Source organism: Micavibrio sp. TMED2 (assembly GCA_002168225.1).
Lineage (GTDB): Bacteria > Pseudomonadota > Alphaproteobacteria > TMED2 > TMED2 > TMED2.
The window spans coordinates 1,090,095-1,146,551 of the sequence record NHBH01000001.1 but is presented as its reverse complement, the minus strand read 5'-3'; the positions used below and the strand labels follow the sequence as shown (position 1 = coordinate 1,146,551).

Here is a 56,457-nt window from a genome sequence, read left to right as displayed (position 1 = left end):
GCACCTTCGAGGGTGATCCCTCCGCCTATCAGGAACGCACCCTCTACGATACCGACACCACCAATCCCGGCCTGTATTACGGCCCGTACCGGATTACCCGCGTGGATCAGGGCAGTTCGGTCGTGCTCGAGCCAAACGAATACTGGTGGGGCAAAAAACCGGCCTTTGAGCGGATCATTGTCCGCACGGTCACCAATACCGCCGCCCTCTCGGCCAACCTGCTCTCCGGCGGCATGGACATGATTGCCGGTGAACTTGGCCTCGCCCTAGATGAGGCGCTGGCCTTTGAGGCACGGGCCGGCAACCGGTTCAACTTCGTCTATCGCCCCGGGCTGATCTACGAACATATCGACGTCAATCTCGACAACCCGATGCTGGCCGACAAGCGGGTGCGTCAGGCGCTGCTCTATGGCCTTGACCGGGAACAGATCAACCAGCGCCTGTTCGACGGTCGCCAGCCGGTCGCCAAATCCAACGTCAATCCGCTCGACAGCGTCTATTATGACGGGGTGAGGGACTATCCCTTCGACCCGGAACAGGCAGCACAGTTGCTCGAGGAAGCAGGCTGGTTCCCGGCAGCAGGCGACGGCATCCGCCGCAATCAGGATGGCGAGGCCCTGCGCGTCACGTTGCAGACCACGGCGGGCAATACCACCCGTGAGCTGGTCCAGCAGGTAATCCAGCAGCAGTGGAAGGCGCTCGGCATCAATGTGGTGATCGATAACCAGCCCGCCCGCGTATTCTTCGGCGAAACCGTGCGCAAGCGGCAGTTCCCGGCGCTCGCAATGTTCGCGTGGATTTCCTCACCACGCAGCATCCCGCGTACCACCCTGCATTCGGAGATGATCCCCAGCCCGGAGAACAACTGGGCCGGGCAGAACAGCACCGGCTACCGGAATGCCAAGATGGATGAGCTTCTGGAGGAGATGGAGGACACCTGCGAACCGGCGGCCAATCAGGCGCTGTGGAATCAGGTGCAGGAAATCTATGCCGAGGATCTGCCCGCCCTGCCGCTCTATTTCCGCGCCAATGCCTATATCCTGCCGAAATGGCTCACGGGCCTGCGCCCCACCGGTCACCAGTTCCCATCGACCTATTGGGTTGAGGAATGGCAGGCGGAATAGGCATCGGGACATCTGCTGAATGCTGACCTTCCTCACCCGCCGCCTGATCGGCGCGCTTATCGTCCTCTTGCTTATGTCGGTCATCGTCTTCGGCCTGATCGGGCTGATGCCGGGCGATCCGGTGGATATGCTGGTCAGCATGGACCCGAGCGTTTCCTCGGCAGAGGTGGATCGCCTGCGTGAACGATACGGTCTCGATCAGCCGCTATATATACGCTACGGCAACTGGCTCAGCGCCGCGATACAGGGAGAGTTCGGGTACAGCCGCCTCTATGGCCGCCCGGTGTTGGAGATTATCGGCGGTGCGATTGCCAATTCCTTCTACCTGCTGATGCCCGCCTTCCTGCTCGCCATCATAATTGCCCTGCCGCTCGGCATACTGGCAGCGGTCAGGGCCAACCGCTTCACCGATTACAGCATCAGCCTCATCAGCTTCGCCGGTATCTCGGTGCCGCCCTTCTGGCTGGCGCTGATGATGATCCTGATCGTCTCCGTGAACTGGCAACTGCTGCCTGCCGGGGGGATAGAAAGCCTCGGTGCCACCGATCTGCCCGGCTGGTTTGACCGGCTGAAACACCTGATCCTGCCGACCATCTGCCTGACCCTGCTCAGCCTTGGTGGCTATATCCGGTTTATTCGCGGGGCGATGCTCGATGTGCTTGATGAGGATCATCTCCGGGTCGCCCGCGCCAAGGGTTTGCGCGAAAGCCGGGTGATCTGGCGGCACGCCCTGCCCAATGCCGCACCAACCATCATCACCATTGTGGCACTCAATTTCGGCGGGCTGTTTTCCGGCGCGCTGATTACCGAGGCGATGTTTGCCTATCCCGGCCTCGGCCAGACCATCTATGGCGCGATTGAGGGCAATGACTACAATCTGGCGCTGGTCGGCTTGCTGCTGGCCACCGCCATGATCCTGATCGCCAATCTGATCGCCGACCTGCTCTATGCCGCTGTCGATCCCCGCATTTCCTATCAGGACGGCACATGAGCGGCACCGACACCATCACCCTCGCCGCCGAACAGGCAAGCGCCGGTCATGCAGACCGGCTGACGCCGCGCCGCCAGATCATTGCCCGGCTGGTGCGTCAGGTACCGGCCATGATCAGCCTGATCGTGCTAATCCTGATCACCGCCACCTGCTTTGCCGCCCCGTGGTTCGAGCACTGGCTCGGCACCACGGCAGAAGCACAGAACCTGTTCGGTCGGTTTCAGCCACCCTCGGCGGCACATTGGCTCGGCACCGACAGTTTGGGCCGCGATGTGTTTCTGCGCCTGCTCTATGGCGGGCAGGTATCGCTCATCGTCGGCCTGACCACTGCCGGGTTTGCCGCCGTAATCGGTACCTTTATCGGCCTGATTGCCGGGTTCTATCGTGGGATTGTCGACAGCCTGCTGATGCGCCTGACCGACATCGTCATCGCGCTGCCGCTGCTGCCACTGCTGATCGTGCTGGCAGCGGTTGACCTGACCAAGCTGGGGTTGAGCACCGATGCCGCCTATGCCGAAACCACGGCGCTATATCGGATCGTGGTGATTATCGCGCTGGTCGGCTGGACCACCGTTGCGCGTCTGGTCCGGGCCAGCACCCTGACCGTACGCACCCGCCCCTATGTCACGGCGGCCACCGCCCTCGGGGTCAGGGATGCAGCCATCCTGCGCCGTCATATCCTGCCCAATGTGGTCTCGCCGGTGATTATCTCGACCACCCTGTCGATCGGCACGGTGATCCTGCTCGAAAGCGTGCTCAGCTTCCTCGGCCTCGGCATCCAGCCACCGGTACCGAGCTGGGGCAATATGCTGACCAATGCCCAGGCGCTGATCTGGAACGCCCCCTGGCTTGCCATTTATCCGGGACTGGCCATCTTCATTACAGTCATTGCCTTCAACCTGCTCGGCGACGGGCTGCAACAGGCACTGAACCCGAAATCAGCGAACCGCAGGACATGATATGCGTTTCATACTGGCAGCCCTGATACTGACAATAACCAGCGTCCTCACCATGACCGCCAAGGCCAATCCGCTTGCTGAATACAGATGGTCTTACCGACCGGTACTGGTCTTTGCACAATCACAGCAGGATCAGAATTTCACAGACCAGATGAGAGCCATCAGACAACAGATCGGCAGCGCATATGAGCGGGATATTATGCATATCAGCGTCGCCGGTGAGACGGTCGATCTGGATGCTGCAGATTTGTCAGACACAGCCCCACAACTATCCTTCGATGCAACCGACCTGCGCCGGAAATATGGCGTAAATGACGATCAGTTTCTTGTCGTGCTTGTCGGCAAGGATGGTGGTGAGAAGGGCCGCTGGGATGAGCCGGTCAATATGGGTGAGATATTCTCGCTGATCGACACCATGCCCATGCGCCAACGTGAGATGGGCAATTATTAAACGTCGTCTACGCCCGCCCCATGGCGCCGCGGTCGACGAGGCGTTCGATGGCCATGTCGACCTCTTTCTTGACCTGATCGCTGACATCGCCGCGCATGGATAATATCTGGTCCATGGCGCGGTTCTTGATCAGTGGGTCTTTCGCCGTGCGGGCGAGAATCTCCAGACCGTTGGGAATGAAGGCACGGGAAATCTGGTTGCGGGTCTTGGCCATGCGCTGAAAGGCGTCCAGCCCGCGACCGTCGGGATAACGCTGGCCGATCATCTCGGCGATATAGAATGGCGTGTGCCAGTCGCTGAAACTGGCATGGACCCGGTGCAGCACCTTCAGCAGCTGTTCTTCCTGTTCGGTATTCAGCCGGTCGAATTCGTAATTGAACACGGCGATCAGGTTCCATGACCCGTTCATGCCATGCAGCCGGTGATCCTGTATCAGGCCGAGCAGCACCTCGAAATCGGCCTGCGGGAATTCCGGGAAGTTGATGATCTCGACACCGAAATTGAACACCACGTCATTGAAGACCTCACCGCTCTTTGCCGCGACAGCCGCATTCATGGCCGCGTTCCAGCGATCTTGTGCGTCTTCTTCCCGATCCGACATGCCTGTGTCTTCCGTCCGGTTGTCAGCCTGCACGCGGCAGAGCGGTTTCGACCAGCTGCGCCCAGTATGATGCACCGATCGGCAGGATGCGGTCGTTGAAGTCGTACTGGGTATTGTGAACCATCGCCTGATGCTCATCATCACCCTGCCCCATCCAGATATAACAGCCCGGACGCTCCTGCAGCATATAGGAGAAATCCTCCGCACCCATACAAGGGTCCATGTCGCGCAGGACATTCTCCGACCCGAGCAGATTACCGGCGACCTGAGCCGCAAATTCTGCTTCATCCACGCTATTGATGGTCGGCGGATAGCCGCGACCGTACCTGACCCGCACCTCGGCTCCCATGGCCTTGCCGACACTCTCGGCGATTGTGGTCATCTCGGCCTCGATCATGTCGCGGATTTCCGGATCGAAGGTACGCACGGTACCGCCGAGTTTGGCCATACGCGGGATGACGTTGAACGCCTCGCCGGAATGGAACATCGTGGTGGAGATAACCGCCTGTTTCAGCGGATCGGTGCGGCGGCTGACCAGTGATTGCAGCATGGTCACGATCTGCGCGCCGATCAGCACCGGGTCGATGCCGAAATGGGGCATGGCCGCATGGGTGCCCTTGCCCTCGATCTCGATGTCGAAGCGGTCGGCAGCGGCCATCATCGGCCCGGCCATGATCGCCGCCTGACCCAACGGCACTTCCGGCCAGTTGTGCATCCCCCAGACCGACTTGGCCGGGAACTTGTCGAACAGTTTTTCCTGAACCATCAGTCGACCGCCCCCATGGCCTTCCTCAGCGGGCTGGAAGATGAAATAGACCGTACCGTCGAAATTACGGGTTTCGGCGAGATATTTCGCGGCCCCCAGCAGCATGGTGGTGTGCCCGTCATGGCCACAACCATGGAACTTGCCCGGTGTGGTCGAGGCATGGGCAGCACCGGTTTCCTCGGTCATCGGCAGCGCGTCCATATCGGCGCGCAGTGCGATGGCATGGTCCTGCCCGCGCTTGTCGCCATTGCCGTGCAGCACACCGACAACGCCGGTTTTGGCGACACCGGTATGGACCTCAATGCCCCATTCGGCCAGCTTGTCCGCCACGATCTTCGCGGTGCGGACCTCCTCGAACCCCAGTTCGGGATGGGCATGGATGTCACGACGCCATTCGGTCATTTCATCGTGGAAGTCGGCAATGCGGTTATTGACGGGCATGGTCGGGCCTTGGTTGTTCTGTTCCGGGTCATTCCGGTTCGGGCCATGCATGTTCAGCGGACCCGAAACCTGTTCTTATTGAACCTAGTCGCGGGGCAGCTGCCGTTCAACCAGCCGGGCCATATAACTGGTCGCGACCGGCAGAATGGCATCGTTGAAATCATAGAGCGGATTGTGCACCGGTGCCTGATGCTCGTCATCGGCCTGACCGATCCAGACATAGGAGCCGGGCGCGTTCTCAAGCATATAGGCGAAATCCTCACCGCCCATGATCGGGGCGATCTCGCGCATCACCTGTTCCTCACCGACAATATCGGCGGCAACCTCACCGGCGATCCCGGTCTCATCCGCGCTGTTGACCAGCGGCGGGTAGCCGAGGTCATAGGTCAGGGTAATCTCGGTGCCATACTGTTTTTCCGCACCTTCGCAAATATCGCGCATGCGTTGCTCGATATATGTGCGCAGATCGGCATCGAAGGTACGCACGGTACCGTTCAGGAAGGCATCGTCGGGAATGACGTTGAAGGCCGAACCGGCATGGAACTGGGTGACGCTCAGCACCGCCGATTTGATCGGGTCGCTATTGCGGCTGATGATGCCCTGCAGGGCGTTATATATCTGATTGCCGATGAAGATCGGGTCGATGCTGTCCTGCGGGCGGGCGGCATGACCGCCACGTCCCTTGATCTCGATCCGGAAATCATCGACCGCCGCCATGGATGGCCCGACACGGGTGCCAATGGTACCGGCAGGCAGTGATGGCGAGTTGTGTAAGCCCCAGACCGAGCGTACCGGATATTTCTTGAACAAGCCCTGCTCGATCATCACCTGCGCCCCGCCGCCAAACTCCTCGGCGGGCTGGAAGATCAGTACCGCGGTACCGGTGAAGTTGCGGGTTTCGGCGAGATATTTCGCGGTACCGAGCAGAATGGTCGTATGGCCGTCATGACCGCAGGCGTGCATGGCACCACCGCGGGCAGAGGCGTAATCGAGACCCGTCTTTTCATCCATTGGCAGGGCGTCCATATCGGCACGCAGGGCAATGCGCTTATCCGCGCCCTCGGCCGGGCCGCCATTGCCATGGATCAGGGCGACAACCCCGGTACCGGCCATACCCTGATGAATGTCATCGACCCCGATCTCGCGCAGACGTTCAACTACAAACCGGCTGGTCGCATGTTCCTCGAAGGCCAGTTCCGGGTTGGCGTGGAGGTGGCGACGCCATCCGGTCATTTCGGGCAGCATGTCTGCGATACGGTTCACAACGGGCATATGTGCGGTTCCTGTGCCATGGCGGGGGATCATCGACAGCAGGTAACTTAAGCGCGCCGATCAATAGAGGCCAGCAGGCAATTTGTCTTTCAGATAGGTTTCCGCATCCGGCGTGTGGGTAAGCATGGCATTCACCCATGCCTGCCGCTCGTGATCGATCACCCGCAACTCCCAGACACAGGCCATGAGGGAGCGTTTGCTCACATCCTCAAACTCCAGCGTGCCGGAGTCGGCCCGGAACAGGGCGCGGCAGCAGATATCACCATGGGCCCACCAGTGCAGCAACAGCCAGATCGCTTCCTCCCCCTCATGCAGGATGGCAAAGCCGAGGCCGTGATGCCCGGTGTCATAGGCCGCAGCCTTCGGGATTTCGGTTTCGGCAATCCGGCGGGCAGTGCCAATCAGCGCCAGTGACGGTGCATCCGCACCATCACGGGCAATCGTATAGGGCTTGATCGCCAGCCCGTCCGGTCGCCACAGGTCGAGCGGCTCAACGCGGCGGGGCTTGTAGGGCTGAAAACTCATCATGAGTCAGAGATAGATCAGCTGCGCCGTGCGGCAACGGCACCACCACAGACAACGAGGCGGTGATTGCCACGATCGGCAACCGCATCAATGTTGTCTGCCGGATTGCCATCAACCACGAGCAGATCGGCAACCGCGCCCTCGGCAATACGACCGCGACCGGTCAGCGACAGCATATCGGCAGCATAGCCGGTAGCCGCAATCAGCGCGTCAATCGGGGTCATGCCGCTGGCGACCATATGGCTCAGTTCACGGGCATTATCGCCATGGGACAGGAGCGGCATACCGCAGTCACTGCCGAACGCCACCTTGCCACCGGCATCGTAGAAACGCTTGAGCGATCCAGCATGGCTGTCGGCCAATGCCTGTGCCTTGCCAACCGTTTCGACCGAGATACCGGCCTCTCCGACCAGATCATCGGCAGCATCGGCCAGCGCACGCATGGCACCCAGTGCCGGAACCAGATACATCTGGGCCGAGACCATGGCGGCAATCACATCATCATCAAGACCGACACCATACAGAACCGTACCGGCACGCGACTGTACCGCATAGCGGGCCGCTTCCGGGTTATGGGCCATGACCGCGCTCGGGCAATTCAGGCGGTGGGCTTCCTCAACCCCGGCTGCTACCTCGTCAGCGGTATAATAGGTCATCGACGGATCGGTACCGCCGGTGGTGACACCACCGCTCGCCGCCAGAACAATCGTGCTGGCACCGCCGGAAACCAGTTTGCGAACCGCCTGCACCACTGCTGGCGCGCCATCGGCAACAGCACCGGTATCATGGCCATGGCCACCGGTTGCCGTGATGGTCTGTCCCGCCGTCATCAGGGATGCGCCCATGAAACGGCCATCATCGAGTGCGGCAGAGACCGCACGGCCCACATCGGCACGACCACCGAGATCACGGACCACACCGACACCGCCGATCAGGCTCGCCTGCACATTCTCGAGCGCGACGAGCGTAGCTGCCGCATCGGAACGGGCCGCTGCCGGTATAAACGGATTTGCCTCGCCGCCATGGGTGACATGCACTGCCGTATCAATCAGGGATGGCAACAGGGTGCCACCGGAGGTATCGACGACATAGCCGGCAAAACCGGTGAACTCCGGGCGCGGCGCAATTTTCACAATCCGGTCGTTTTCGACCAGAACACCATAATTCTCGAGAAGGCGGCCATCGCCATCAAATAACAGGCCACCGCTGTAGAGCGTTTGCATGACGCCTCTGATTGTTGGGGTGAAGCAGAACTGGGATACAACCCTGTTCTGTTAGCCGAGAGTTGGCCCTGCAATCAAGTAATTGACCACAGGCAGACAAAGTTTCCCTTGCGTTCAGAGCCACAAAGTCGATCATCTAACTGTATCGCCCCCTGTGACCCGATGATGAATTGCCATGTCTGACAACGAATTCGATCCGTATCGCGAGGCTGCCTTCGGGGCCGAGAACATGCTCGGCGTGGTGCGGGCACCGGAAATTTTCCGTGAGGGCCAAACCTGGTTCAATGTCACTGAACCACTGAGTTTGCAGCATCTCGAGGGCCGACTGGTCATTCTCGATTTCTGGACCTTCTGCTGCATCAACTGCATTCATGTGGCCGAAACCCTGCGTAAGCTGGAAAAGGCGTTCCCGGAAGAAGTCGTCATCGTCGGCGTCCATTCGCCCAAATTCGACGCGGAAAAAGACCCACAGAAACTGCGACAGGCGATCCTGCGCTATGGCATCAAGCATCCGGTGGTTCATGACCCGGACCGTGAGCTGTGGGAGCAGTATGCGATCAAGGCATGGCCAACGCTGGTTTTCCTGTCACCGCAGGGCACGGTTATCGGCATGCATTCCGGTGAGCCGGACCTGAACGAGATGCTGCGTGCGATCAATGACGTGCTCGACAAGTTCAAGGTCGAGGGCCTGATCGAACCGGTGGAGCTCGATACCGAACGCGAGCGGGCACCACATAACCGGCTGAGCCACCCGTCCAAAATCAAGCCGCTGACCCTTGATGGCGAGCGCTACTGGGCGCTGGCCGATAGCGGTCACAGCCAGATTGTCCTGCTGAACGATCATGGCGAGGAGGTCGAGCGCTATGGCAACGGTCGGCGTGGATTTGTTGACGGCCCGGCAGAACGTGCCCGTTTCCGCCGCCCGCAGGGGCTGATCTGCGGTGACGGCACGATCTATGTCGCCGATACCGGCAACCATGCGATCCGGGTGATCGACCTGAACACCGACACGGTCCGCACCATCGCCGGTACCGGCGAGCGTGGCCTGCCCCTGCAGGCCGGTGAGACCATGGGCCGGGAAACCGACCTTGCCTCCCCTTGGGATCTGGCGCTGGCCGAGGATCAGCTTTATTTCGCCAATGCCGGCACACACCAGATCGGCGTCTTTGACCTCTCCGACGGCACCGTGCGCCGGGTCGCCGGTAGCGGCACCGAGGGACTGCGTGATGGCAAACCGGATGAGGCACAGCTGGCACAACCGAGCAGCCTTGCCCTGACCGAAGACGAGGAGATGCTGATCTTTGTCGATGCCGAGACCTCAGCCATTCGCACGATCGAACTCGCCCATAACGAACAGGTGGGCACGCTGGTCGGTGCCGGTCTGTTTGAATTCGGCCACGAGAACGGCAAGTTTGCGCAGGCCCGATTCCAGCATCCTCTGGCTGTCACCGATGGCGGCGAACGCTGTCTCTATGTCGCCGACAGCTATAATGACACGATCCGTATTGTGGATGTGATGGCGGGAGAGGTTGCCGATTTCGACGATCCCGATCACCCGCATGGTGCCTTCGACTGCACCGATGGCACTTGCAGCCCGCTCAATGAACCGGCGGGTATCTGGGCCGATGGCGAGGATCGGATACTGGTGGTCGATACCAATAATCACCGGGTTCTGGAATACCGCCTCAGCCAGCGCAATTATCGCATCTGGGCGAATTAAACCCTGCCGAAATACCTAACTGGCAAAAAATTGATCCGCGTCAATCTGCCGAATGATCTTTAGAGATATTCTAATTTAGATTTGATGTGCTAGTTATGGTCATCCATCGAGGGTGCCCCTCGCCACGATGACAGTTTTTGGGATCAATCCGGTTATGAATTACGAGCAGTTTTTCCGCGACGACATCGGCGCGCTTAAAGACGAAGGCCGATATCGCGTATTCGCCGATCTGCGCCGTCACGCCGGGCATTTCCCGAAAGCGACATACCGTGATGAAGCAGGTGCCGAGCGCGAAGTCACGATCTGGTGCTCGAATGACTATCTCGGTATGGGCCAGCACCCGACCGTCCTGAACGCCATGAAACAGGCCATTGATGAGGCTGGCGCCGGTGCCGGTGGTACCCGCAACATCAGCGGCACCACCCGCTATCACAACATGCTGGAAAGCGAGCTTGCCGACCTCCATGGCAAGGAAGATGCCCTGATCTTTACCTCCGGCTATATTTCCAACGAGGCAACCCTGTCGACCCTCGGTCGCAATCTGCCGAACTGCATCATCTTCTCCGACGCCAACAACCATGCCTCGATGATCCAGGGCATCCGCGGTTCCGGTGCCGAGAAACACATCTTCCGTCACAACGATCTGGCACATCTGGAGCAACTCCTGAAAGCTGCCGATCCAAACCGTCCGAAAATCATCGCTTTTGAGAGCGTCTATTCAATGGATGGCGACATTGCGCCAATCGCCGAGATTTGTGATCTGGCCGACAAGTACAATGCCATGACCTATCTGGACGAGGTTCATGCGGTTGGCATGTATGGTCCGCGCGGTGGCGGTATCGCCGAGCGTGAAGGCCTGATGGATCGCCTGACCGTCATTGAGGGTACGCTGGGCAAGGCATTCGGCGTCATGGGTGGCTATATCGCCGCCTCTGCCGCGCTCTGTGACTTCATTCGCAGCCATGCCTCCAGCTTTATCTTCACCACCGCCCTGCCCCCGGCTCTTGCTGCAGGTGCGCTGGCCTCGATCCGTCACCTGAAGACCTCGCAGCTTGAGCGTGCGCGGCATCAGAAACAGGCGGCGACGCTGAAGAAAATGCTGATCGACGCCGATCTGCCGGTGATGAGCTGCTCCGAAACCCATATCGTCCCGCTCATGGTTGGCGATCCGAAGCTGTGCAAGCGCGTGACCGATGAGTTGATGGACCGCTTCAACATCTATGTGCAGCCGATCAACTATCCGACCGTGCCACGCGGTACCGAGCGTATCCGCATTACGCCGACCCCGCTGCATACGGTTGAGATGATGGAATATCTGCGCGACAGCCTCGTGGCCCTCTGGGATCGCTGCCCGGTCTATCACGAGATGCACACCGCCCTCGCCGCACAGTAAAAATAGACACCAGTCAAAAAAAGAACCCGCCGCATGATATCCGTGCAGCGGGTTCTTTTGTGCGGAAGTCAACTTACCGACAGATCAATCGTCGTCGATGAAGCGCTTGTGATCGTTGATGAAGCGCAGCGCCACCAGCATGCCTTGCGGATCAATGCCGTGGGCGAGGCCCGGACGGCGGATCGCCTCGACCTCTACGCCAGCGGTTTTCAATGAATCCGCTGCCATCTGCATGGCTTGAAACGGCACCACCTCATCGGCATCGCCGTGGATCAGGACAACCGGCGGCTTGGAGACGATTTCATCAGGCAGGCGGTCGCCACCGACCAGAGCGCCGGAGAAACCGACAATGCCGCCGAGCGGACGTTCGCGGCGCATGCCCACATGCAGCGCCATCATGGTGCCCTGTGAGAAACCGACGAGAAAGACGTCTTCCTCGGTCAGGTTGAGATATTCCATGACCTCATCGAGGAAGCCCTGCAGCTTGGGCGCGGATGCCTCAACCCCGGCGAGCATGGCATCATGGCTGCGATCCTGCAGGCTGAACCACTGATAGCCCATGGGGGCCATATCGCATGGTTCCGGCGCATTCGGTGAAATGAACGCGGCATCGGGCAGCACCTTGGCAATCTGTGGCGCAAGGCTGATCAGGTCGTTACCGTCAGCACCGAGGCCGTGCAGGAGCACAACCAGCTGCTTGGCCCGGCCACCGGATGCCGGTAGCATCGCCGGACCGTTCAGGTGGGTCAACTCGATACCACTGCCAGCTTCCTCGCCCTCATAATCATCATCATAGAGATCATCATCGTCGTACTCGTCGTTTTCGATGGGGAGGTCCTGATCGGTCATAGCGCTCGCACTTTCGAATAAGTAAACATTTTTCTCGGTGTCATGGTGTATAGGTGACCCGTGCCTGCGATACAAGCAATCGGAATGCCGAAAACCATGAGCCAACAGAACCCGCCAGCCGAATTGCCGCCGCGTGACCGCTGTATCAACTATGTGGAGTTTGTTGTCGGCGATATTGCCCGCAGCAAACAATTTTACGGTGATGTTTTCGGCTGGGGCTTTACCGACTACGGCCCCGACTATTGCGAGTTTTCAGACGGCCAGATGAAGGGCGGATTCGCCACTGGTACCCCCGCGCCAATCGGTGGCGCACTGGTTGTACTGTATGGCGACGACCTGCCCGCGCTGCAGCAGGCAATTACTGATGCCGGTGGCAGGATCGCCAGAGAGATATTCGAGTTTCCCGGCGGTCGCCGCTTTCACTTCACCGACCCGGATGGTTACGAACTGGCCATCTGGTCCGCCTGATCCATCATGCCTGTTACCGCTGACCAGCCGAGACTGCGCTTTGCCCCCAGCCCGAGCGGGCGGCTGCATATGGGCCATGCCTATTCCGCCCTGTTCACCTGGGGCGAGGCGGCGCGGCTGGGCGGCGAGGTTCTGTTGCGGATCGAGGATATCGACCATACCCGCTGTCGCCCGGAGCATGTGGACGGGATCAGGCAAGACCTCGCATGGCTTGGCCTCACATGGCCGGAGCCGGTACGCATTCAGTCCGAGCACCTGAGCGAGTACGCCGCGATGCTGGAGCGGTTGAAGGCCATGGGTGTGGTCTATCCCTGCTTTTGCACGCGAGCGGAAATCCGCGCGGAGATCGAGCGCAGCGCCAATGCCCCGCACGGCCCCGAAGGCGCGCTTTATCCCGGCACCTGTCGGGGATTGGGCAAGGCGGAAATTGCCGAACACATCGCCGCCGGTCGACACCCCGCCTGGCGGCTCGATCTGGGCGCGGCACTGGCCCGGATCGGTGACCGAAAACGCCTGCTCTGGCATGACCTCGGCTGCGGTGATGTGACGGGAGAACCGGAACAGCTCGGCGATGCGGTACTGGCGCGCAAGGATATCGCCACCAGCTATCACCTCGCCGTGGTGCATGATGATGCCCTACAGAGCATTACCCATGTGACCCGTGGCAAGGATCTGTTCCACGCCACCCACCTGCATGTGCTGCTGCAGGCGCTGCTCGACCTGCCGCGACCGGTCTATCACCATCATGATCTGATAACCGATGAACAGGGTGTCAGGCTCGCCACCCGTGACAACGCCCGTACCCTTGAGGCCATGCGTGAGGCCGGGGTAACGGCGGACGAGATCAGGCAACGACTTCAAGCAGGCCGTGTCGCGCCAGAAACTCGATAATCACCAGATTGCAGTTGGGTTTAAACTCGTCGGTATCGCGGACAATCGCCGCCACCTCGGCAATTGGCAAGCGCTCGAACTGGCCGACCTCGCCATCGGTATTCTCGGGCACGAAATCCTCTGACAGAAACAGGTCGTAGGTGAAGATCGTGTCATGCTTCAGCCGCTCTACCGGCTCCACCTGCTGGTAGGTGATAATACCGCCTTGCTTTGCCTGTCTGGCCAAGGCTTCGGGCACAGCGGCTTCCTCGGCAGCTTCCTTGATCAGATTATCCATCAGCGACAGGTCCGCAGGCTGGCCACCGGCCACCATATTGTCGCGCTTGCCCGGCTCAACCTCACGGTCAAGGGCGCGTCTGGCGATCCACATCTCCAGCCCCGTCGCCGTTTCCACCACGCCATTGAGGTGAATGCCGAATGACCGGATACCGAAATGCGGGATGGCACGGCGGTCGAGCACGGCTATATCCGGCTGGTCCCACCCGGCGCAGACCCGGTAAGGCTCGTCCCGGAAGCCACCCATGCGGCCATCCGCCTGCATCGCCTCGGCTGCCAGTCGCAACCCCTCTGACCGGCGCGCCGCATCAGTGTCAAAGCCAGGCACCAGCGCATAGCCTGCATCATGGGGTTGAATGAACCCCTGCGCCTGCAGCAAGTCCGCGGTTTCACTGCCGAGCCAGCCAAGCGGCTCCCCCGCGATGATGAATGGCGAGAAACCGGCTGTGGCAGGCTCGAAGTTGTTGAGTGCTGCGATCTTGGCGGCAAAACCGTCAGGCATTGGCTGTGATAACGGCATCAGGCATTTTCCATCGGCTATTGTGATCTTCGGCGGGCCGAGAAGTACACGTCGGATACGCAAGGGATCTGGCGCATGGCCTCGGCCATCACCTCGGCAGTCATCGGGTTCAGACCATCAACCTGCATGTCGATGGTCAGTTCCGGAACCTGTTGTGCATTATGGCTCTGGACAGCGTGAAAGGCTGTCGGCACCAGCCCCCGCTTGGCCACCATTTCGAGCACACGCGGGATCAGTCCGGGGTCAACATGCCCGTGAACCCCGTAGCAGAAGGTGGGCAGATCGTCGCGTCCCGTCGACGGGGAGGTCGATGCGGAAACCGGGGCAGCAGTCTGTGATGTATTGGATAAGTGCGCCTCTACCGTGCGCGCAGAATTGAGCGAAACCATTGCAAAACCTGTTCAAAATCGAATTTTTGATGACGGTGCTTGGGCCCGGTATCTGCACACGGGCACTGGTGCCCGACCCTCGGATCAGAGGATCGGGTTCGTAATTCGAATAATGAAGCGGTTGGCGAAAAGCTGTTTGCTCATATATCAAGTGCTAAGACATTGCCCTTGTGGCGGTCAAGGTATATTGCCTGACCGCATGGCAGCTAACCACGCGACCCGCGTGGCAGAAACCGAGAGACGAGCCGAGAGACGAACCGATGAAAACCACCCTCTTTGTCATGATGATTATTGCCATGCTCGGTGCACTTGTGACGCTGGCCATCGGCCTGTTCGGCATGGCGCAGGGCGGTGAGTTCGGTCGCAAGCATGGTAATACCCTGATGCGCCTGCGTATCTTCTTTCAGGGGCTGGCACTTGCCCTCTTCGCCCTTACCTTTGCTGTCGAGTGATAGGTTCCGCCGCAAATCTTACGTATACGTAAGGCAAGCGATTGACAGGCAAAGCCGGTTCCACCTATCGTCCACTGTGAAATCGTCAATCCCATGCGAGCGAGGTTGCCCAACAAGGCAACTTGCCCTACCTGTTTGCATGTAAATTATTGATATAGAGCCGGAAACACGTCGCCCGCATCGCGCGAGGCACGATCCCGGCAAAACCAAGGAAACGCCGGATCGATCGGGAGGTCCGCCTCTTGACCCCGGCACAACAAGAGTGAGAGGTCGCCGATGAAGGTGCTCGTCCCCGTCAAGCGGGTCGTTGACTACAATGTCAAAATTCGCGTGAAAGCCGATGGCAGCGGTGTTGAAACCGCCAATGTCAAAATGTCGATGAATCCCTTTGACGAAATCGCCGTCGAAGAGGCCGTCCGCCTGAAAGAAGCCGGCAAAGTCGAGGAAGTCGTCGCGGTCAGCCTCGGCGTCCAGCAATCTCAGGAAACCATTCGCACCGCCCTTGCCATGGGTGCCGATCGCGGCATTCTGGTCCAGACCGATGATGTGCTCGAGCCACTCGCCGTCGCCAAGGGGCTGAAGGCACTGGTCGACAAGGAACAGCCAAACCTCGTGATCCTCGGCAAACAGGCGATTGATGACGACAGCAACCAGACCGGTCAGATGCTGGCAGCCCTGCTCGGCTGGGGTCAGGCCACCTTTGCCTCCAAGGTTGAGCTCGGCGATGGCACTGCCAAGGTCACCCGCGAAATCGATGGTGGTTTGCAGACCGTTGAGGTCAAATTACCAGCGATCATCACTACCGATCTGCGCCTGAACGAACCACGCTATGCATCACTGCCGAATATCATGAAGGCGAAGAAAAAGCCGCTTGAGACCATGACACCGGCCGATCTCGGCATCGACACGGCACCGCGTCTGAAAACCCTCAAGGTTGAAGAACCCGCCAAACGTCAGGGCGGTGGCAAGGTCGCCAGCGTTGAGGAACTGGTTGAGAAACTGAAAAACGAAGCAAAGGTGATCGGATAATGAGCATACTCGTCATTGCAGAGCATCAGGACGGCGAACTCAAGTCAGCCACCCTCAATGCCGTTACCGCCGCCAGCGAAATCGGTGGTGACATTCATGTTCTGGTCGCCGGGTCCGGCAAGCAGGCCATCGCCGATGCCGCCGCCAAAATAAGCGGCGTCAGCAAGGTACTCCACGCCGATGCGCCGGAACTGGACAAGATGCTGGCCGAGAACGTGGCACCGATCGTGGCGGATATCGCCAGTGGCTACAGCCATATCCTCATGACCTCGACCACCACCGGCAAAAACCTGATGCCACGGGTCGCCGCCCTGCTCGACAGCCAGCAGATCAGCGACATTTCCGCGGTCGAGAGCGCCGATACCTTCAAGCGCCCGATCTATGCCGGCAATGCCATTGCCACCGTGCAATCCAGCGATGCGATCAAGGTTATTACCGTCCGCGCCACCGGCTTCGATCCGGCGGCAGCCGAGGGCGGCAGTGCCAGCATCGAGGCGGTCAGCGCCAAGGGCGACAGCGGCCTGTCTTCCTTCGTCAGTCAGGAGCTGTCCGAGAGCGACCGCCCCGAGCTGACCTCCGCCGATGTGGTTATCTCCGGTGGTCGCGGGCTTGGTTCGGCTGAAAACTTCGGCCTGCTTGAGCCGATTGCCGACAAGCTCAATGCCGCCATCGGTGCCTCACGGGCTGCGGTTGATGCGGGCTATGTGCCCAACGACTATCAGGTTGGCCAGACCGGCAAGGTCGTGGCGCCGAACCTGTATATCGCCGTCGGTATTTCCGGTGCCATTCAGCACTTAGCAGGCATGAAGGACAGCAAGGTCATCGTCGCCATCAACAAGGATGAGGAAGCGCCGATTTTCCAGATTGCCGATTACGGTCTGGTCGCCGACCTGTTTGAAGCCCTGCCGCAGCTTGATGCAGAGCTTGCCAAAGCACTCTGACCCAACTTGCCGGGATCAGGCATGGATCGGTTATTTGTCTGGCCAGTGGCATCTGGCCAGACAAATCCATGACCACCTGACCGGCCAGCAGGGCACCCTCACCGGCACGGCCAGCTTCACAGAGAATGCCCCGGCAAACATGCATTGGCACGAGCACGGCACGCTCAGCATCGGCACCTATGAAGGCGAGGCATGGCGCGATTACCGGGTGATTCAGGCCGATGACGGTATGACCCGCATCACATTCGACGATGGGTGCCCGTTCTTTGACCTGCCGAATAGTCTCGGGCGGGCGGATATTGACCATTCATGCCCACCGGACCGTTATATCGGCACCATCACTGTTCTCTCGGACAACCAGTGGCAGCTTGACTGGACCATCAGGGGACCGCGCAAGAACCTGACCATAGGCACGGTTTATACCCGCGAACCGTAAGGGCGTTTGCTCGGTGCTGAGCGGCATTGCTCGACAAGAATGCAAAAACCCTGTTTATTGCGTCGCAGCATTATTGTGAAAGATATACCAATGAGTACCACTACGCTGGAAACGCTCGCCATCATCGGCGCAGGTCAGATCGGCACCGGCATCGCCCAGACAGCACTGACCACCGGTTTCAAGGTCATCCTGATCGACCAGTCAGAAGAACAGCTGAAGATAGCAGCGGAAAATCTGAAGGATACCTTCGCCCGAAAGCTGGAGAGGGGTCAGATCGACCAGGCCAGCCATGACGGCTATCTCGCCAATCTGCAGAGCGGCATTGACCTGTCTCAGGTCAGAACGGCCAATGTAGTGATCGAGGCGGTCTCCGAGATCGAGGATGCGAAACGCAGCATCTATAAGGCCATCGCCGCCGATCTGCGTCCCGATGCCATGCTGGCGACCGCTACCTCATCAATCTCCATCACCCGGCTGGGTGCCAGCAGCGACCGGCCACACCGCTTTATCGGCATGCACTTCATGAACCCGGTACCGGCCATGCAGGTGGTCGAGATCATCCGCGGGATCGCCACCGATGATGCCACCTTCGAACTGGCGAAGGCACTGGCTGACAAGCTGGGCAAGAAACCGATCATTGCCGAGGATTTCCCGGCCTTCATCGTCAACCGTGTGCTGCTGCCCATGCTCAATGAAGCGGTCTATACGCTTTATGAGGGCGTCGGCTCTGTTACTGCCATTGATGAAGCCATGAAGCTCGGTGCCAATCACCCGATGGGGCCGCTGGAGCTGGCTGATTTCATCGGTCTCGATACCTGCCTGTCACTGATGCATGTGCTCTATGAAGGCCTCGCCGACAGCAAGTATCGCCCCTGCCCGCTGCTCGTCAAATATGTCGAGGCGGGCTGGCTCGGTCGCAAGACCGGCAAGGGCTTCTATGATTACAGTCAGGACCCGCCACAACCGACCCGATGACTGGCAATCGGTTTACCCGGTCAGTTGGCCGGAGCGGGCATGTCTTCCATCTGCTGGATCAGTTGCATCACCTTGGGATCGGTCCAGTCAACCGGACCGTGAGCCGTGCGGGCAATGACATTATCCTTCATCAGGATATAGGCATGGGGCAGCGCAGCGGTCTGGTTGAAGATACCGAAGGAGTCGTCTTCGGTAATGGTGTAGGCGCGCAGATTGGTAATGCCGTACTTCTCATAGCTCTTCAGAATTAACTCGGACAGGTCACCGATCCGTCTGGAAATTGCCACGGGGAAAATATCAACCCGGCCTTTCAAGTCTTCGGCAACCGTGTCCAGCGTCTGCAGGCTGTGCATACACGCCTCGCATTCAAGCGGATAACCGATAATGATTTTGGGACGGCCATAATAATTCGACAGGCGGGTTCCATTACCGGTTTGGGTAAACATCTGGAAGTCGCGCAACTGCTCGGCCGCCTGTGGCACACGCCACTGGTTGGAGATATATGGCGGTGGTGGCGGTGGCGGTGCAGGCTTGAAATACAAATACGCCCCGACACCGATGCCGATCAGAATCAGCAAGAACAGCCAGTTCTGTTTAAGTTCTGTAAGTAAACTGCGATCTTCTTTTGGCTGAAAATCTGATAATTGGTCGCGCCCGCGCAATGCCCCTGCCCTCATAAAATTCAAAAATCAATATAACAGTATATCGCCGGTTGAAGAACCAGCATGCACTGTTTGTTATAGTTGATGCCCAAATAGCAAGGCTAGAGCGAGCCTTCAAGTGCCTGCTTAATCAGATATGTACCGCGCTCACCATCCCACAGGGCTGGACCGACCACCCGGCCGAGCTCCTTGCCTTCCCGATCGAGCAGGATGGTGGTCGGCAGGCTGAAATATTCGAACTGGCTCAGCGCAGCTCCTGAAGCATCAAGAAAAACAGGTAATTGCAGGTTGTGACGCTCGTGAAAGCTCTGGATCGCGGGCCAGCCCTGATGGTCCACCGACAGGGCAATGACCTGAAACTCTTCTCCGGCAAACTTCTGATTCAAACGGGTCAGGCTCGGCAACTCAACAATACAGGGCGGACACCATGTGGCCCAGATATTCACCAGTACAACCTGGCCCTTGAAGGCTGAAAGATCGCCCCGAGTCCCGTCCGAGGCCTCAATCGGTGCCATGGGTGGTGGCAGCCCTCGGAACTCGACGGAGAAACGGTCGAGACCATCATCGATGAAATACTCAAAATTATCGGTTGCTGTCGGCGCCAGAAAAAAGATCGCCAGAACAACGGCAATAACCGCACCGGCAGCAATACCGAGATGCGCCCATCTGAATTCGTAATCAAAGGGAATGGAGAGCCGCATTGCCTGCGTAACGCCTTAAAACAGATTTAAAAATCAGCTGTCCTGCCGCCGTGCCGCCCGCACATAGGCACCGATCAGCCTGATCACGTCATCGGAGTTCCAGTTGGCATCCCCCTCGAACCGCCCGACCTCACGGCCATTGTGATCAATCAGGATGGATGTGGGCAACCCGCCGACCTCCAGTTCGGAAACAGAATTGCCCGCCTCATCCATGAAAATCAACAGATGCCGCAATTCATGCTGATTATAGAATTTCTGCACCACAACCGAGCCGCGATCCACCGACAGCGGCACCACATCGAATTCGGTCCCGGCAGCACGTTCCTGCAGGGCGTTCAGTGATGGCATCTCGGCGACACAGGGCGCGCACCATGTGGCCCAGATATTCAACAGAACCACCCGCCCGCTGAAATCCGCGAGGCTGACCGGGTTTCCGGCTTCATCAGTTACCGCGATGTAGGGCAGTTCCCTCGGCTCATCATGCAGCTGAAATTTGGCCATTTCCCCCTTGAGAAGGGCTTTTGCCTCCTCAAGTGCTTGCCCCGACGCCAGAACCTGATTAGGCATGGCAGAAAAGAAGGCCACTGCCAGCATTGTGACAAGAGATGCAAGGCGGTAATTCATCATGTTATCTGCCCGTTTTTCCCAGCCCGAACGATATAATCCATGAGCGATCAGTCACCAGTATCACAGAAACCGGACGAAACCGCGACCGGTAACGCCATGTGGGGTGGGCGGTTTTCCGTCACACCCGCCGAGATCATGGAAGCGATCAATGCCTCCATCGGCTTCGACAAGAAGCTGGCAACACAGGATATTACAGGATCGCGCGCCCATGTGCGCATGCTGGCCGATCAAAAGATCGTGTCCACCGATGATCGTGATGCCATCTTGAACGGTCTGGACCAGATCGCCGCCGAAATCGCCGAGGGCAGCTTCGAGTTCCGCACCGATCTCGAAGACATCCATATGAATATCGAGGCACGGCTCGCCGACATCATCGGCGATGCCGCCGGTCGCCTGCACACCGCCCGCTCGCGCAACGATCAGGTGGCAACCGATTTCCGCCTCTGGACCCGTGATGCACTGGCCCGGATCGACAGCGGGCTCAAGGCCCTGATCGAGGCATTGCTTGAGCGTGCCGAGGCAGAGGCAGGGTCGATCATGCCCGGCTTTACCCATCTGCAGACCGCCCAGCCTGTCACCTTCGGCCACCACCTGATGGCCTATGTTGAGATGTTCAGCCGCGACCGCGACCGTGCGCAATCGGCCATGCGTCGGATGAACGAATGCCCGCTCGGTGCCGCTGCCCTTGCCGGTACCGCCTTCCCGATCGATCGTCATGCAACCGCGGCCAACCTCGGTTTCGACCGACCGATGCGCAATTCCCTCGATGCTGTATCGGCGCGCGACTTTGCCGCCGATTACCTCTCTACCGTCGCCATCTGCATGAGCCACCTGTCGCGGCTGGCCGAGGAAATCGTCCTGTGGTGTACGCCGCAATTCGGCTTCATCAAGCTGACCGATGCCTTCACCACCGGCTCATCAATCATGCCGCAGAAGCGCAATCCAGATGCCGCCGAACTGATCCGCGGCAAGACCGGACGCACCTTTGGCACGCTGATCGGCCTGCTGACCGTCATGAAGGGACTGCCGCTGGCCTATTCCAAGGACATGCAGGAAGACAAGGAGCCGGTCTTCGATGCCGATGCCACCATCAGCCTCGCGATTGCCGCCATGACCGGCATGGTCGGCGATATGCAGGTTCAGCGCGAGGCACTCTACAACGCTGCCGGGCACGGCTACTCAACCGCCACCGACCTTGCCGATTGGCTGGTGCGCGAGCTGGGCGTGCCGTTCCGTCAGGCACACCACATCACCGGTCGTCTGGTCTCGCTTGCCGAACAGCGCGGCGTCGATCTCGCCGAGCTGTCGCTTGAGGACATGCAAGGCGTGGAGCCGAATATCAACGATGCCGTCTTTACCGTTCTCACGGTTGATGCCAGTGTTGCCAGCCGCATGAGTTTCGGCGGCACCGCTCCCGATAACGTACGGCAAGCGGTCAGGGATGCCCGCGCCCGTCTTGCCGAAGAGGATTGAGCCCAGAATGACTGCACCATCCGCACCCGATATGCCGAACCGGGGCAAGATTGCCCGGCGCGCGCTCTTGTTCACTGCCCTCTCCGGCGTGGCACTTACGCTCGCGGCCTGTGGCAAACGTCCAGGCAGCCTCAAAATCCCACCGCAGGATAATGGCGTTGTGTCGCGCAACAGTTACCCGCCGCAGGAAGACGATCTATAATTCTTCCAGCCAGATATTTACCCGGTCAAAATACGCATAATATTGCCAGAAAAGCAGAACCACCCGATGTCACACGCTGAACAGACCGATAATTTTGCGCCGCTCTCCCCCGGCTTTGATGCCCATGGCCTGATCGGTTACCGGGATGGCGTCCTGACCATCGACGGGATCAGCGCCGCCGCTATCGCCGAGGCATACGGCACCCCTGCTTATGTTTTCTCACAACGCGCCGCCGAGCGGGCCTATGACAAGCTGACCACAGCCCTCGATGCCGCCATGTCTGATGGTCCGGCGCATCGGGTCTGCTATGCGGTCAAGGCCAATACCAACCGCGCCCTGCTCACCGCATTAGCGACACAGGGGGCCGGGGCCGATGTTGTATCAATCGGCGAGGCCAAGCTCAGCATCGCCGCCGGTTTCAAACCTGCCGATATTGTCTTCTCCGGCGTTGGCAAGCACCCGGACGAAATCACCGAGGCCCTGCGCCTCGGCATTGGCCAGTTGAATGCGGAATCCGTCTCCGAACTGGATGTGATCGGCAGTTGCGCCGAGGCGGTTGGCGTCACGGCCAAGGTGGCCCTGCGGGTCAATCCCGATGTGGATGCCCAGACCCATGCCAAGATTTCCACCGGCAAGATGGGTGACAAGTTCGGCATTCCGATGGACCAGATTGTCGATGCCTATCGCTATCTCTGCGGCCATGACCATCTGACCGCCGCCGGGCTGGCCGTTCATATCGGCTCACAGATCACCGCCCCTGAACCGTTTGAGCAGGCGTTCGCCAAGATCGCCGAGCTGGTCGGCAAGCTGCGTGACCGCGATCTGCCGATCGATCATCTGGACCTCGGCGGTGGCCTCGGCATCCGTTATCGCAACGAAACACCGATTGACCCTGCCGCCTGGGCCAATGCCATTGCCGCGATTGCCAAGCCGCTCAACTGCTCGGTTACGGTTGAGCCGGGCCGGTACATCGTCGGGCCTTCCGGGGTTCTGCTGGCGACCGTCCTCTATGTGAAACATGCTGGCGACCGCCGCATTATTATCCTTGATGCCTCGATGACCGAGCTGATCCGCCCGAGCCTGTATGATGCCTGGCACGAGATCATTCCGGTGATCGAACCCGGTGACAGCGCCGAATATGAAGCCGTCGATATTGTCGGCCCGGTTTGCGAGAGCGGCGATACCTTTGCCCAGCAGCGGGAAATGCCGCATCTGCGTCCCGGCGATCAGGTCGCGTTCCTGACCGCAGGTGCCTATTCCAATGTCATGGCCTCGAACTACAACGCCCGGGTCAAGCCGCCGGAGATCATCATCCATGACGGCAAGCACCATGAGGTACGCCCGCGTGAAGACTTCGCCGCCCTGCTGGCGGGCCAGACCCTGCCGGACTGGCTGAAATAGCCGAACCGACTGAAATAATCGTGATGCGTGGCGGGATTTCTGACCGTTACGACCGGGATATTCGATGCTAGTATGAAGCCGGAAAATCGGCTTGATGCCCTTATCTCGCCGCAGATCGGGATTATGTTACGTATCAGATGGATACAAAACCAACCCAGCCCAGCGATAACCCGACGCAGCGCCTGAGCAATGGCGCGCGTTTCGATGCGCAGGAACGGCTGCAGAAAGTGCTCGCCAGCATTCCATGGTGGCGCAGACTGCAAGCCTACACGACCCTGTGGGCGGAAGCGCTCTGGCCGATTGCCAGCCCGGTTCTGACCGCCCTGCTATTCTGGATCGGCCTTGCCGCCATCGGTGCATTCGCCAATCATCCCGGCCTCGGCCTGTTTAGTATCCTTGCCCTGCTCGGCCTTGGCGGCTTCATGGCATGGCGTGTCCGGCAGGCGACCGCATGGCCCGATACCCGCGCGATGCTGCGCCGGATCGAGGGCGACAACCATCTGGCGCACCGTCCGCTGACCAGCCTCACCGATAACCTCGCCAATGGTGATGATCCGGTCACCAAGGCCCTGTGGCACCGGCATCTGACACGGCTCAGAAACACCCTGCCCAAGCGCCTGCGGGTCGAGGCACCGAATACCCATGCCGCCAGACGTGACCCCTATGCCCTGCGCTATATCGCGGTGATGATGGCGGTTCTCGGCATTGCGGTTGCCGGGAGCGATACCCTGCAACGTCTCGGCAATGCCCTGCGGCTGACGGCCATGGATTTCTCCATGAGTTCCAGCAAACTCGCCTTTGATGCCTGGATCGCACCGCCGGCCTATACCGGCCTGCCGCCGATTTTCCTGACCCGAAGCGATCTTGCCAATAACGCCATGGACGCGGTCGCCGATGCCGACAAGCTGATCGCCGTCCCAGATGGCAGCATCGTTTATGCCCGCATCAGCGGTGAGAAGCTGGACCCGGCCAAGCCACCGACCCTACACATCAATGATCAGGACATTGCCTTCGAGCCCGCCGATCCCGGCCAGTTCCACCTCAAGCATGAACTGGCCCTCCCGGATGAAGCACCGGATGCAGAGGCTGAGAACACCGACAGCAACCGGCTGGCACTGGATTTCACAGCTAGAGGGCGCGACCTCGGTGACTGGGAATTGCTGTTGCTTGAGGACACGCCACCTTCGATCGTACTGAGCGATACGCCATCGGTCTCCGAAACCCAGCTGATCCAGATCCCCTATGCAGCCATTGATGATTATGGCCTGCAGGATATTGTTGCCACCCTAACGCTGAAACCAGCCGTTGAAGGCCGCGATGAACCACCGGTCATGGAGCATGTCATGGGTCAGGCACCGGAAGGCCGCAGCCTCGGCAGACGGGTAACAACCACGGCGCGCGAGGATCTGATCGCCCATCCATGGGCCGGGCTTGATGTCAGCATTCAGATCGCCGCCAGTGATGCCCTCGGCCAGACAGCGGAAAGCGGGCTTGAGAGCCTGACCCTGCCTATGCGGGATTTCCAGAACCCGGTCGCCCTCTCAATTATCGAACAGCGCCAGTTGTTGACCCTGAAGCCGATCAGTGGCCCGGCCATCGCCTCGGAAATCCTGCGCGGGATTGCGGCAGCGCCGGAGGCTTTCAACAATGATTCCGTCATCATCATCGGTCTGTCAGCCGTCGCCACCCGGCTCGAACTCAATAACGAGCCTAACAATATCGCCGAGGTACAGCAGCTGTTATGGGAACTGGCGCTGCGACTTGAGGATGGCCAGCTCGGCATTGCCCAGCGCGCGCTCGAACGCGCCGGTGACAAGCTCGCCGATGCACTTGAGGAAGGCAGCAACATCGAGGCGGAGGAGCTGCAGGACCTGATCGATGCGTATGAAGAGGCCTTGCAGGAATATATGGCGGCCCTGCAGGAAGAGCTGATGGAGCGCCTCGCCCGTGGCGAGCAGATACCGGAACTGCCGCCAGGCATGGAGAACCAGATCGTCGACATGCAGCAGATGGGCGATATGCTGCAGCAACTGCGCGACCTTGCCGAAACCGGTGCCCGCGATGCGGCCCGTGAGATGTTGTCCCAGCTGGAAGAGATGCTGAACAACATGGAGAACGGCGAATTTGCCGAACAGACCCCGGAGCAGAAGGAATTGCAGGAACTGGCCAAGCGCCTGCAGGCACTGACCCAGGAACAGCAGGGCCTGATGGACGATACCTTCAAGGGTCGTCCGGCCAGCCCGCTGGAAGAGTTGCGCAACCGCCTGCCGGAAGGCCTGCTGCCGCCGTCCCTGTTTGAAAACCTGCCGCCCATGATGTCCGAGCCACGCGACAGTGATGACCCGGATGCCGCTCAGTCAGAGCGCGCCCAGCGTAACCAGAGCCGTGCCCTGCAACAGGAAGCCATGCGCCTAGACCTCGGCGATATCATGCTTGATCTGTCGGATGTAACCGAGGAACTGCCCGAAAATCTCGGGCTTGCCGAACGCGCCATGAGTGGAGCGGCCAAGGCATTGCGAGAAAACCGGACCGCCCGCGCCCTGCAGGATATGGGCGAGGCGATTGAGGAACTGCAATCCCTGCAGGACCAGTTGCAGGATCAGGCCAATCAGGGCATGGCCGGCGGTCCCGGTGGCAAGCCCGGTGTCCGCTTCGGCCTTGCGCCATCACAACAGCGCCGAGCTATGGGCACCAATCAGGGCTATGACCCGCTCGGTCGCAATACCAGTGAATATGGTCAGGGCACCGGCAGCGATGTCGAGGTACCGAGTGAGAGCGAGGTGCAGCGCGCCCGCGGTATTCTGGAGGAATTGCGTCGCCGCTCCGGCGAGTTCGACCGGCCTGAGGAAGAGCTCGACTATATTGATCGCCTGCTCGACCGCTTCTGATATCTCTGGGGCTTAATTTCCAGCAGCGGCGGCACTGTCAACCAGTGACACCTCAACCCGCACGGCACGCGGATCGGGATCGATCAGCACTTCCGTAAACGGCACCTCGGCCCCGGCAGCAACCACGCCGAGATCAAGGGTAAAGGTCCAGTTGGAAATTACCTGATCGTCAGCATCGAGCAATTCCGCCCGCAGGGTCGGCAGGCGCTTGTTCTGATCGCTGGTATTGGCAACCTTGCCCTCGACCACCAGAACGGTAGAGCCATTCTCAAGGCTGCGGGTTGAGGTCACCTCGGGCAGTTCCAGCCCCTCAAGCGGTCCGGCGAAATTATAGCCGAGCGCTTCATATACAACCTGTGATTGTGGCAGGGCCTCAATTATGCTCTCACGATAGAAGTGACCGACAAAACCGGTTCCGGCAATCAGGGCAGCAACACAGAGCCAGCCCACGGCCTTTTTCACGCCGCTCGACTGGGCAGCGGCCATATCCGGCATATCCGGGCGGGCCTTGATCGTGCCCGGCAGGTCATCGGCAGCAGCGGCACGGCGACGGCGGCGCTCCCACGGATCTTCCTGTTCTTCCTCGGGTTCGGCGGGGGTATCGGCTTCGGTCTCTTCCTCGACTTCCACCTCGGTCTCGATTTCGACCTCTACTTCGGTCTCTTCCTCGACCAGAACCTCGTCATCGCTCTCGGCGACGGCGACTTCCTGTTCGGCCCCGGTCACATCTTCCTGCGGTGCCTTCGGTGTCGGCGCAGCGGCCTCGGGCTTGGCGAGGAACCACTGGTTGCCACAGCGCGCACAACGCACCTGACGCCCCTCACCAGAGATACTGGATGGCGGGAGTTCGTAGCGCGTATTACAGGCGGGGCAGGCAACAATCATAATTTAGGCTCAGTCACATATTCTATTTGTTTAGGGACTAACGCATGGTCTTTCACCGTGCTAAATGTCATAGCATGAATAGGCCGCATCGTCCGCAGCCACTAATAGCACGCCGATTGATACCGACACCGGTTACCCACAGACCATGACCCCTGATTTGCCCCCCCAACACATGATGGAAGAGGAGATCGAACCACTGGTCAGGTTCGAGGGTGTTGGCCTGCGATATGGCCGAAACCCTGAGGTTTTGAGCGATCTGAATTTCAGTCTGCCAGCCGGTTCCTTCCATTATATTACCGGTGCAACCGGAGCGGGAAAATCTTCCCTGCTGCGGCTGATCTATATGGGTGTACGGCCAAGTCGGGGGTCGATCCGGCTGTTCGGTCAGGATGTGACCCGGTTTTCACGCAAAAACCTGCCTCTGATTCGCCGTCGTATCGGGATTGTGTTTCAGGACTTCCGACTGGTTGACCACCTGAGCGTCTTCGACAATGCCGCCCTGCCCCTGCGGCTTGAGGGTCGCCCCCGCGCCGAACTGCGCGAGCATGTGCTTGAGTTGCTGTCATGGGTCGGTCTCGGCGATGTGGTTGACCAGTTCCCGCCCGCCCTGTCCGGCGGTGAGCAACAGCGCCTCGCCATCGCCCGTGCCGTCATCAACCGCCCGGCCCTGCTGATCGCGGACGAGCCAACGGGTAATGTGGATGACCGGATCGCCGAGCGGCTGATGCGCCTGTTCGAGGAACTCAACCGCCTCGGCACCACCATCATTCTGGCCACCCATAATGACAGCCTGCGCGCCTCGTTCCCGCACCCGTCACTAATCCTGAAACATGGCCAGCTGAAGTATAGTGGCGAGGGTTATGTCGAGGACCGCTCGCACATGACCATGGCCTGGGATCAGGTCGAAAAGACCGTGTTGAGCGCCATGGAGCTGGGCCGAAAAGCCGTCAATCCGGAAGCCATCAAACCGCGCGACGCCCGCCATGAGCTGCACCAGATTCATCATGGCGAGATGGAAAACCAATTCGACTGGAACGAGCCGTAATGCCCAAGCGCACCAAACTCTACCTGAAGCGCGCCCGTGCCCAACTGCGCCTGTTGCGTGCCGACCGTGGCCTGATCCCGCTTGGCGCGACACCGGGTTCGCGCTTCATGCCGTGGATTATTGGCCTGATGGGTTATCTAGGCTGTCTCGCGCTGGCCGCGGTCATCGCCCTCGCCGGGCTGTCTGATCGCTGGGAATCCAGCCTCGCCGCCAATCTGACCGTTGAGCTTGACCCCATCGCCGGGATTGCCGCCGATGAGGATGGCAGGCTCGACCGGGCACTTGATGCCCTCGACGCCATCGCCGGTGTCACCGAGGCGGTTGCTCTGCCGATTGAGGAACAGTTGCGGGCACTGGAACCATGGTTGGAAGACCCGAGCCTGCTGGAAAGCCTGCAACTGCCGATCCTGATCGAGGTCAGTCTTGATCCGGAAACCCCGTCGATCAAACCGGCAGCCCTTGAAGCGGTATTGTCCGGCGATATCGAGGGGCTGCGGGTGGTTGATCAGGCACCACTGGTCGATGACCTGCTGCGCCCGGCGCAAATCGCCGAGGCTTTTGCCTATGCGATCCTGAGTGCGGTATTTCTCGCCAGTCTACTGCTCTGTGCCTTCAGCGCCCGTGCAGCCCTGTCGAGCCATATGCGACTGGTCAGCCTGCTGCACCTGATCGGGGCAGCGGACCGGGATATTTCACGGGAAATCGAGTGGCATATCTTCAAGCGCGGCGGTATCGGCGCTGCTGCCGGGCTGATTGCAGCGATTGTCTGCCTGTTGCTGACCATCGCCGTCATGGGCGAGGGCTGGCCGAGCTTCCTGCCCCGGCTCAGCCTTGACTGGTCGGTCGTGCTTGGTGTTCTGCTGTTCCCGGCCTTTCTGGTACTGCTGGCGGTGATTACCGCCCGCCTGACCGTTATCCGCGAACTATCACGCAACGCCTGATATGACGTTCAAGCTTACCCCGAAACTGCGACTGACAATCGTCACCAGCGCCCTGTTGATTGCTGTAATCGCATGGATCGGCGGGCTGATCCATTTTGCCGAAACCATGCCCGAGGACATTCCGGATAACGCCGAAATCGAGCAGACAGACGCCATTGTGGTCCTGACTGGTGGTTCCAACCGGTTGCAGAACGGCATTGACCTGCTGCGCGATGGCAAGGCACGAAAACTCTTTGTCACCGGCGTTTATCAGGGTGTCGAGGTCAAGGAACTGCTTGGCCTCGCCCGCAATGCGCCGGATGCTCTCGAATGCTGTATCGAGCTTGACTACAACGCCGCCGATACGGTGGCCAATGCCATGGAAACCGCCCGCTGGCTCGAACAGCAGGGATACAGCTCCGTGCGGCTCGTCACCTCGAACTATCATATCAAGCGCAGCATGCTGGAATTCCGCATGGCGGCACCCGAGGCAACCATCATCCCGCACCCGATTGAACCGGAAGATCTGGTCCATGACGGCTGGTGGCACAACGGGCAAAGCCTGAAACTCTATGCCCGCGAATACACGAAATATCTGGTGACCAGCCTGCGTTACGCCCTATACCGGCTGTCACGCTGACACCTGCCCCGTTATGAGCTGTCCTGTTATGAGCTTTCTGGAAATCTGATGAACCGGTTGCTGACCTATATCCACGGCGTGATCTATATCGCCATGACCGGCATTCTGTGCATTGCCTATCTGCCAGCACTGATGCTGCCATCTGATCGGCTGTTGCGGTTTCTGGCCAAGTATTATTTCGGATTGCATGACCGGCTGGAGCCACTGTTCGGCCTGAATGGCAGCATTGAGGGTTGGGAAAACCTGCCGGATCAGCCATGCCTGATCGCCCTGCAGCATCAGAGCGGCTGGGAAACCATGCGTCTGCCGGTATGGTTCCGCCGTCCCGCCATCATCATGAAGGCTGAGCTGTTCCGCATCCCGCTCTGGGGCTGGTATGCGTCAGGTACCGATATGATCCCCATCGACCGCAGCAAGGGCAGTGAAGCTGTACCCGCCATGCTCGCCCATGCCGCCGACCGGATTGCCGCTGGCCGTGACATCGTGATCTTCCCGCAAGGCACCCGCACCCCGCCCGGCGTCAAACGCGACTACAAATACGGTATTGCCAAGCTTTATGAGCACCTGAATGTGCCGGTGGTACCCATCGCCCTGAATTCCGGGGTCTATACGACCAAGATGGGGCTATTCAAAAAGCGGGGCACGATTACCGTACGCATGATGCCGCCGATCGAACCCGGCCTGTCTGGCAGTGCCCTGATGACCCAGTTGCAATCCATGATCGAGGATGAGAGCGACCGGATGCTTGAGCAGGATGGCATCAAGCCAATGCCGCAAGCACCAACGACCGGCAAACGCCGCCAAAAATCAGCCTGAGCGTATGCCCTGCACCGAATGCCAGAGGGTTTCAAGCTGCGGGTCACGGATTTTCATCTGCCGCAGATGGCAAACGGTCTGATCGAGATATTCCACATTGGCCCCGCGCGGACCGACCGAACGGGCAATAATATCCGCAACCTCATCCAGATCATGACCCGGATAATACTGGTGATGATCCCGACGCACCCGGAACGTCACTGCCCGTTGCGGTCCGTCACGCAGGTTGAGCGAAATCAGTGTCGGCTTGTAAACCTCGCTGATCATCTCGCGGTACCAGAGGTATTCGGCGCATTCGGCCACATGCTCGGCCGGAATACGGAACGCCATGCCCCAGCAGGCACCGCCCCGATCCAGACCCAGCACCAGTCCCGGCCGTTCCGGCGTGCCACGATAGCGGTGCGAGAGCACACAGAACCGGCGATGATAGCCACGCAACAACACCATTTCCGCATGGTCATGCCGGATACCGGGGTTCCACATCAGGGAGCCGTAACCGAAAACCCAGATCGGTCGATAAGGTGGCGTATCCTCGTTTTCTGGTGCCAAGCCGTGGCTGCGCAGCCATTCCAGCGCTTCACCCGGCCTGAAATGCCGGTCAAAGGGATCATCAACTCTGCGTTCTAGAACCATAATCTCTGGTGATGTGGATCGGATATGCTGTTACTGATAAAAGACCTGGGAAATGGCGGTTGCCGTCCCATTTAAGCTATATCCCGTCAATGGGTTAAGCTGGCCCGGACAATCAGGATAACACATCAGGACAGGTTCTGTTGGATCAAACCACGCCCCCGGAAACAGAAATTAGAAAACCCCGACGCTGGCTCAGACGCGGCCTGATTGCCGCCACCATTCTGGTGCTGGGCTGGACTGCCTTCTGGTTCGCCTATGCCAATTTTCTCGAGCAACAGGCTGACAACTTCTTCCTTGATGCGGATCAGGAGGTCAGCCAGCAGTTGCGCGCCGGATCACGCCGGATCAGCGGCTATCCCTTCAACTGGTACCTGACGCTGGAGCAACCGGAAATTACCAACCCGGAAACCGGCGCACGGCTGTCGGCGGATGTAGGACGGGTCGGTTTTGGCCTGCCTGAATACCGGAATTTCAGATGGCAGGTTGAGGGCAATATCCGCCTGCGCTTGCCGGTTCCATCCAATAACAGCGAGTTTCCGGTCGGTTATGTGACGGTACAGGCGGCCCGCGCCGATGGTTACTTTACCCTTGCCGATACCGGCCCGCGTGACCCGCATATCAGCCTGCATGATGTGGTGGTCAGCCTCGGCGATCCGCCACGGGTGGCAGGATCGGATGGCACGGGCGATGACGGCACCATCAATCTGGATCAACAACCTGATCCTGCAGCGCCCGATTTCTCCGGTCCGGTTGGCAGCATCACCATTGATACCATCGACATGGCACTGCTCTCGCCGGTCTGGCCTGCGGTGAAAGCCGGAGATCCGGCCCTGACTATCGAGGCCAGTCTGCACAATATCGCGCCCAATTTGGCCGAAGACGATCCACGTCTGGCCGAACTCGAGCGCCGAGCCGGACAGGCGCTGGGCAACGTGATCAACCGGTTTGCCTTTACCGTCACCCTCTATGGCCCGCTGCCAATGGGTGTGCACAGTTATGCGCTCGGTCTCTGGCGTGATGGTGGTGGGGAGGCAAAACTCGACGACCTCGCCATCGAAATCGGGGATGTCAGCCTCTATGGCACCGGACAGGGTGCTCTTGATGGCGATCTGCAACCGGCCGGTTCGCTCGATCTGACCTTGCGCGGGCACAATATCCTGCTCGACCGGCTGATTGCCGAAGGCACGGTAAAGCCGCTGATGGCCGAATTCTTCCGCACCATGCTGCACCATATGATCACCACAGATGACGCAGGCAACGAGGTACTCGAAGCCAAAGTCAGCATTCAGGACCGCTGGTTCCGGTTCGGCAATATCCAACTGATACGGGTACCGCCTGTGATCTGGGCCGGCAGTTCGCGATAAGCGACCGCTTGATCAATCCGCCTGCTTGGCATCGAGGACGCCGCGACGGATCGCACGGGTCTCGGTGAAGCGCTTCTCCAGCACATCGCCCTCACCCCAGCGGATCGCCCGTTGCAGCGCTGTCAGATCCTCGGTGAAGCGCTGGAGAATCTCCAGCACCGCCTCACGGTTGTTGAGGAAGACATCGCGCCACATGACCGGATCGGAGGCCGCGATACGGGTGAAGTCCCGGAAACCGGTCGCCGAATAGCGGATCACCTCGTTCTTGGTTTCCTCGGCCAGATCAGTTGCCGTGCCGACGATGGTATAGGCAATCAAATGCGGCAGATGCGAGGTGATCGCCAGTACCCGGTCGTGATGCTCGGGCGTCATGGTCTCGACCTGTGCGCCCATGGTCACCAGAATGGTTTTCAGGCGCTCAACTGCAGCCGGATCAACATCATCCTCCGGCGTCAATATCCAGTAGCGCCCCTCAAACAGCTCGGCAAACCCGGCATCGGGGCCGGAATGCTCCGTGCCCGCAAGCGGGTGGCCCGGAATGAACTGCACACCCTTCGGCAGGTGCTGCGCCACGTCATTGAGGACGCTTTTCTTCACCGACCCGACATCGGTGACAATTGCACCGGGTGCCAATCCCGGCGCCATGCTGCTTGCGACGGCACCGCAGGCACCGACCGGCACTGCCATGACCACGAGGTCGGCCCCGGCAACTGCTGCCGCCATATCGGTTGTCATGGCCTCGGCCAGACCGATCTGCACGGCACGGTCACAAACCGCCTGATTGCCATCGCCACCGACGATGCTGCCCGCCAGCCCATGCTTCTTCAGCGCACGGGCAATGGAGGAGCCGATAAGGCCCATACCGAGGATGGCGACCTTATTGAAAACTGGAGTGTCACTCATCGGAATTATCCGCCCATTACTCTGGTATCGGCTTGCGGTATGATCACCGGCAGGTGCCGTTTGATCGCATCAACCGTCTCGCGCATATCCTCGGCGGTGCCGATGGTGATGCGCATGCAATGGGGCAGGCCATAACCGCCCACCTGACGGATCAGGATGCCCTCTTCCTTCAGCGCGAGGCGGAGCGGCTCGGGATCATGATCACCGAAATCGGCCAGCACGAAATTGCCAAAGCTGTCATCCACACGGATACCAAGTGCGCGAAGCTGGTCAGTGGTCCATTGCCGCCATTCGGTATTATGTGCGACGGACTTCGCAATGAAGTCGACATCACGGATAGCGGCAGCACCAGCCGCCTGCGCCGCCACATTCACATTGAACGGCCCGCGCACCCGGTTCAGCACATCGGCAATCGCCAGCGGCGCAAAGGCCCAGCCGAGGCGGATACCGCCAAGCCCGTGAATTTTGGAGAAGGTGCGGATCATCACGACATTCTCTGCTTCACGAACCATCGCGACACCGTCTTCGTAATCATTGGCGGTCATGTACTCGGCATAGGCCCCGTCGAGCACCAGCATCACATCGGATGGCAGTCCGGCATGCAGGCGACGCACCTCTGACGCGGGCAGATAGGTGCCGGTCGGGTTGTTCGGATTGGCGATGAAGACCATACGGGTGGCCGGTGTTACCGCCGCCAGCAGTGCATCGACATCCGCCGTGCGGTTGGTTTCCGGTACAGAAACCGGCGTCGCGCCAACCGCCTTGGCGGAAATCGCGTACATCAGGAAACCATGCTCGGTGTGCAGTATCTCATCGCCCGGCCCGGCATAGGCGAGCACCAGCAGCGCGATCAGCTCATCCGAACCGGCGCTGCAGACGATCTGTTCAATCGGCAGGTTCTGCGTCTCGGCGATTGCCTCACGCACCTGATGGGCACCGCCATCGGGATAGATATGCAGTTTGTCCGCCAGCGCGGCGAAGGCGGCGCTCGCCTTCGGGCTGGGGCCGAACGGTCCTTCATTGGAGGACAGCTTGATGACCCGGTTGGCCGATGGCGCCTTATGCTCACCACCAACATAGGCGCTGATGGTCATGATGCTGTCTTTGGGCTGCGGGCCTGAATTCTTGCCGGTCATGGATTGGCCTAACGATGATCGTACGGCCTAGCTGATGGCCGCTTCGGTTGTTGCTGCATCGGTCATAGCAACTGATACCGGGGTAGCGTAAGCCCCAATCGTATCGAGGCTCAGACAAAATTCGCCCAACTCGCGCTGGACCTTTTTCAGGGTCGGGCCGTCGGTCTCAAGGAACCCTGCCAGTTCAATCAGATGCAGGCGTTCATCATCGCTGCCCAGCCCCGGCACCTGACCGAGGAAGGCGGTTACCTCTGCCTTGGACTTGGCAAACACCTGATTGAGGCGGTCGCGGCTCATGCCCTCGGTGAGGTGGAGGGCAATCAGGGTGCGATCATCGCCGGTTGCTTCGGGCGCGAGTTTGGAGACCACCATGCCCAGACGGGTTTCACTGCGGGTATTGCCCGCATCATGGAACGGCAACATGCCAATCACCTTGATCCCCGCCGTATCGCCGCTGACGAGGTTCGGCCACCAAGGGCCTTCCTCTTCCGCTTCCGGCAGTGGCAGAACACCGACATTGGCGCTGCCCTCGGTAATCGCGCGCAGCACGCCGGTCTTGGTCGGCACGGGCAGCAGCGGCACCTGAACACCGTAATGGTCGCGCGCCACATCCCAGAGGCCGGTCTGGTTACCGGGCGCATAGACCGCAATCGACAGCGGCCCCTGCATCAGGGTCAGGGTGGAAATGATCTCGCGCCAGATACGGATCAGGGAATTGGTCGGAAACCGGCCCTTGTGCCGCGCCACCAGCCGACGCAGGATCGCCGCCTCACGCGCCGGGCGCATATAGATGTGGTCATCACCCTTGGCCGTGCGCACATGCTCGACAATGGCCGTACGCTCGATGATCAGATCCTGAATCTGGTCATCAATCTGATCAATTTTCACGCGGAGATCGGAAAGGTCGGACATCGACTTGGCTAACGGCTCGCATTCGAGAGGGTGATCAAGGCTGGCAGCTTACCCCGAACTGCGCGTTTTGGCAGCCGGATAAGTGCCGGATACATGACGCCAGACGGCAGTGCGCCCCGACGAAGGTCCGTTATCTATGGACTAAACCGCCAAAAAGCAAAGCGAAGTTGCTGTTGCAGCAATAAAATATTCGCTGACAGCAATTAAGCCATGCACATCACAATGCTGGTCTCGACATATTTGTTGTCGTATGACCATAGCTAAAGACGAAATCATGATTAACCGCAGCATAGGTACAGCCTGACTTTGGGTGCGAACAACCAACAGATGATGTCTGCCCCGACCAGCCCGGAGGCAATCGCTGCCCTGCCGGGCCATCAGGTCGAGCTGGCAACCGAAACGCCCATGCCGCTCGACAGTGGTGAGCAGTTCGGCCCGGTTCGCATTGCCTATACCACCGCCGGTGCGCTCAATCAGGACAAGACCAATGCCATCCTGATCTGTCATGCCCTGACCGGTGACCAGTATGTCGCGGAACTCCATCCGGTAACCGGCAAGCCTGGCTGGTGGGAAGCGCTGGTCGGTCCCGGCAAGCCGATCGACACCGACCGCTTTTTCATTATCTGCAGCAATGTGCTCGGCGGCTGCATGGGGTCATCGGGTCCGCTCGATATCAACCCTGCTACCGGCAAGCCATATGGCACCGAATTTCCGGTCATTACCATCGGCGACATGGTGCGTGCCCAGGCGCTACTGATGGATCACCTCGGGATCGAGACACTGTTCTCGGTCATCGGTGGCTCCATGGGCGGGATGCAGGTACTCGAATGGGCCGCGCGCTATCCCGAGCGGGTCTTCTCCGCCATCCCGATTGCCACTGCTGCTCATCACACGGCACAGAACATCGCCTTTGACGAGGTTGGGCGACAGGCGGTCATGGCCGATCCCGACTGGTGCGGCGGCAAATATCTCGAAGCGGGCAAGAAACCGCGCTCCGGTCTCGCCGTTGCCCGCATGGCGGCCCATATCACTTATCTGTCCGAGCCAGCCCTGCAGCGGAAATTCGGTCGGACTCTGCAGGACCGCGCCGATATCACCTTCGGCTTCGATGCCGATTTTCAGGTTGAAAGCTATCTGCGTTATCAAGGCTCAACCTTCGTCGAGCGGTTTGATGCCAACAGCTATCTCTACATCACCCGGGCGATGGATTATTTCGATCTTGGGACCCATCAGGAAAGCCGACTGGCCGAGCTGTTTCAGGATACGCCGGTGCGGTTCTGCGTTGCTTCCTTCACCAGCGACTGGCTGTTCCCGACCTCGGAAAGCCTGCGGCTGGTCCATGCGCTGAACGCCGCTTCCGCCGATGTCAGCTTCGTCGAGATCGAGACCGACAAGGGCCATGACGCCTTCCTGCTCGATGAGCCGCAATTCGAGGCCATGATCCGTGGCTTCCTCGACGGTGCAGCACAAGATCGGGGCCTGCTGCCGAACCTGAAGCCGAAGGCCGAAGCCACCCAGCTGGAAATGGATGTGGATCGTAGCGTCCGGGTCGACCTGAACCTGATTGCCGGGCTGGTTGCCCCGGAAAGCACGGTTCTCGACATTGGCTGTGGTGACGGTGCGCTGCTGGCGCATCTGCGCGACGGGCGCAGCGTGAAGGGGCGCGGCATCGAGATTGATCAGGGACTGGTACGCAGTGCCGTCTCACGCGGTCTGACCGCCATTCAGGGCGATGCCGAACGCGACCTCGAACACTACCCCGATGACAGCTTTGACTATGCCATTCTCGGCCAGACCCTGCAGGCCATGCACGAACCACGGCGGATGCTGGAGCAGATGCTCAGGATTGGGCGGCATGCAGTGATCTCATTCCAGAATTTCGGCCATTGGCGGGTACGGGCTTCCCTCGGCCTCAGTGGTCGGATGCCGGTGACCAGCGCCCTGCCCCATACCTGGTACAACACACCAAATATCCATTTCTTCACCATCAATGACTTCATTGATCTGGCGGATGAGATGGGGCTGGAGATTGAAGCGGCCAAGGTTGTTCTCGACACCAGTTTCGGCGGCGGTCGCGTGGTTGACTACAAGCGCCTGTCACGCTGGCACAACCTGCTCGGCGAACAGGCCGTGTTCCGGGTCAAACGCGGCTGATCAGCCCTGCTCCACAACACTGGCGCTGATACCACCCATATAGCCATGGGCAGGACGCACCTGACCGGGCACCAGCACCGGACGACCGGTCTTGCGCGCCTCGCGCTGTGGCTTGATCCCGGCAAAGACCTGTTTTGATGCCTCGATCATATTGACCCCGGCGAGTGGTTCAAACCAGCGTTCGCCGAACTCTTCCCATGCCAGAGCACCGGACAGCAGGAAACGGCGCTTCATCGGCGGAATGAACACCGCCTTTGCCGTGCGTTCCGGCACGAAATCATGGGTCCGCAACAGACTGACAAGCTGGCCGACCGAATACGGCACCCCATGGCCGAACGGCGTGTGATCGGCCCGCGCCCAGAAGCCGGTGCGATTGGGCACAATCACCATGACCCGCCCCTGCCCGCTCAGCACCCGCCAGATTTCATCCATCAGCGGTTCCGGCTGGGTCGAACATTCGATGGCGTGGCAGAGGATAATCCGGTCAATCGAGGCATCCTCGAACGGCAGAGCATGTTCATGGGCGAGTACCGCCGCATTCAAGGGACTCTGGCGCGGCCAGTGCATCACGCCCTGGGCTGCCGGCATGACCAGAAACCGTTGGGTGGTCGGCTGTTCGTCGAACGCCTGTAACAGATGCCCGGCATAGCCGAAGCCCATGACCCGCTGGCCGCTGACATCCGGCCACATCTGGCGCAGGCGGCGGCGCATCAGGCGCTGGACAACACGCCCCAGCCGGTCGCGGTAGAAATCATGCAAATCAACGACATCGCGGTACATGGCGTCAGGTTACCATCCCCATGCCGGAAGTCACAGCAGTTGATCCTGAATGGCGCTGATCAGCGGTTCATCCGCCGGTGGCATCGGATAATCGCGTAAACGTGCGGGCTTGACCCAGGCAATTTCCTGCCCTTCCTGCCCGCTCGCCGAGCCACTCCATTTGCGGCAGATATAGAGCGGCATCATCAGGTGGAAATCGGGATAGGCATGTGAGGCAAAGGTCAGTGGATGCAGGCATTTTGCCTGTGTGTGCACGTCGAGCTCTTCCTGCAGCTCGCGGATCACCGCTTCTTCCGGGGTCTCGCCCGGTTGCAGCTTGCCGCCCGGAAACTCCCACAACCCGCCAAGATGCTTGCCATGGGGACGGCGGGCGAGCAGCACGCGGTTATCGCCATCAACCAGTACAGCAGCAGATACCAGCAGGATCGGCTTGTCCCGTTCGCCGACGAGGGCAACCGTTTCTGATGTGGTCATGGCATAATCCTTCCGGGCCGGTGCTATTGGCTGTCACCGGCAAGAGATAACCGAAAATGCGGCCCCTTCAAGCGATTATCCGGTGGCGGGTGCAGATATATCTGATCGCCGATCGCCTCGAACCCCGCTTTCAGCAGCAAGCGTTCGGAGCGGGTATTGTCCGGGTGGATGCCTGCCGTCAGGGTCTGAAACCCGAGCGTTTCGGCAGAGAACGCGGCAATCGCCTCGATCAGTTCCAGCCCGTAGCCCTGTCCCCAGCAATCATGTACCAGCCAGTAGCTGAGCACCGCATCCTCATCGCTGCAGCGGGTGACGCCGACACCGCCGATCAGTCGGTCACCGAGAAACGCATTGAACGGATAGGCAACATCGCGCTGCCAGTTATCCGCGCTGATCTCAATCCATCGGATCGCATCATTATGACCGTAAGGGTGCGGCACCCGCGCCAGCCATTGGGAGACGCGCTGGTCGCCAATCGCCATGGTCAGGGCATCAACATCGCTGATTTTGGGGCACCGCAGACTTAGACGCAGCGTTTTCAGACTGGTTGGCCGCATAAATCAGCTACGATAATCCGCATTGATCTTGATGTAGTCGTAGGTCAGATCGCAGGTCCAGACCCGGCCCTTGCCGCGACCGCTGCCGAGATCGACACCGATCTCGATATTCTGACCCGCCATGTGGGCTGCGACCGGTGCCTCGTCATAATCGGGCACCCGCTGGCCATTGGCCGCGATGGTGATGCCGCCGACACTGACGGAGAGCGCCTGCTGGTCGAAAACCACGCCGGCCTTGCCAGCCGCCATAACGATCCGGCCCCAGTTGGCATCCTCACCGGCAATCGCGGTCTTCACCAGCGGTGAATTGGCGATGCTCATGGCGACTTGACGCGCTGCCTTGGTCGATCTGGCACCAGTTACGGTAACCTCAACGAATTTGCTCGCCCCCTCGCCATCGCGCACGATCTGCTGGGACAAATCCTCCATGACCCGATAGATCGCCGCACGCAGGGTGCTGACGCCACGATCACGCAGGCTGGTCAGTTTCGGATTACCGGCAGCACCGGTTGCCGCCATCAGCACCGTATCGCTGGTCGAGGTATCGCCATCAACGGTGATACAGTTGAAGCTGCGGTCATTGGCCGTACTCAGGATACGCTGCAGCACTGCCTGATCTACATCGGCATCGGTGAACAGGAAACCGAGCATGGTGGCCATGTTCGGGGCAATCATGCCCGATCCCTTGGCGATACCGCTGACCGTCACCGTCTTGCCGCCGATACGGCAGGTGGCGGTGGCTGCCTTGGGGAAGGTATCCGTGGTCATGATGGCCCTGGCCGCCGCTTCCCAGCGCCCGTCGGATGGTCCGAGCTTTGGTGCCACGTCTTCCAGTGCTGCTGCGATCATATTGGCGGGCATCGGCTCACCGATCACCCCGGTCGAGGCAACGAATACCTGTGATGGCGGTACCGGCTCCGGCTCACCCTGCTTGGTCGCCAGTTGGGCGGCGGCATAGACCGTGGCTTCCACCAGCCGTTCCCCGGCATCGCCGGTAAAGGCATTGGCGTTGCCGGCATTGACCACGAACGAGCGGGCAAGACCACCGGCCAGTGCCTTGCGGCACCAGAGCACGGGCGCTGCTGCCGTCTGTGACGTGGTGAAGACACCGGCCACCGGGCAGGAACGCTCGAGTTCGATCAGCAACACATCATCACGACCGCGATAACGACCACCGGAATTGCCGGTGGCAATACGAACACCATCAATCGGTGCCACATTGGGGAAACCGGACGGGGCAAGTGGGGAAACCGCGATAGCCATAGGAAGTATATCCCTGAAACCGGGGGTCAATAATGCTGGTCAACAACGCTTGATAGAGGCAGACGCCTTACTGGCTGGCTGCCGGCTCGCTGTCCTCTTCGGTCATCAGCTTGCCGTCGAGACCATACAGCTCGATCTCCTTGCCATCGCGCAGCGTGTCGAAATAGTCCTGAACAACGCTGGCCGCGATCTGGTTGTGGAGCTGCTCGCGCATCTCTTCCTTGGATGGCGGCTCGCTCTCACGGCGATCCTCGACGAGGATGACATGATAGCCGAACTCGGTCTGAACCGGCGCTTCGGTATAGGCACCGACCTCAAGATTGAAGGCAGCATCGGCAAACGGCTTCACCATACGGTCGCGGGTGAAGAAACCGAGGTCACCACCCTGACTGCTGCTCGGACCGGTTGAATGTTCGCTGGCAAGGGTCGCGAAATCGGCACCACCATCGAGCTCGGTGATGATGGCCTGCGCCTCTTCCTCGGTCGGCACCAGAATATGGCGCGCCTTGACCTCGGTTTCGGCAGTATTGCTCAGCAAAAACTCGTTATAGGCACTGTCGATTGCTTCATCGGTAACCGCTTCTTCAACCAGACGGTCGAGCAGTACTTCGCGCACGATACGGTCCTGCTGGAATTGCACGGCTTTCTGCACTTCCGCATCGCTGTCGAGGCCCTGACGATAGGCTTCCTCGGTCGCCAGTTGCAGATTGGCGAATTGCTTGATCAGTGATGGATAGATGAATTGCAGCGGTACCTGACGAACCTGTGGCGGCAGCGTTTCAACAAAAGCCTGCAGTTTTTCGGCGCGATATTCGGTGCCATCGATCTTGGCAACAACCGGATTTTCCTCCAGCGGCTGGGTTGCCCCGTCATCACTGGTTTCCTGTGCGTTCGGCGCATTGATCGCGACATAGCCGATGGTGGAAACCGCCATGATCACAACCGCTCCCAACAGCAGCAGCGTTGACATACGGGAAGATTTGGCCGGTGCAGCCGCTTCGGTCGCTGCTTCGGTTTCGGTGGTTTTGTTTTCTTTTGTCTGGTCGGCCATGATCTGGATCGCTGTTTAAATAAGGTCATGTCTTGGCATACGAAAACCGTACGCATAATCGGGCGCATTAAGACCACGGCCCGGGTCCGGTTGCAAGCACGGCTTGCGGGTTATCCCCCTGCCGGTTCCCGGCGGAATTGACAGGAACCCGCCAGACTCTTAAGTGAAACCCCTAGAGTATCGGCGTGTGACCACCTATATAGGGGCCACGCGTTTTCAAAAATTGAGTACGTCTCCCTTTTCACGAAATTCAGGACGATCACCATGATCGGTGCCTTGGCCCGCAAAATATTTGGCACACCCAACGATCGGGTGTTGAAATCCATGGCCTCAACGGTAGAGCAGATCAATGCGCTCGAACCGGAATTTGAAGCGCTCGACGACACCGCACTCCGGGGCAAGACGGCTGAGTTCCGCAAGCGCCATGAGGCAGGCGAAAAGCTCGACTCCATCCTGCCGGAAGCCTTCGCCGCCGTGCGCGAGGCCGCCAAACGCACTCTCGGCCTGCGGCATTTCGACGTCCAGCTCATGGGCGGTATGGTTCTGCACCGCGGCTATATCTCGGAAATGCGCACCGGTGAGGGTAAAACCCTTGTTGCCACCCTCGCCGCCTATCTGAACGCCATCCCGGCCAAGGGCGTGCATATCGTCACCGTTAACGACTACCTCGCCGCCCGTGATGCCGAGTGGATGGGTCAGGTTTACAAGGCGCTGGGCCTGACCGTCGGCTGCATCACCGAAAGCGAGTTCGGCAAGCTGGAACGACAAGCCGCCTATAACGCCGATATCACCTATGGCACCAATGCCCAGTTCGGATTCGACTATCTGCGTGACAACATGCAGTTCAGCCTCGCCGATATGGTCCAGCGCGATTTCCATTATGCGATTGTGGATGAGGTCGACTCGATCCTGATCGACGAAGCCCGCACCCCGCTGATCATCTCCGGCCCCTCGGTCGACAGTTCGGAACTGTATATGCAGTTCAATGAAGCCGTTAAAAAGCTTGAGGAAGATGATTACGAGTTGGAGATGAAGTCGAAAGCGGTCTCGCTCACCGACAAGGGTGCCGAGCGGATCGACGATATCTGCCGCGAGATGGGCCTGATGGCCTATGGCAGCATCTATGACATCGAGAATATCAACCTGCTGCACTACGTGACCCGTGCACTGCGTGCCCAGCACGCCTATCGCCGCGATGTGGAATATATCGTCAAATCGGACCGGGTGATCATCATCGACGAGCATACCGGTCGGATGATGGAAGGCCGCCGCTTCGGCGAGGGCCAGCATCAGGCAATCGAGGCCAAGGAAGGCGTGACCATCCAGCGCGAGAACCAGACCCTCGCCTCGATCACCCTGCAGAACTATTTCCGCCTCTATCCAAAGCTGGCCGGCATGACCGGTACCGCCATGACCGAGGCAGCGGAATTCGAGGAAATCTACAATCTGCCGGTTGTCGATATCCCGACCAACAAGCCGATCGCCCGGAAGGATGAGCACGACATCATCTACCGGACCGAGAAGGAGAAGATGGAATCGGTTATCGAAACCATCCTCGAGGCACGCGGCAAGGGCCAGCCGGTTCTGGTCGGCACCATCTCGATCGAGAAGTCGGAGCAGCTCTCGGCTGAACTGAACCGCCGCAAGATCGAGCACAATGTCCTGAACGCCCGCTATCACGAGCAGGAGGCGAGCATCATCGCCCAGGCCGGTCGTCCGGGCGCGGTCACCATCGCCACCAACATGGCCGGTCGCGGTACCGATATCCAGCTCGGCGGCAACATCGAGATGCGCCTGTCGGAAATTCCGGCGGAGCAACTGACCGAGGCCAAGAAACAGGAAATCGAGAGCGAAGTTCTGGCCGCCCGTGAAGCGGTCAAGGAAGCCGGTGGCCTGCTGATCGTTGGTACCGAGCGCCATGAGAGCCGCCGGATCGATAACCAGCTGCGCGGTCGTTCCGGCCGTCAGGGCGATCCGGGTGCCTCGCTGTTCTTCCTGTCACTGGAAGACCACCTGATGAAAGTATTCGGCGGCGACCGCATCGACGGCATGCTGCAGAAACTGGGCGTCAAGGAAGGTGAAGCCATCTTCCACCCCTGGATCAACAAGGCGATCGAGAAGGCCCAGAAACGGGTCGAGGGTCATTATTTCGAGGCCCGCAAGAACATTCTGAAATACGACAACGTCATGAATGACCAGCGCAAGGTCATCTATGAACAGCGTCGTGAGATTATGGCTATCGATGATCTGTCCGATACCATTCAGGACATGCGCCATGAGGTGATCGAGGATCTGGTCGCCGAATGCATGCCGCCGAACGCCTATCCCGAACAATGGAACACAACCCATCTGCAGGATGAAATCCAGCGCATCTTCGGCGTGCCGATCCCGGTTGCCGATTGGGCTAAGGAAGAGGGCATCGCCGATGTTGAGGTCAAGGAACGTCTGCTGACCATGACCGACGAGCAGATGGCCCGCAAGGCCGCCACCTATGGCGCGCCGGTCATGCGCACGGTCGAGAAGAGCATCCTGCTCCAGCACCTCGACCAGCTCTGGAAAGAGCATCTGCTGACACTTGATCACTTGCGTGAAGGCATCAGCCTGCGTGCCTATGCCCAGCGCGATCCGCTGAATGAATACAAGTCGGAAGCCTTCCAGCTGTTTGAAGCCATGCTCAACCGCCTGCGGGAACAGGTTACCAACTCACTGGCCCTGATCACCATTCAGGTCGGCCCGATCGATGAGCATGGAACGACCAAGGCCGTTGCCAGCCTCGGTGGCCAACCGGCTGCAGCAGATCTCGCACCACCACCTGCCGATGAACTGAGCTTTCAGGGACCACGCGACCCGGCGGAAGTTGCCCTTGAGGGCGGTGAGGTAGCCGAGGCCGACGCACCGGAGGTTGTCGCCACTGCGGCCATCGACCCCAATGACCCGTCCACATGGGGCAAGGTTCAGCGTAACGCCCCCTGCCCCTGTGGCTCCGGTCTGAAATACAAACAATGCCACGGGCGACTGGATTAAGGCGACTCACATAAAGACAGGAAGGCGGCTGAAAAGCCGCCTTTTTCTTTGATTGCTGCATTGCACACTCAAAAATTGCGCACAAAGTATCAACAACACCATCTTTCAAAAGAAAGAAATATTATTATAAAAATATGCCTTGCATGAGCATTAAAATATGCGCTTTCATCAATTCCAGAGATATTAATGATAGTCCGAAGCAACTGGAACAGACCGATGAAGAACTTTCCCGCAGGCGCAGCAGCCACCGAAGAAAGCACCGCAAGCATCTCCGGCCTCGCCGGTTCAATGCTGGCAAGCCGCGAGCAACTGAGCCCGGCAGAAGTGCTGCGCTCAATTGGTGAGACCGCTGGCAAGGTTCTGGGTTCCGGTCGTGATTCAGTTCACGCACTGATGAGCAGCTTGATGCCACAACCGGCACCGGCACTGGCCACCGTTCCGGCCCCTGCACAGGAACAGCGGATGAACCTGCAGCGCCGCTTCTGATAGGCCCTGCTGGCATCAGCCAGATAAACAAGTTTCGAAAAAAGCCTGACCACGTGGTCAGGCTTTTCTCATTTCAGGGATATGAGCGGGCTAAGGCTCAGGCTTCCGGGACTTCCACGCTCTCCGGCTGCAACTGCATTTCCGGTGGGCGGATACGCAGCAGCGTGATCTGATTGCGCTGACGGCGCAGTATCTCGAAGCTGAGGCCGTAGAAGGCATAGGTCTGGCCCACCTCGGGGATGCGCCGGGCCTCATGCAGCACCAGACCGGCAACCGTCGAGTAATCCTCGGTCGGCAGCTTCCATTCAAATTCCCGGTTCAGGTCACGAATGGTCACCGAACCCTGCACCAGATAGCTGCCATCGGCCTCCCGGCGCACACCCGCCACCGGGGCGTCGTGTTCGTCATCGATCTCCCCGACGATCTCTTCCAGAATGTCCTCAAGGGTCACCACACCCTGCAGTGCGCCATACTCGTCGATCACCAGAGAGAAGTGCTCACGCCGCTCCCGGAATTCATGCAGCTGGTCAAACAGTGAGGTGGTGTCAGGGATGAACCAGGGTTTGCTGGCGATCTGGCGAATGTCGAGACTGGCAATATCGCTATTGCTGGCCTGCACCGCGCGAAGCAGATCCTTGGAATGCAGCACGCCGATAATGTTGTCGGCCTCGCCCTCATAAATCGGCAGGCGGGTATGGCTCGATGCCAGCATCTCATCGACAATGGTCGCATTGTCTTCCTCGATATTGATCATCGCCACATGGCGGCGGTGGGTCATGATCTCGCCGACCTCGATATCCTGCAGTTCCAGAACCGAGCGCAGCATGGCGCGTTCGTGGCGGATTTCCTCTTTTTCCACCTCATCCTCGGCCCGGTGCAACTCAATGGCACCGCGCAGCTCGTCGAGATTGCCGGCAAAACTGACCTGATCCCCGGCATCGCCAAACAGCTTCAGGATAAAGCGCACAATACCGGTAATCGCGCCGGTAATCGGGGCAAGCAGGAAAACCACCAGTCGGATCACCGGCGAGACCAGCAGCGCCGCCTTGTCCGCATGACGGATGGCATAGGTCTTTGGCAGTACCTCAGCAAAGATCAGCACCAGAATGGTCATGCCGATGGTGGCATAGACAACGCCAGCCTCACCGAACAGCTGGATCATCAGGCTGGAAGTCAGCGCGGTGGCCAGAATATTGACCAGGTTGTTGCCGAGCAGGATCGCACCGATCAGCCGCTCCTTGCTCTCACGCAGGTAATTGACCAGACCGGCACGCTTGTCGCCGGACTCGGCGAGCTGGTGCATCTTGGCCCGGGAGGCAGCGGTCAGGGCAGTTTCGGAACCGGAAAAGAAAGCCGACAGGATCATAAGCAGGGTTACGGCACCTGCTGTTATCCAGATATCCATTGGTTTATCACGCTCGATTGCTGATGAAGTGGACTAGATTTCGATCATCCGTGCCGAATAGGCAAGCAGAAGACGAAAATTCGGGATCAGGCATTCGCAGTTGCCAGCCGGATCAGGAAATCGTCGAGGACGCCGCGCACGGCATCGGTCGGAACGTCACGGGTGATGAAGGCATCACCGATGCCGCGGGCCAGAATGAAGGTCAGCTGACCATCCACGGTCTTCTTGTCATGGGCCATATGGCCGAGCAGCCGGTCGGTGGACAGCCGTTGGCGCCATGCACCCTCACGCGGCAGGAGCGGCATGTCGTGGTCATAGAGATGCTGTTCGACAGAGATCACGTCATCATCGGAACAATAGCCGAGCGCGGCTGACAGCCGGAACGCCAGCGCCATGCCGATCGACACCGCCTCACCATGCAAGAGCGTGCCGTTATAGCCGCCCTCTGCCTCGAAGGCATGGGCAAAGGTATGGCCGAGGTTCAGCAATGCGCGCTGTCCCGCCTCACGCTCATCGGCGGCAACAATGGCAGCCTTGGCGGCACAGCTCCGACGAATAGCCTCAACCAGCGCTGCCGGGTCGCGGTCCAGCACCTTGCGGCCATTGTCCTGCAACCACTGAAAGAAACCGGCATCGCCGAGCAGACCGTATTTGACCACCTCGGCATAACCGGCGCACATCTCACGCGCTGGCAGGGTCGCCAGCGTATCAATATCGATGACCACCCGGCGGGGCTGGTGGAAGGCACCGACGAGGTTCTTGCCGTGACGGGTATTGATGCCGGTCTTGCCACCGACCGAGCTGTCCACCTGTGCCAGCAGGGTTGTCGGCACCTGCACGAAATCGACGCCACGCATGACGCTGGCTGCCGCAAATCCGGCGAGATCACCGACCACACCGCCACCGATGGCAATCACCACGGCACGGCGATCAACACCACGGTCGAGCAGACCTTCGACAACCGTCTGCAGGCCATCCCAGCTTTTGCTGCCCTCACCCGAGGCGACAATAATCGGCTCGGCAAGGCTGGCATCGGTATGGGAGAAGCTGTTGACCACGGTCATCAGGTGATGCTCGGCGACCACCGCATCGACCACCGGCACAAACAGGCGATTGCCGAATTGCGCTGTCAGCGTGGTACCGAGCGTGGACAGCAGACCCGCACCGATGTCGATATCATAGGCACGACCGGCAAGGTCCACTGACAGGCTCGTCGTGGTTGCAGGGTCAGGCACCGTATCGGGGATTTTGTTAACCGTGGGCACCGGCGGTTTCCGGCTGACGGGCATCAGCGTCATCAATATATTCGCCGAGCTGGCGGATCACCTGATCGACCGTATCCTCATGATCGCGGTCACCGGCATCAACGGTGATATCGGCCTGACCGTAAACCGGGTAGCGCTCATCGATCAGCTTTTGCAGGATTTCCTTCGGGTCGCCCTTTTGCAGCAGCGGCCGGGTATTGCGGCGTGAGCAGCGCTGGACCAGCAGGTCGAGATCGGCACGGAGCCAGACTGACACGCCTTCCTGGGAGATCAGCTCACGGGTTTCCGGGTCCATGAAGGCACCGCCACCGGTGGACAGGACCTGTACCTTGCCGTCCATCAGGCGCTTGATGACCTTGCGCTCACCATCGCGGAACGCGGCTTCACCGAACCGGTCGAAAATTTCGGAGATACTGCACCCGGCAGCTTTCTCGATCTCGTTATCGGCATCAACGAAAGGCAGCCCGAGACGGTTGGCCAACCGACGGCCAATGCTGCTTTTGCCAGCACCCATCAGGCCAACCATAACAATAGAGCGATCCAATTTACCAACCGACATCCGTGAAACTCGCCTCAGTGGTTATATTCAGTATGCACGATATGACAGGATAACACCTTATCCCCTCACAGATATGACCGTTCTCACCAATAACAACGGTTGCGCGCGGCACCTTCTAAGGCCTTAAAACCACAAGAGCAAGGGAGCAAACACCCTGATTTGCCGGTTTTTCGGCCAAATCACGTTAAAAATGCCTCGTCACACGCCCTGTCGCCGCTGGTGGTGCGCCTGTCACATTTTGAAAAAGCGCACAGGCCATACCGCTTTCGGTCTTTAAAAAGCCGCAAAATTCAGGCACTCCAGTCATGACTGGTCAAATTCCTTATGAACCATATCTAGTTACCCAAACAACCTATTCCTTGTCGACGTATGACTGAAAATCTGCCCCCCCGCGCCAAAAATCACGAATCAACAGCCATCCTGTCCGGCAAGCAATCCGGCGGTATTCTGATGAAATTCATCGGCTTTCTGCTGCTGATGACCCTGTTGCTGATTGTCGGCGGGGTGATTTATCTCGGCAGCGCCGAATTGCCCGCACCGACCGCCACGGTACAGATCCCGGTTCCCGACAATGCCATCCAGCGCCAATAAATTCGGCTTTCTGCTCGTCAGCAGTGCCATCGGTCTGTTTGCGGCCCTTAGCGCCGGACAGGGCCATGCACAGGGTATTACCGCCACCGAACTGCGCCCCGTGCCCCTCAGCGGTGATAGCGCCGGACGGGCGACGGGCATCGGTATTCTCGATCCCGGTCGCAATGGCGGCATGGATATCAGCCTCTGGCAAGGGGCCGATGCCGGGCTGATCACCACCATGATCGGCGGTATCTCCGCCAACACCCAAATCCCGGCGATCCGTGACCTCGCCCGACGTGTGCTGTCGAGCACCGCCCGCCCGCCGGAAGGGGCGGGCAGCGATTTTGACATCGCCCGGGTCGAGGGGCTGTTGCGCCTCGGCTATTTCCGACAAGCCCAGCAACTGGCCCATTCTATTGCCCCGCGTCAGCCTGCTGCCGGTGATCGGTTGCGCGCGACCGCTGCCCTGCTCGACGGCAATGCCAGCATCGCCTGTGATACGCTGCGGGAAACCGACCGCGATAATGATACTGCCAACGGGTTCTGGGATCGTGTCGATCTGTTCTGCCAGATCGAGGAAGGCAACAGCGGTGCCGTCAACTTCCTGAGCAACATCCTGCGCGAGGCGGGCATCGCCTCCGAGGACACGCTTGCCGCCGCTGCCGCCCTCGCCGCGGGCACCAAACTCGAAGCCGGTTTTGTTGAAACAGAATTGGGCGCTGTTGATCCCATTGATGCGCCGGTTGCGTTCGTTCTGCTGGCGAAAGCCGGCCTTACCCTCGGCCCGGATGCCTCGCTGCTGCAGCGTGCCGTCTGGCTCAACCAGCAGCTAAGCGATCTGAAATCTGTCGACGGTGCACTCACAGCCCTGATCGATCTCGCCCGCGCCGGATGGCTGAGCGACAGCGAATTGCGTGATGGCTTCAAGGCCGCGGGATTTGTCTCTGCCGACCTCGCCGATCCACTGGCTGATCCGACAACACCGGTGGCCGTCCTGCTCGCCGCTGCCGATGCTGAATCCCTCGAGGCGATCAAGACACAGCTGATTGCGCGGGCATGGGAACAGTCACGCCCGATCGAAGGCGCGCTCCTGCCCTATTTCGCCGGCATCATCCGCTCGCTCCAGCCAGCGCCCGGCACCGAGGCCATCGCCCCGACAGCCTTCATGCTGCTGCATGGCACCGGGTCGGTGGATGAGGCATCGCTCTGGTTGCGACAGGCAGGCACCCACCCGGCAACACAGGTCGGCAACTTCGCCCGCCAGTTGGCCATGCACCGGACCAGCACACCGGTACTGGCCAACCAGCCGGAACTGCAAGCCCTGCAACCGGTCGCACAAGCCATAACCGCCGGTCTCGGCCTGACATCACGCGCAAATATTCTCGCCAGCCAGTTCGGCGGCAATGATGTTTCGGCAGCGGCCCTCGCGGTTCTGCACAGCAGCGGCAACGGCACACAGGGCACCGGCCAGGCCTTGCTCGCGACCCTGCTGCTGACCGGCGACAAGCCGCTGGCGTCGCTGTCGCCATTTCTGCTGATGGAAACGATCAATACGCTGGTCCGCCTCGGACTGGTGGAAGAGGCCCAGACACTGGCGCAGCATGCCATTCTGGCCACGGCAACCGATCAGGGCATCGATGGCATCGACACCAGCGAATAAGCCCGCCAGCAACAAACCCGCACAGCCTGCCCTGCCCGGACAGGTCGATGCCTTTCTCGACATGCTGACCGCCGAACGCGGGGCGAGCGAGAATACCAAGGCTGCCTATCGCCGCGACCTGCAGGACCTCGTGCTGTATCTGACGCCGCGCAAGATCGGCATCAGCGATGCCAGCAGCGATGATCTGCACGGCTATTTCAGTGACCTCGCCGGACGGCAGGGGCAGCAGAACCCGCGTACCGCCGCACGGCGGTTGTCCGCGTTCCGCCAGTTCTACAAGTTTCTGGTTTCGGAAAAGCTGCGGGTCGATGACCCGAGCCGCCATATCTCGCCACCCAAACCCGGCAGACCACTGCCGAAAACCCTGAGCGAGGAAGAGGTAACCGCACTGATCGACGCGACCGGCAAATGGTCGGATGAAGACCAGATGCGGCTGATCTGCCTGCTGGAACTGCTCTATGCCACCGGCCTCAGGGTTTCGGAACTGGTCGGCATGAAGCTGACATCCTTCGACCGTGAACTGCAGATGATCACGGTACGCGGCAAAGGTGGCCGTGAGCGCATCGTCCCCCTCGGCGATGGTGCCCGCTCAGCGCTCGCCCGGTATCTGCCCGTGCGCGGTGCCTATCTGCCCGCAGGACAGAAGCCCGAGGATAATCCGTGGCTGTTTCCATCAACCCGCGCCAGTGCCGGGCATCTGACCCGCCAGCGCTTCGGCCAACTGGTCAAGGAACTGGCGCTGGAAGCCGGGATCAATCCGGGCAAGATCAGTCCGCATGTGCTGCGCCATGCCTTTGCTACCCATCTGCTCGATCACGGTGCCGACCTGCGCGTGGTGCAGCAACTGCTCGGCCATGCCGATATCGCGACGACCCAGATCTATACCCATGTCTCGGGCGATCGGCTGCGCAAGGCCGTGGTGGAGAACCATCCGCTCGCCCAAACCGGCGATAAAACCTGACGGCAACCGGGCAACACCCGCAATATACCGGCTTCACAGGCGCTGTTGCCGATAGCCCGCTCCCCGATCCGTGTTATGATAACGGGTCTTATAAACTCTCTCCGTGGCGGGTCTGAAACCCATGATTTTGACAACACTTGAATATGTACCGGGCGCCCGTGTCGCCAAGCATCTGGGCGTGGTACAGGGCAGCACCGTGCGCGCCAAACACATCGGTCGTGACTTGATGGCCGGACTAAAGAACCTCGTTGGTGGCGAGTTGAAGGGCTATACCGAACTGCTCCGTGACAGCCGGGAAGAAGCAGTGAAGCGCATGGAAGCCCAGGCCGAGGCCATTGGCGCCAACGCCGTGCTGAATATCCGTTTCGCCACATCATCGGTTACCCAGGGCGCATCAGAGCTCATGGCTTATGGTACAGCGGTCGTGCTGAAAAAGGCGGAACCGCAGATCAATGAGTGAGCTGATACTGGTTGCCGTCATGGCTGTCGTGGCATTGATCACCGGCACATTTCTGGAAAAACGGCACTACAAGAGCATTTACGAGCGTGAGGAAAAGCTGCGCAAAATTGTGACGGTGTCCTCGAAACATGTTCCCGACCTGCCCTATACGCCGCAAATTGCACTGGTCCGTGGCTCAGCCGTCATTTCCATCGATTATTTCAAGCGCCTGCTGGCCGGTCTGCGCATGATCGTTGGCGGTCGCCTGAGTGCCTATGAGAGCCTGATCGACCGCAGCCGCCGCGAGGCAATCCTGCGCATGAAGGAAGAGGCAGAAGCTCTCGGTGCCGATATGATCTTTAATGTCAGGATGGAAACATCATCTGTATTCAAGGGCGGGAAGAAGAGCACAGGCTCCATCGAGGTGCTGGCCTATGGTACGGCACTGATCCCGAACAGGAAAAAACGACGCCCTGCCGTTACCGGCAGTTGAGCAAGGCATCAAAACCAATCGCTTGAGAAGGGCAGTTCCGAGCAGTGGTAAAATATGAAAACCCGCATATCCCGGATCATATGAACCGGAGCCAGACCAACCCCCTATGGGATTTCACCCTGCTGGGCCTGCTGGTAATAGGCACTATTGCGGCTCTGGTGTTCCTCGCCTTTGTGATCGGCGGATTTCTGGGACGGCTGATACCGTTCAGCGGCGAGCAATGGATTGTACGCCAGATCAACCCTGACTGGCTGGAACGTCCCACCACCGGCAAGGCGGCAGAATTGCAGGAACTGGCCGACCGCCTGACCGCCCATATGAACCTGCCGGACGGTATGGAGATCGTGGTTCATTATGTGGACGACCCGACGGTAAACGCCTTTGCCACGGTGGGCGGTCAGGTTGTCATGTTCCGCGGGCTGGTCTCACGGGTCAAAAGCGAGAATGAACTGGCCATGGTGATGGCCCATGAAATTGCCCATATCAAACATCGCGATGTCGCCTCGAGCATGGGCGGCGCGTTTCTGGCAAGTGCGTTGTACAGCATGCTGTTCGGCAATGAAGGTTTTGATGGCAGTCTGGTGAACAGCGCCGGTGGATTGCTGCAACTGAGTTTCAGCCGCTCGGCAGAGAGTGCTGCCGATGCCGAGGGATTGCTGGCAATCTCAAAGGAATATGGCCATGCCAATGGCGCAACCGACCTGTTCCGCACTCTTGAATCGGCACAGGAAGAACTGCCCAAGGGCGCGCTGGATGATTTTGAGTTCCTGCAAACCCACCCGAACGTCGAAAGCCGGATCAACAGTGTCGAGCAGCAGGCAAAGGGCCTCGAAATAGCGCTCACCGGACCGCTGACGCCCATGTCGGAAAGCCTGCAGGCACCCCCAGCACCGGCAAAGGTGAAGAACAAGGGCGGGGACAAATAGGCGGGTATCGGGTGCGGCCAACGCATTTAATGCTTTCCACGCCTGTTCAAATTCCTATGATGCCCGGCGGTCATGCCTCGGGGCTGACCCGCAGACTGTATAAAGACAACTGATAAACTGAATTCGGTCAGGATCATGAGCTTCCTTGAGTTTGAAAAACCAATCGCAGAGCTGGAAAGCAAGATCGCGGAACTGCGCTCGCTGGGCACCGATGACGAGATCGTCAATATCGACGAGGAAGTCGAGCGCCTGCAGGGCAAGATCGAGCGGATGCTGACCCAGACTTATGCCAAGCTGACCCCGGCCCAGAAGGTTCAGGTCGCCCGCCATCCCGGTCGCCCGCACTGCAAGGATTACGTTGCCGGGCTGTTTACCGAGTTTACACCGCTAGCCGGTGACCGGTTGTTCGCCGAGGATCAGGCCATCATCGGCGGCCTTGCCCGGTTCAAGGGCCGCAGTTGTGTCGTGATCGGTCAGGAGAAGGGTTCCGACACCGAAACCCGCGTCCGGCACAATTTTGGCATGCCCAAGCCTGAAGGCTATCGTAAGGCCCAGCGCCTGATGAATATGGCCGAACAGTTCAATCTGCCGATCATCACCTTTATCGATACCTCCGGTGCCTATCCGGGGATCGAGGCCGAGGAACGCGGTCAGGCGGAAGCCATCGCCAAATCCATTGATGTCGGCCTTAATGTCAAAGTGCCGATTATTTCCGTGGTAATCGGTGAAGGCGGCTCCGGTGGCGCCATTGCCATCGGTACCGGCGACAGCGTCATGATGCTCGAACACGCCATCTATTCAGTGATTTCACCCGAGGGTTGCGCCTCGATTCTGTGGCGCAGCGCCACGGCTGCCGCTGAAGCCGCCGCCGCCCTGCAACTAACCGCACAGGATTTGCTGCAGCTGAAAGTCATTGACCGGATTATCGAAGAGCCGCTCGGTGGTGCCCATCGCAACCATGCGGAGATGATCAAACGGGTCGGCAACCAGATTTCACAGGCCCTGAAGCCGCTGGAAGCGGTTGAGCGCGACCTGCTGAAAATCCGCCGCCGCGAACGCTTCCTTGCCATGGGCCAGGACCTCGCAAGCTGACCTGTGCTGTCTCGTAATCAGGAGTAGCCCATTGCCGCTGCCACCACCGGATCAGGAACGGGAACCGATCCATACCCGTGAGATAAGCTGCAAGGGCTATCTGCGTCAGGATGGCCTCTGGGATATTGAAGGCCATCTGCGCGACACCAAGAGTTACACCTTCAACAATCAGGACCGGGGCGATATCGAGCCCGGCTCACCGATCCATGACATGTGGTTGCGGATCACGGTGAATGATGATCTGGAAGTGGTGGATGCCCTCGCCCGCACCGATCACGGACCGTTTGGCATCTGCGGCAACATCGCGCCGCGCTATGATGCGCTGATCGGGCTGAAAATCGGCCCCGGCTGGACCAAAAAGACCAAGCAACTCTTCGGCGGCATCAATGGCTGCACCCATCTGACCGAGTTGCTCGGCCCGGTTGCAACCACAGCGTTTCAGACAGTGTTTCCCTATCTGTCACGGAAAAACAAACAGCCCGTCGAAGGCTCGACCACCGGCACGGGCAAGCCGCCGCTCTTGCTCAACAGCTGCCATGCCTTTGCTAGCAACAGTACGGTGGTGAAAAAGCGCTGGCCGGATTTCTATACCGACACGCATGAGGACACTGAGAACGAGGCGAGCGCCTAGACCGGCTCGCCTGCCTCCACATCAACCGGCACACCCGGCTCATTCTTGGATTCCCGGATCGCCAGTGATGACTTCACATGGCTGACATTGGGTGCGGCGGTCAGTTCGGTGGTCAGGAAGCGTTGATAATCTTCCCAGTCATGGGCCACAACCTTGAGCAGGAAGTCGGTCTCCCCGGCCAGCATGAAGCACTCACGCACCATCGGCCAGCTTGCGACCTTCGCCTCGAATTTGTTGAGATCGGCTTCGGCCTGACTGGACAAGCCGACCTGAGCAAAAATGGTGACGCCAAAGCCCATACCCTCGGGTGACAGATGGGCATGGTATCCCCGGATGAGGCCGCTGTCCTCCAGCGCCCGGACACGGCGCAGACAAGGTGGCGCGGAAATACCGGCCCGTTTGGCCAGTTCCACATTGGTCATGCGACCGTCAGCTTGAAGATCCTGAAGAATACGGCGATCGATACGATCGAGCTTGACCCTTTTCATGTAACTTTTGCTCTTTTTTTGCTCTGTGATTGTAGCTTTGTTACGCAATACGGGTATAGCCCAGCTTGTTACGGCAACGCCACTGCTGTTTTCGCTTTGCGGTAATAAAATTTCGTGAGCAGCCGGTGAATAGCCATTGCCTTTACCCCCGATGCCGTGGCACCAGCATTCTGTCCACAACCGAACCGCCCGATCCGCCCCGTGTCAGACAATCAAGCGACAGGCATTTCCCCGAAACTCTGCTGGGTCATTTCCAGCGGTGCTGCCGGTATGGAA

General features: G+C 59.6%; 59 protein-coding genes (2 of these 59 running past the window's edge). 34 read left to right on the top strand and 25 right to left on the bottom strand.

The window, feature by feature from the left end; all coding sequences use genetic code 11:
* The 4 genes in view from CBB62_05500 to CBB62_05485 are tightly spaced (at most 19 nt apart) and all read left to right on the top strand, a layout consistent with a single transcriptional unit that may run on beyond the window.
* A protein-coding gene (locus CBB62_05500; GenBank protein OUT41769.1) for a peptide ABC transporter crosses the window boundary here: on the top strand, window positions 1-1,124 show its 3' portion. It extends 550 nt beyond the left edge of the window; only the last 1,124 of its 1,674 coding nucleotides appear in the window; its start codon lies off the left edge, out of view; it ends in the stop codon at window positions 1,122-1,124.
* A gap of 19 nt (window positions 1,125-1,143) precedes the next feature.
* The gene (locus CBB62_05495) at window positions 1,144-2,115 is read left to right on the top strand and encodes a diguanylate cyclase (protein OUT41768.1); all 972 of its coding nucleotides are present in this window, start codon (window positions 1,144-1,146) and stop codon (window positions 2,113-2,115) included.
* A complete protein-coding gene (locus CBB62_05490; GenBank protein ID OUT41767.1) occupies window positions 2,112-3,074 on the top strand; it encodes an NAD synthetase in 963 nt (320 codons plus the stop codon). Before CBB62_05495 ends, CBB62_05490 begins: the two co-directional genes overlap by 4 nt.
* A 1-nt stretch (window position 3,075) precedes the next feature.
* Window positions 3,076-3,525 carry a hypothetical protein gene (locus CBB62_05485; GenBank protein ID OUT41766.1) on the top strand — a complete coding sequence of 150 codons (450 nt, stop codon included), beginning with the start codon at window positions 3,076-3,078 and terminating at the stop codon, window positions 3,523-3,525.
* A gap of 7 nt (window positions 3,526-3,532) precedes the next feature.
* Here CBB62_05485 and CBB62_05480 read toward each other — a convergent pair whose 3' ends face one another.
* The 5 genes from CBB62_05480 to CBB62_05460 form a co-directional block, all read right to left on the bottom strand.
* On the bottom strand, window positions 3,533-4,126 hold the full coding sequence (locus CBB62_05480; GenBank protein ID OUT41765.1) for a hypothetical protein: 594 nt from the start codon (window positions 4,124-4,126) through the stop codon (window positions 3,533-3,535).
* Between the two features lie 22 nt (window positions 4,127-4,148).
* Window positions 4,149-5,333 (bottom strand): peptidase M20, encoded by a 1,185-nt coding sequence (locus CBB62_05475; protein ID OUT42665.1) that lies wholly within the window; start codon window positions 5,331-5,333, stop codon window positions 4,149-4,151.
* Window positions 5,334-5,417: 84 nt separating this feature from the next.
* The gene (locus CBB62_05470; protein OUT41764.1) at window positions 5,418-6,605 is read right to left on the bottom strand and encodes a hypothetical protein; all 1,188 of its coding nucleotides are present in this window, start codon (window positions 6,603-6,605) and stop codon (window positions 5,418-5,420) included.
* 60 nt (window positions 6,606-6,665) lie between these two features.
* Window positions 6,666-7,010, bottom strand: coding sequence for a hypothetical protein (locus CBB62_05465; GenBank protein ID OUT42664.1), 345 nt, complete (start codon window positions 7,008-7,010; stop codon window positions 6,666-6,668).
* A 137-nt stretch (window positions 7,011-7,147) separates the two neighbouring features.
* Window positions 7,148-8,353, bottom strand: coding sequence for a hypothetical protein (locus CBB62_05460; GenBank protein OUT41763.1), 1,206 nt, complete (start codon window positions 8,351-8,353; stop codon window positions 7,148-7,150).
* Window positions 8,354-8,582: 229 nt separating this feature from the next.
* Between CBB62_05460 and CBB62_05455 the strand changes: the two genes are divergently transcribed.
* Both CBB62_05455 and CBB62_05450 read left to right on the top strand, forming a co-directional pair.
* Window positions 8,583-10,073 (top strand): hypothetical protein, encoded by a 1,491-nt coding sequence (locus CBB62_05455; protein OUT42663.1) that lies wholly within the window; start codon window positions 8,583-8,585, stop codon window positions 10,071-10,073.
* A gap of 154 nt (window positions 10,074-10,227) precedes the next feature.
* Window positions 10,228-11,466, top strand: coding sequence for a 5-aminolevulinic acid synthase (locus CBB62_05450; protein ID OUT41762.1), 1,239 nt, complete (start codon window positions 10,228-10,230; stop codon window positions 11,464-11,466).
* An 84-nt stretch (window positions 11,467-11,550) separates the two neighbouring features.
* Here the strand turns inward: CBB62_05450 and CBB62_05445 are convergent, their stop codons facing one another.
* Complete coding sequence (locus CBB62_05445; GenBank protein ID OUT41761.1) at window positions 11,551-12,315, bottom strand: hypothetical protein; 765 nt, start codon at window positions 12,313-12,315, stop codon at window positions 11,551-11,553.
* Between the two features lie 96 nt (window positions 12,316-12,411).
* On the opposite strand from CBB62_05445, the gene CBB62_05440 reads away from it, so the two are divergent.
* On the top strand, window positions 12,412-12,783 hold the full coding sequence (locus CBB62_05440; protein OUT42662.1) for a glyoxalase/bleomycin resistance/extradiol dioxygenase family protein: 372 nt from the start codon (window positions 12,412-12,414) through the stop codon (window positions 12,781-12,783).
* 6 nt (window positions 12,784-12,789) lie between these two features.
* Window positions 12,790-13,674 carry a tRNA glutamyl-Q(34) synthetase GluQRS gene (locus CBB62_05435; GenBank protein ID OUT41760.1) on the top strand — a complete coding sequence of 295 codons (885 nt, stop codon included), beginning with the start codon at window positions 12,790-12,792 and terminating at the stop codon, window positions 13,672-13,674.
* Here CBB62_05435 and CBB62_05430 read toward each other — a convergent pair.
* Both CBB62_05430 and CBB62_05425 read right to left on the bottom strand, forming a co-directional pair.
* Window positions 13,628-14,470, bottom strand: coding sequence for a hypothetical protein (locus CBB62_05430; GenBank protein ID OUT41759.1), 843 nt, complete (start codon window positions 14,468-14,470; stop codon window positions 13,628-13,630). The genes CBB62_05435 and CBB62_05430 overlap by 47 nt on opposite strands.
* Window positions 14,471-14,487: 17 nt before the next feature.
* On the bottom strand, window positions 14,488-14,859 hold the full coding sequence (locus tag CBB62_05425; GenBank protein ID OUT41758.1) for a hypothetical protein: 372 nt from the start codon (window positions 14,857-14,859) through the stop codon (window positions 14,488-14,490).
* Window positions 14,860-15,119: 260 nt separating this feature from the next.
* Between CBB62_05425 and CBB62_05420 the strand changes: the two genes are divergently transcribed.
* The 5 genes from CBB62_05420 (at window position 15,120) to CBB62_05400 (ending at window position 18,692) form a co-directional block, all read left to right on the top strand.
* A complete protein-coding gene (locus CBB62_05420; GenBank protein OUT41757.1) occupies window positions 15,120-15,311 on the top strand; it encodes a hypothetical protein in 192 nt (63 codons plus the stop codon).
* A 276-nt stretch (window positions 15,312-15,587) separates the two neighbouring features.
* Window positions 15,588-16,340 (top strand): electron transfer flavoprotein subunit beta, encoded by a 753-nt coding sequence (locus CBB62_05415; GenBank protein OUT41756.1) that lies wholly within the window; start codon window positions 15,588-15,590, stop codon window positions 16,338-16,340.
* Window positions 16,340-17,281, top strand: a complete 942-nt coding sequence (locus CBB62_05410; GenBank protein OUT41755.1) for an electron transfer flavoprotein subunit alpha — start codon at window positions 16,340-16,342, stop codon at window positions 17,279-17,281. The genes CBB62_05415 and CBB62_05410 overlap by 1 nt, the downstream gene beginning before the upstream one ends.
* A 34-nt stretch (window positions 17,282-17,315) precedes the next feature.
* Window positions 17,316-17,717 carry a hypothetical protein gene (locus CBB62_05405; protein OUT41754.1) on the top strand — a complete coding sequence of 134 codons (402 nt, stop codon included), beginning with the start codon at window positions 17,316-17,318 and terminating at the stop codon, window positions 17,715-17,717.
* Window positions 17,718-17,807: 90 nt separating this feature from the next.
* Complete coding sequence (locus CBB62_05400; GenBank protein ID OUT42661.1) at window positions 17,808-18,692, top strand: 3-hydroxybutyryl-CoA dehydrogenase; 885 nt, start codon at window positions 17,808-17,810, stop codon at window positions 18,690-18,692.
* Between the two features lie 20 nt (window positions 18,693-18,712).
* Here CBB62_05400 and CBB62_05395 read toward each other — a convergent pair whose 3' ends face one another.
* The 3 genes from CBB62_05395 to CBB62_05385 form a co-directional block, all read right to left on the bottom strand.
* Entirely contained in the window at window positions 18,713-19,270 is a 558-nt protein-coding gene (locus CBB62_05395; protein ID OUT41753.1) for a hypothetical protein, read from the bottom strand.
* A 185-nt stretch (window positions 19,271-19,455) separates the two neighbouring features.
* Window positions 19,456-20,055 (bottom strand): hypothetical protein, encoded by a 600-nt coding sequence (locus CBB62_05390; GenBank protein ID OUT41752.1) that lies wholly within the window; start codon window positions 20,053-20,055, stop codon window positions 19,456-19,458.
* Window positions 20,056-20,088: 33 nt separating this feature from the next.
* Entirely contained in the window at window positions 20,089-20,682 is a 594-nt protein-coding gene (locus CBB62_05385) for a hypothetical protein (GenBank protein OUT41751.1), read from the bottom strand.
* Window positions 20,683-20,721: 39 nt separating this feature from the next.
* On the opposite strand from CBB62_05385, the gene CBB62_05380 reads away from it, so the two are divergent.
* The 4 genes from CBB62_05380 (at window position 20,722) to CBB62_05365 (ending at window position 26,646) form a co-directional block, all read left to right on the top strand.
* Window positions 20,722-22,155, top strand: a complete 1,434-nt coding sequence (locus CBB62_05380) for an argininosuccinate lyase (protein OUT41750.1) — start codon at window positions 20,722-20,724, stop codon at window positions 22,153-22,155.
* Window positions 22,156-22,162: 7 nt separating this feature from the next.
* Window positions 22,163-22,357, top strand: coding sequence for a hypothetical protein (locus tag CBB62_05375; GenBank protein OUT41749.1), 195 nt, complete (start codon window positions 22,163-22,165; stop codon window positions 22,355-22,357).
* Window positions 22,358-22,423: 66 nt separating this feature from the next.
* The gene (locus CBB62_05370; GenBank protein ID OUT41748.1) at window positions 22,424-23,758 is read left to right on the top strand and encodes a diaminopimelate decarboxylase; all 1,335 of its coding nucleotides are present in this window, start codon (window positions 22,424-22,426) and stop codon (window positions 23,756-23,758) included.
* A 137-nt stretch (window positions 23,759-23,895) separates the two neighbouring features.
* Window positions 23,896-26,646 (top strand): TIGR02302 family protein, encoded by a 2,751-nt coding sequence (locus tag CBB62_05365; GenBank protein OUT41747.1) that lies wholly within the window; start codon window positions 23,896-23,898, stop codon window positions 26,644-26,646.
* A gap of 12 nt (window positions 26,647-26,658) precedes the next feature.
* On the opposite strand, the gene CBB62_05360 is transcribed toward CBB62_05365, so the two are convergent.
* Window positions 26,659-27,531, bottom strand: coding sequence for a hypothetical protein (locus CBB62_05360; GenBank protein ID OUT42660.1), 873 nt, complete (start codon window positions 27,529-27,531; stop codon window positions 26,659-26,661).
* A gap of 172 nt (window positions 27,532-27,703) precedes the next feature.
* Here CBB62_05360 and CBB62_05355 point away from each other — a divergent pair, with 172 nt between their 5' ends.
* Genes CBB62_05355 through CBB62_05340 form a run of 4 tightly spaced genes read left to right on the top strand, consistent with a single transcriptional unit; the run spans window position 27,704 to window position 30,952 of the window.
* Window positions 27,704-28,576 carry a cell division ATP-binding protein FtsE gene (locus CBB62_05355; protein OUT41746.1) on the top strand — a complete coding sequence of 291 codons (873 nt, stop codon included), beginning with the start codon at window positions 27,704-27,706 and terminating at the stop codon, window positions 28,574-28,576.
* Window positions 28,576-29,517: a hypothetical protein gene (locus tag CBB62_05350; GenBank protein OUT41745.1), complete on the top strand. Its 942-nt coding sequence runs from the start codon at window positions 28,576-28,578 to the stop codon at window positions 29,515-29,517. The genes CBB62_05355 and CBB62_05350 overlap by 1 nt, the downstream gene beginning before the upstream one ends.
* A 1-nt stretch (window position 29,518) precedes the next feature.
* On the top strand, window positions 29,519-30,136 hold the full coding sequence (locus CBB62_05345) for a hypothetical protein (protein ID OUT41744.1): 618 nt from the start codon (window positions 29,519-29,521) through the stop codon (window positions 30,134-30,136).
* A gap of 48 nt (window positions 30,137-30,184) precedes the next feature.
* Entirely contained in the window at window positions 30,185-30,952 is a 768-nt protein-coding gene (locus tag CBB62_05340) for a hypothetical protein (GenBank protein ID OUT41743.1), read from the top strand.
* Here the strand turns inward: CBB62_05340 and CBB62_05335 are convergent.
* Complete coding sequence (locus CBB62_05335; protein ID OUT41742.1) at window positions 30,944-31,585, bottom strand: hypothetical protein; 642 nt, start codon at window positions 31,583-31,585, stop codon at window positions 30,944-30,946. The genes CBB62_05340 and CBB62_05335 overlap by 9 nt on opposite strands.
* Before the next feature lie 137 nt (window positions 31,586-31,722).
* On the opposite strand from CBB62_05335, the gene CBB62_05330 reads away from it, so the two are divergent.
* Window positions 31,723-32,949 (top strand): hypothetical protein, encoded by a 1,227-nt coding sequence (locus CBB62_05330; GenBank protein OUT41741.1) that lies wholly within the window; start codon window positions 31,723-31,725, stop codon window positions 32,947-32,949.
* 12 nt (window positions 32,950-32,961) lie between these two features.
* Here CBB62_05330 and CBB62_05325 read toward each other — a convergent pair whose 3' ends face one another.
* From CBB62_05325 to CBB62_05315, 3 genes are read right to left on the bottom strand one after another with little or no spacing between them, the layout of a single operon-like run.
* Window positions 32,962-33,852 carry a cyclohexadienyl dehydrogenase gene (locus CBB62_05325; protein ID OUT41740.1) on the bottom strand — a complete coding sequence of 297 codons (891 nt, stop codon included), beginning with the start codon at window positions 33,850-33,852 and terminating at the stop codon, window positions 32,962-32,964.
* Between the two features lie 5 nt (window positions 33,853-33,857).
* The gene (locus tag CBB62_05320; GenBank protein ID OUT41739.1) at window positions 33,858-34,988 is read right to left on the bottom strand and encodes a histidinol-phosphate transaminase; all 1,131 of its coding nucleotides are present in this window, start codon (window positions 34,986-34,988) and stop codon (window positions 33,858-33,860) included.
* Window positions 34,989-35,015: 27 nt separating this feature from the next.
* On the bottom strand, window positions 35,016-35,900 hold the full coding sequence (locus tag CBB62_05315; GenBank protein OUT41738.1) for a hypothetical protein: 885 nt from the start codon (window positions 35,898-35,900) through the stop codon (window positions 35,016-35,018).
* A 306-nt stretch (window positions 35,901-36,206) separates the two neighbouring features.
* Between CBB62_05315 and CBB62_05310 the strand changes: the two genes are divergently transcribed.
* Window positions 36,207-38,054 (top strand): hypothetical protein, encoded by a 1,848-nt coding sequence (locus CBB62_05310; protein OUT41737.1) that lies wholly within the window; start codon window positions 36,207-36,209, stop codon window positions 38,052-38,054.
* Here the strand turns inward: CBB62_05310 and CBB62_05305 are convergent, their stop codons facing one another.
* The 5 genes from CBB62_05305 to CBB62_05285 form a co-directional block, all read right to left on the bottom strand.
* Window positions 38,055-38,834: a hypothetical protein gene (locus CBB62_05305; protein ID OUT41736.1), complete on the bottom strand. Its 780-nt coding sequence runs from the start codon at window positions 38,832-38,834 to the stop codon at window positions 38,055-38,057.
* 30 nt (window positions 38,835-38,864) lie between these two features.
* The gene (locus tag CBB62_05300; GenBank protein ID OUT41735.1) at window positions 38,865-39,308 is read right to left on the bottom strand and encodes an NTP pyrophosphohydrolase; all 444 of its coding nucleotides are present in this window, start codon (window positions 39,306-39,308) and stop codon (window positions 38,865-38,867) included.
* A gap of 23 nt (window positions 39,309-39,331) precedes the next feature.
* Window positions 39,332-39,865: a hypothetical protein gene (locus CBB62_05295; GenBank protein ID OUT41734.1), complete on the bottom strand. Its 534-nt coding sequence runs from the start codon at window positions 39,863-39,865 to the stop codon at window positions 39,332-39,334.
* 3 nt (window positions 39,866-39,868) lie between these two features.
* Window positions 39,869-41,128, bottom strand: coding sequence for a bifunctional ornithine acetyltransferase/N-acetylglutamate synthase (locus tag CBB62_05290; protein OUT41733.1), 1,260 nt, complete (start codon window positions 41,126-41,128; stop codon window positions 39,869-39,871).
* Between the two features lie 67 nt (window positions 41,129-41,195).
* A complete protein-coding gene (locus tag CBB62_05285; GenBank protein ID OUT41732.1) occupies window positions 41,196-42,179 on the bottom strand; it encodes a hypothetical protein in 984 nt (327 codons plus the stop codon).
* 264 nt (window positions 42,180-42,443) lie between these two features.
* On the opposite strand from CBB62_05285, the gene CBB62_05280 reads away from it, so the two are divergent.
* Entirely contained in the window at window positions 42,444-45,203 is a 2,760-nt protein-coding gene (locus CBB62_05280; GenBank protein ID OUT41731.1) for a preprotein translocase subunit SecA, read from the top strand.
* A gap of 216 nt (window positions 45,204-45,419) precedes the next feature.
* The gene (locus CBB62_05275; protein ID OUT41730.1) at window positions 45,420-45,689 is read left to right on the top strand and encodes a hypothetical protein; all 270 of its coding nucleotides are present in this window, start codon (window positions 45,420-45,422) and stop codon (window positions 45,687-45,689) included.
* Between the two features lie 97 nt (window positions 45,690-45,786).
* Here CBB62_05275 and CBB62_05270 read toward each other — a convergent pair whose 3' ends face one another.
* From CBB62_05270 to CBB62_05260, 3 genes are all read right to left on the bottom strand, one after another.
* Window positions 45,787-47,094 (bottom strand): hypothetical protein, encoded by a 1,308-nt coding sequence (locus CBB62_05270; GenBank protein OUT41729.1) that lies wholly within the window; start codon window positions 47,092-47,094, stop codon window positions 45,787-45,789.
* A gap of 86 nt (window positions 47,095-47,180) precedes the next feature.
* A complete protein-coding gene (locus tag CBB62_05265) occupies window positions 47,181-48,383 on the bottom strand; it encodes a 3-dehydroquinate synthase (protein ID OUT42659.1) in 1,203 nt (400 codons plus the stop codon).
* The gene (locus CBB62_05260) at window positions 48,346-48,918 is read right to left on the bottom strand and encodes a shikimate kinase (GenBank protein ID OUT41728.1); all 573 of its coding nucleotides are present in this window, start codon (window positions 48,916-48,918) and stop codon (window positions 48,346-48,348) included. Before CBB62_05260 ends, CBB62_05265 begins: the two co-directional genes overlap by 38 nt.
* 369 nt (window positions 48,919-49,287) lie before the next feature.
* Between CBB62_05260 and CBB62_05255 the strand changes: the two genes are divergently transcribed.
* The 8 genes from CBB62_05255 (at window position 49,288) to CBB62_05220 (ending at window position 55,693) form a co-directional block, all read left to right on the top strand.
* Window positions 49,288-49,509, top strand: a complete 222-nt coding sequence (locus tag CBB62_05255) for a hypothetical protein (GenBank protein OUT41727.1) — start codon at window positions 49,288-49,290, stop codon at window positions 49,507-49,509.
* The gene (locus CBB62_05250) at window positions 49,490-51,151 is read left to right on the top strand and encodes a hypothetical protein (GenBank protein ID OUT41726.1); all 1,662 of its coding nucleotides are present in this window, start codon (window positions 49,490-49,492) and stop codon (window positions 51,149-51,151) included. The genes CBB62_05255 and CBB62_05250 overlap by 20 nt, the downstream gene beginning before the upstream one ends.
* Window positions 51,093-52,112 (top strand): site-specific tyrosine recombinase XerD, encoded by a 1,020-nt coding sequence (locus CBB62_05245; GenBank protein OUT41725.1) that lies wholly within the window; start codon window positions 51,093-51,095, stop codon window positions 52,110-52,112. Before CBB62_05250 ends, CBB62_05245 begins: the two co-directional genes overlap by 59 nt.
* Before the next feature lie 121 nt (window positions 52,113-52,233).
* The gene (locus CBB62_05240) at window positions 52,234-52,572 is read left to right on the top strand and encodes a hypothetical protein (protein ID OUT42658.1); all 339 of its coding nucleotides are present in this window, start codon (window positions 52,234-52,236) and stop codon (window positions 52,570-52,572) included.
* Window positions 52,565-53,044: a hypothetical protein gene (locus CBB62_05235; protein OUT41724.1), complete on the top strand. Its 480-nt coding sequence runs from the start codon at window positions 52,565-52,567 to the stop codon at window positions 53,042-53,044. The genes CBB62_05240 and CBB62_05235 overlap by 8 nt, the downstream gene beginning before the upstream one ends.
* Window positions 53,045-53,088: 44 nt before the next feature.
* Complete coding sequence (locus CBB62_05230) at window positions 53,089-53,970, top strand: hypothetical protein (protein OUT41723.1); 882 nt, start codon at window positions 53,089-53,091, stop codon at window positions 53,968-53,970.
* Between the two features lie 135 nt (window positions 53,971-54,105).
* Window positions 54,106-55,062, top strand: coding sequence for an acetyl-CoA carboxylase carboxyl transferase subunit alpha (locus tag CBB62_05225; GenBank protein ID OUT41722.1), 957 nt, complete (start codon window positions 54,106-54,108; stop codon window positions 55,060-55,062).
* Between the two features lie 31 nt (window positions 55,063-55,093).
* Window positions 55,094-55,693: a hypothetical protein gene (locus tag CBB62_05220; GenBank protein OUT41721.1), complete on the top strand. Its 600-nt coding sequence runs from the start codon at window positions 55,094-55,096 to the stop codon at window positions 55,691-55,693.
* Here the strand turns inward: CBB62_05220 and CBB62_05215 are convergent.
* Window positions 55,690-56,181 (bottom strand): ArsR family transcriptional regulator, encoded by a 492-nt coding sequence (locus tag CBB62_05215; protein ID OUT41720.1) that lies wholly within the window; start codon window positions 56,179-56,181, stop codon window positions 55,690-55,692. The genes CBB62_05220 and CBB62_05215 overlap by 4 nt on opposite strands.
* Before the next feature lie 201 nt (window positions 56,182-56,382).
* On the opposite strand from CBB62_05215, the gene CBB62_05210 reads away from it, so the two are divergent.
* A protein-coding gene (locus tag CBB62_05210) for a hypothetical protein (GenBank protein OUT41719.1) crosses the window boundary here: on the top strand, window positions 56,383-56,457 show its beginning. The gene runs 948 nt beyond the window's last position; 75 of the gene's 1,023 nt are visible here — the first part of the coding sequence; it begins with the start codon at window positions 56,383-56,385; its stop codon lies off the right edge, out of view.

What these genes read in the sequence shown, in the direction of transcription:
- CBB62_05495 (OUT41768.1), top strand. Translation starts at nt 1,144, where the DNA reads ATGCTGACCTTCCTCACCCGCCGCCTGATCGGCGCGCTTATCGTCCTC.
- CBB62_05490 (OUT41767.1), top strand. Translation starts at nt 2,112, where the DNA reads ATGAGCGGCACCGACACCATCACCCTCGCCGCCGAACAGGCAAGCGCC.
- CBB62_05485 (OUT41766.1), top strand. Translation starts at nt 3,076, where the DNA reads ATGCGTTTCATACTGGCAGCCCTGATACTGACAATAACCAGCGTCCTC.
- CBB62_05480 (OUT41765.1), bottom strand. Translation starts at nt 4,126, where the DNA reads ATGTCGGATCGGGAAGAAGACGCACAAGATCGCTGGAACGCGGCCATG.
- CBB62_05475 (OUT42665.1), bottom strand. Translation starts at nt 5,333, where the DNA reads ATGCCCGTCAATAACCGCATTGCCGACTTCCACGATGAAATGACCGAA.
- CBB62_05470 (OUT41764.1), bottom strand. Translation starts at nt 6,605, where the DNA reads ATGCCCGTTGTGAACCGTATCGCAGACATGCTGCCCGAAATGACCGGA.
- CBB62_05460 (OUT41763.1), bottom strand. Translation starts at nt 8,353, where the DNA reads ATGCAAACGCTCTACAGCGGTGGCCTGTTATTTGATGGCGATGGCCGC.
- CBB62_05455 (OUT42663.1), top strand. Translation starts at nt 8,583, where the DNA reads ATGCTCGGCGTGGTGCGGGCACCGGAAATTTTCCGTGAGGGCCAAACC.
- CBB62_05450 (OUT41762.1), top strand. Translation starts at nt 10,228, where the DNA reads ATGAATTACGAGCAGTTTTTCCGCGACGACATCGGCGCGCTTAAAGAC.
- CBB62_05445 (OUT41761.1), bottom strand. Translation starts at nt 12,315, where the DNA reads ATGACCGATCAGGACCTCCCCATCGAAAACGACGAGTACGACGATGAT.
- CBB62_05440 (OUT42662.1), top strand. Translation starts at nt 12,412, where the DNA reads ATGAGCCAACAGAACCCGCCAGCCGAATTGCCGCCGCGTGACCGCTGT.
- CBB62_05435 (OUT41760.1), top strand. Translation starts at nt 12,790, where the DNA reads ATGCCTGTTACCGCTGACCAGCCGAGACTGCGCTTTGCCCCCAGCCCG.
- CBB62_05430 (OUT41759.1), bottom strand. Translation starts at nt 14,470, where the DNA reads ATGCCGTTATCACAGCCAATGCCTGACGGTTTTGCCGCCAAGATCGCA.
- CBB62_05425 (OUT41758.1), bottom strand. Translation starts at nt 14,859, where the DNA reads ATGGTTTCGCTCAATTCTGCGCGCACGGTAGAGGCGCACTTATCCAAT.
- CBB62_05420 (OUT41757.1), top strand. Translation starts at nt 15,120, where the DNA reads ATGAAAACCACCCTCTTTGTCATGATGATTATTGCCATGCTCGGTGCA.
- CBB62_05415 (OUT41756.1), top strand. Translation starts at nt 15,588, where the DNA reads ATGAAGGTGCTCGTCCCCGTCAAGCGGGTCGTTGACTACAATGTCAAA.
- CBB62_05410 (OUT41755.1), top strand. Translation starts at nt 16,340, where the DNA reads ATGAGCATACTCGTCATTGCAGAGCATCAGGACGGCGAACTCAAGTCA.
- CBB62_05400 (OUT42661.1), top strand. Translation starts at nt 17,808, where the DNA reads ATGAGTACCACTACGCTGGAAACGCTCGCCATCATCGGCGCAGGTCAG.
- CBB62_05390 (OUT41752.1), bottom strand. Translation starts at nt 20,055, where the DNA reads ATGCGGCTCTCCATTCCCTTTGATTACGAATTCAGATGGGCGCATCTC.
- CBB62_05385 (OUT41751.1), bottom strand. Translation starts at nt 20,682, where the DNA reads ATGATGAATTACCGCCTTGCATCTCTTGTCACAATGCTGGCAGTGGCC.
- CBB62_05380 (OUT41750.1), top strand. Translation starts at nt 20,722, where the DNA reads ATGAGCGATCAGTCACCAGTATCACAGAAACCGGACGAAACCGCGACC.
- CBB62_05375 (OUT41749.1), top strand. Translation starts at nt 22,163, where the DNA reads ATGACTGCACCATCCGCACCCGATATGCCGAACCGGGGCAAGATTGCC.
- CBB62_05370 (OUT41748.1), top strand. Translation starts at nt 22,424, where the DNA reads ATGTCACACGCTGAACAGACCGATAATTTTGCGCCGCTCTCCCCCGGC.
- CBB62_05365 (OUT41747.1), top strand. Translation starts at nt 23,896, where the DNA reads ATGGATACAAAACCAACCCAGCCCAGCGATAACCCGACGCAGCGCCTG.
- CBB62_05360 (OUT42660.1), bottom strand. Translation starts at nt 27,531, where the DNA reads ATGATTGTTGCCTGCCCCGCCTGTAATACGCGCTACGAACTCCCGCCA.
- CBB62_05355 (OUT41746.1), top strand. Translation starts at nt 27,704, where the DNA reads ATGATGGAAGAGGAGATCGAACCACTGGTCAGGTTCGAGGGTGTTGGC.
- CBB62_05350 (OUT41745.1), top strand. Translation starts at nt 28,576, where the DNA reads ATGCCCAAGCGCACCAAACTCTACCTGAAGCGCGCCCGTGCCCAACTG.
- CBB62_05345 (OUT41744.1), top strand. Translation starts at nt 29,519, where the DNA reads ATGACGTTCAAGCTTACCCCGAAACTGCGACTGACAATCGTCACCAGC.
- CBB62_05340 (OUT41743.1), top strand. Translation starts at nt 30,185, where the DNA reads ATGAACCGGTTGCTGACCTATATCCACGGCGTGATCTATATCGCCATG.
- CBB62_05335 (OUT41742.1), bottom strand. Translation starts at nt 31,585, where the DNA reads ATGGTTCTAGAACGCAGAGTTGATGATCCCTTTGACCGGCATTTCAGG.
- CBB62_05325 (OUT41740.1), bottom strand. Translation starts at nt 33,852, where the DNA reads ATGAGTGACACTCCAGTTTTCAATAAGGTCGCCATCCTCGGTATGGGC.
- CBB62_05320 (OUT41739.1), bottom strand. Translation starts at nt 34,988, where the DNA reads ATGACCGGCAAGAATTCAGGCCCGCAGCCCAAAGACAGCATCATGACC.
- CBB62_05315 (OUT41738.1), bottom strand. Translation starts at nt 35,900, where the DNA reads ATGTCCGACCTTTCCGATCTCCGCGTGAAAATTGATCAGATTGATGAC.
- CBB62_05305 (OUT41736.1), bottom strand. Translation starts at nt 38,834, where the DNA reads ATGTACCGCGATGTCGTTGATTTGCATGATTTCTACCGCGACCGGCTG.
- CBB62_05300 (OUT41735.1), bottom strand. Translation starts at nt 39,308, where the DNA reads ATGACCACATCAGAAACGGTTGCCCTCGTCGGCGAACGGGACAAGCCG.
- CBB62_05295 (OUT41734.1), bottom strand. Translation starts at nt 39,865, where the DNA reads ATGCGGCCAACCAGTCTGAAAACGCTGCGTCTAAGTCTGCGGTGCCCC.
- CBB62_05290 (OUT41733.1), bottom strand. Translation starts at nt 41,128, where the DNA reads ATGGCTATCGCGGTTTCCCCACTTGCCCCGTCCGGTTTCCCCAATGTG.
- CBB62_05285 (OUT41732.1), bottom strand. Translation starts at nt 42,179, where the DNA reads ATGGCCGACCAGACAAAAGAAAACAAAACCACCGAAACCGAAGCAGCG.
- CBB62_05280 (OUT41731.1), top strand. Translation starts at nt 42,444, where the DNA reads ATGATCGGTGCCTTGGCCCGCAAAATATTTGGCACACCCAACGATCGG.
- CBB62_05275 (OUT41730.1), top strand. Translation starts at nt 45,420, where the DNA reads ATGAAGAACTTTCCCGCAGGCGCAGCAGCCACCGAAGAAAGCACCGCA.
- CBB62_05270 (OUT41729.1), bottom strand. Translation starts at nt 47,094, where the DNA reads ATGGATATCTGGATAACAGCAGGTGCCGTAACCCTGCTTATGATCCTG.
- CBB62_05265 (OUT42659.1), bottom strand. Translation starts at nt 48,383, where the DNA reads ATGCCCGTCAGCCGGAAACCGCCGGTGCCCACGGTTAACAAAATCCCC.
- CBB62_05260 (OUT41728.1), bottom strand. Translation starts at nt 48,918, where the DNA reads ATGTCGGTTGGTAAATTGGATCGCTCTATTGTTATGGTTGGCCTGATG.
- CBB62_05255 (OUT41727.1), top strand. Translation starts at nt 49,288, where the DNA reads ATGACTGAAAATCTGCCCCCCCGCGCCAAAAATCACGAATCAACAGCC.
- CBB62_05250 (OUT41726.1), top strand. Translation starts at nt 49,490, where the DNA reads ATGCCATCCAGCGCCAATAAATTCGGCTTTCTGCTCGTCAGCAGTGCC.
- CBB62_05245 (OUT41725.1), top strand. Translation starts at nt 51,093, where the DNA reads ATGCCATTCTGGCCACGGCAACCGATCAGGGCATCGATGGCATCGACA.
- CBB62_05240 (OUT42658.1), top strand. Translation starts at nt 52,234, where the DNA reads ATGATTTTGACAACACTTGAATATGTACCGGGCGCCCGTGTCGCCAAG.
- CBB62_05235 (OUT41724.1), top strand. Translation starts at nt 52,565, where the DNA reads ATGAGTGAGCTGATACTGGTTGCCGTCATGGCTGTCGTGGCATTGATC.
- CBB62_05225 (OUT41722.1), top strand. Translation starts at nt 54,106, where the DNA reads ATGAGCTTCCTTGAGTTTGAAAAACCAATCGCAGAGCTGGAAAGCAAG.
- CBB62_05215 (OUT41720.1), bottom strand. Translation starts at nt 56,181, where the DNA reads ATGAAAAGGGTCAAGCTCGATCGTATCGATCGCCGTATTCTTCAGGAT.